Annotated in this window: 62 protein-coding genes and 4 tRNA genes (1 of these 66 running past the window's edge); 33 read left to right on the top strand and 33 right to left on the bottom strand. The window is 28.2% G+C overall.

The genetic code is table 11. The features are described 5' to 3' along the window. Positions 1-12 precede the first annotated feature (12 nt). The 10 genes from AVANS14531_RS00005 to nrfH form a co-directional block, all read right to left on the bottom strand. A complete protein-coding gene (locus AVANS14531_RS00005; RefSeq protein WP_336610850.1) occupies positions 13-792 on the bottom strand; it encodes an XdhC family protein in 780 nt (259 codons plus the stop codon). Beyond that, complete coding sequence (gene yqeB / locus AVANS14531_RS00010; protein ID WP_336610851.1) at positions 785-1,582, bottom strand: selenium-dependent molybdenum cofactor biosynthesis protein YqeB; 798 nt, start codon at positions 1,580-1,582, stop codon at positions 785-787. Before yqeB ends, AVANS14531_RS00005 begins: the two co-directional genes overlap by 8 nt. Beyond that, on the bottom strand, positions 1,575-2,138 hold the full coding sequence (locus AVANS14531_RS00015; RefSeq protein WP_336610852.1) for an NTP transferase domain-containing protein: 564 nt from the start codon (positions 2,136-2,138) through the stop codon (positions 1,575-1,577). Before AVANS14531_RS00015 ends, yqeB begins: the two co-directional genes overlap by 8 nt. Further along, positions 2,135-2,809, bottom strand: coding sequence for a selenium cofactor biosynthesis protein YqeC (yqeC, locus tag AVANS14531_RS00020; protein WP_336610853.1), 675 nt, complete (start codon positions 2,807-2,809; stop codon positions 2,135-2,137). The genes AVANS14531_RS00015 and yqeC overlap by 4 nt, the downstream gene beginning before the upstream one ends. Further along, on the bottom strand, positions 2,799-3,260 hold the full coding sequence (gene xdhC / locus AVANS14531_RS00025) for a xanthine dehydrogenase subunit XdhC (protein WP_336610854.1): 462 nt from the start codon (positions 3,258-3,260) through the stop codon (positions 2,799-2,801). The genes yqeC and xdhC overlap by 11 nt, the downstream gene beginning before the upstream one ends. After that, entirely contained in the window at positions 3,250-4,125 is an 876-nt protein-coding gene (gene xdhB, locus AVANS14531_RS00030) for a xanthine dehydrogenase subunit XdhB (protein WP_336610855.1), read from the bottom strand. Before xdhB ends, xdhC begins: the two co-directional genes overlap by 11 nt. Beyond that, positions 4,113-6,410 carry a xanthine dehydrogenase subunit XdhA gene (gene xdhA / locus AVANS14531_RS00035; RefSeq protein WP_336610856.1) on the bottom strand — a complete coding sequence of 766 codons (2,298 nt, stop codon included), beginning with the start codon at positions 6,408-6,410 and terminating at the stop codon, positions 4,113-4,115. The genes xdhB and xdhA overlap by 13 nt, the downstream gene beginning before the upstream one ends. A gap of 8 nt (positions 6,411-6,418) precedes the next feature. Further along, positions 6,419-7,753, bottom strand: a complete 1,335-nt coding sequence (locus AVANS14531_RS00040) for a uracil-xanthine permease family protein (protein ID WP_336610857.1) — start codon at positions 7,751-7,753, stop codon at positions 6,419-6,421. A gap of 458 nt (positions 7,754-8,211) precedes the next feature. After that, on the bottom strand, positions 8,212-9,885 hold the full coding sequence (locus AVANS14531_RS00045) for an ammonia-forming cytochrome c nitrite reductase subunit c552 (RefSeq protein ID WP_336610858.1): 1,674 nt from the start codon (positions 9,883-9,885) through the stop codon (positions 8,212-8,214). A gap of 12 nt (positions 9,886-9,897) precedes the next feature. Further along, positions 9,898-10,365, bottom strand: coding sequence for a cytochrome c nitrite reductase small subunit (nrfH, locus tag AVANS14531_RS00050; protein ID WP_336610859.1), 468 nt, complete (start codon positions 10,363-10,365; stop codon positions 9,898-9,900). Positions 10,366-10,642: 277 nt separating this feature from the next. On the opposite strand from nrfH, the gene napA reads away from it, so the two are divergent. The 7 genes from napA (at position 10,643) to AVANS14531_RS00085 (ending at position 17,130) form a co-directional block, all read left to right on the top strand. Continuing rightward, positions 10,643-13,411 carry a periplasmic nitrate reductase subunit alpha gene (gene napA / locus AVANS14531_RS00055; protein WP_336610860.1) on the top strand — a complete coding sequence of 923 codons (2,769 nt, stop codon included), beginning with the start codon at positions 10,643-10,645 and terminating at the stop codon, positions 13,409-13,411. A 5-nt stretch (positions 13,412-13,416) separates the two neighbouring features. Next, positions 13,417-14,169: a ferredoxin-type protein NapG gene (napG, locus tag AVANS14531_RS00060; protein WP_336610861.1), complete on the top strand. Its 753-nt coding sequence runs from the start codon at positions 13,417-13,419 to the stop codon at positions 14,167-14,169. Further along, positions 14,169-14,963 (top strand): quinol dehydrogenase ferredoxin subunit NapH, encoded by a 795-nt coding sequence (napH, locus tag AVANS14531_RS00065; RefSeq protein ID WP_336610862.1) that lies wholly within the window; start codon positions 14,169-14,171, stop codon positions 14,961-14,963. The genes napG and napH overlap by 1 nt, the downstream gene beginning before the upstream one ends. Further along, positions 14,960-15,481 carry a nitrate reductase cytochrome c-type subunit gene (locus AVANS14531_RS00070; RefSeq protein ID WP_336610863.1) on the top strand — a complete coding sequence of 174 codons (522 nt, stop codon included), beginning with the start codon at positions 14,960-14,962 and terminating at the stop codon, positions 15,479-15,481. Before napH ends, AVANS14531_RS00070 begins: the two co-directional genes overlap by 4 nt. Beyond that, on the top strand, positions 15,478-16,308 hold the full coding sequence (locus AVANS14531_RS00075) for a hypothetical protein (protein WP_336610864.1): 831 nt from the start codon (positions 15,478-15,480) through the stop codon (positions 16,306-16,308). Before AVANS14531_RS00070 ends, AVANS14531_RS00075 begins: the two co-directional genes overlap by 4 nt. Continuing rightward, positions 16,305-16,616: a chaperone NapD gene (locus AVANS14531_RS00080; protein ID WP_239817225.1), complete on the top strand. Its 312-nt coding sequence runs from the start codon at positions 16,305-16,307 to the stop codon at positions 16,614-16,616. The genes AVANS14531_RS00075 and AVANS14531_RS00080 overlap by 4 nt, the downstream gene beginning before the upstream one ends. 148 nt (positions 16,617-16,764) lie before the next feature. After that, complete coding sequence (locus tag AVANS14531_RS00085) at positions 16,765-17,130, top strand: TM2 domain-containing protein (protein WP_336610865.1); 366 nt, start codon at positions 16,765-16,767, stop codon at positions 17,128-17,130. Positions 17,131-17,141: 11 nt separating this feature from the next. Here AVANS14531_RS00085 and AVANS14531_RS00090 read toward each other — a convergent pair whose 3' ends face one another. From AVANS14531_RS00090 to AVANS14531_RS00105, 4 genes are all read right to left on the bottom strand, one after another. Then, the gene (locus AVANS14531_RS00090; RefSeq protein ID WP_336610866.1) at positions 17,142-17,831 is read right to left on the bottom strand and encodes a hypothetical protein; all 690 of its coding nucleotides are present in this window, start codon (positions 17,829-17,831) and stop codon (positions 17,142-17,144) included. Further along, on the bottom strand, positions 17,809-18,537 hold the full coding sequence (locus AVANS14531_RS00095; protein ID WP_336610867.1) for an alpha/beta fold hydrolase: 729 nt from the start codon (positions 18,535-18,537) through the stop codon (positions 17,809-17,811). Before AVANS14531_RS00095 ends, AVANS14531_RS00090 begins: the two co-directional genes overlap by 23 nt. Continuing rightward, entirely contained in the window at positions 18,524-18,742 is a 219-nt protein-coding gene (locus AVANS14531_RS00100) for a type II toxin-antitoxin system Phd/YefM family antitoxin (protein WP_239818543.1), read from the bottom strand. The genes AVANS14531_RS00095 and AVANS14531_RS00100 overlap by 14 nt, the downstream gene beginning before the upstream one ends. Positions 18,743-18,840: 98 nt before the next feature. Next, entirely contained in the window at positions 18,841-19,584 is a 744-nt protein-coding gene (locus AVANS14531_RS00105; protein ID WP_336610868.1) for a hypothetical protein, read from the bottom strand. A gap of 109 nt (positions 19,585-19,693) precedes the next feature. On the opposite strand from AVANS14531_RS00105, the gene AVANS14531_RS00110 reads away from it, so the two are divergent. Next, positions 19,694-19,861: a hypothetical protein gene (locus tag AVANS14531_RS00110; protein WP_239817220.1), complete on the top strand. Its 168-nt coding sequence runs from the start codon at positions 19,694-19,696 to the stop codon at positions 19,859-19,861. Here the strand turns inward: AVANS14531_RS00110 and AVANS14531_RS00115 are convergent. The 4 genes from AVANS14531_RS00115 to AVANS14531_RS00130 form a co-directional block, all read right to left on the bottom strand. Beyond that, complete coding sequence (locus tag AVANS14531_RS00115; protein WP_336610869.1) at positions 19,838-21,265, bottom strand: PepSY-associated TM helix domain-containing protein; 1,428 nt, start codon at positions 21,263-21,265, stop codon at positions 19,838-19,840. The two genes, AVANS14531_RS00110 and AVANS14531_RS00115, sit on opposite strands and share 24 nt — an antisense overlap. 50 nt (positions 21,266-21,315) lie before the next feature. Then, the gene (locus AVANS14531_RS00120; RefSeq protein ID WP_239817218.1) at positions 21,316-21,726 is read right to left on the bottom strand and encodes a PepSY-like domain-containing protein; all 411 of its coding nucleotides are present in this window, start codon (positions 21,724-21,726) and stop codon (positions 21,316-21,318) included. A gap of 87 nt (positions 21,727-21,813) precedes the next feature. Further along, positions 21,814-22,617, bottom strand: coding sequence for a prolipoprotein diacylglyceryl transferase (gene lgt, locus AVANS14531_RS00125; RefSeq protein WP_336610870.1), 804 nt, complete (start codon positions 22,615-22,617; stop codon positions 21,814-21,816). Between the two features lie 38 nt (positions 22,618-22,655). Continuing rightward, positions 22,656-23,372, bottom strand: a complete 717-nt coding sequence (locus AVANS14531_RS00130) for a hypothetical protein (protein ID WP_336610871.1) — start codon at positions 23,370-23,372, stop codon at positions 22,656-22,658. A 271-nt stretch (positions 23,373-23,643) separates the two neighbouring features. Between AVANS14531_RS00130 and AVANS14531_RS00135 the strand changes: the two genes are divergently transcribed. Then, the gene (locus AVANS14531_RS00135) at positions 23,644-24,981 is read left to right on the top strand and encodes a Na+/H+ antiporter NhaC family protein (RefSeq protein WP_336611026.1); all 1,338 of its coding nucleotides are present in this window, start codon (positions 23,644-23,646) and stop codon (positions 24,979-24,981) included. A gap of 34 nt (positions 24,982-25,015) precedes the next feature. Here the strand turns inward: AVANS14531_RS00135 and AVANS14531_RS00140 are convergent, their stop codons facing one another. Continuing rightward, positions 25,016-26,086 (bottom strand): choloylglycine hydrolase family protein, encoded by a 1,071-nt coding sequence (locus AVANS14531_RS00140; protein ID WP_336610872.1) that lies wholly within the window; start codon positions 26,084-26,086, stop codon positions 25,016-25,018. A gap of 55 nt (positions 26,087-26,141) precedes the next feature. Here AVANS14531_RS00140 and AVANS14531_RS00145 point away from each other — a divergent pair, with 55 nt between their 5' ends. From AVANS14531_RS00145 to AVANS14531_RS00175, 7 genes are read left to right on the top strand one after another with little or no spacing between them, the layout of a single operon-like run. Further along, positions 26,142-26,951 (top strand): flagellar hook-basal body protein, encoded by an 810-nt coding sequence (locus AVANS14531_RS00145; RefSeq protein ID WP_336610873.1) that lies wholly within the window; start codon positions 26,142-26,144, stop codon positions 26,949-26,951. An 8-nt stretch (positions 26,952-26,959) separates the two neighbouring features. Further along, a complete protein-coding gene (flgG, locus tag AVANS14531_RS00150; protein ID WP_239817213.1) occupies positions 26,960-27,748 on the top strand; it encodes a flagellar basal-body rod protein FlgG in 789 nt (262 codons plus the stop codon). A 56-nt stretch (positions 27,749-27,804) separates the two neighbouring features. Beyond that, positions 27,805-28,158: a diacylglycerol kinase gene (locus tag AVANS14531_RS00155; RefSeq protein WP_336610874.1), complete on the top strand. Its 354-nt coding sequence runs from the start codon at positions 27,805-27,807 to the stop codon at positions 28,156-28,158. Beyond that, positions 28,155-28,880, top strand: a complete 726-nt coding sequence (locus tag AVANS14531_RS00160; RefSeq protein ID WP_336610875.1) for a Nif3-like dinuclear metal center hexameric protein — start codon at positions 28,155-28,157, stop codon at positions 28,878-28,880. Before AVANS14531_RS00155 ends, AVANS14531_RS00160 begins: the two co-directional genes overlap by 4 nt. Positions 28,881-28,889: 9 nt before the next feature. Continuing rightward, positions 28,890-29,594, top strand: coding sequence for a zinc ribbon domain-containing protein (locus AVANS14531_RS00165; RefSeq protein ID WP_239817210.1), 705 nt, complete (start codon positions 28,890-28,892; stop codon positions 29,592-29,594). Between the two features lie 16 nt (positions 29,595-29,610). Further along, positions 29,611-30,741, top strand: a complete 1,131-nt coding sequence (locus AVANS14531_RS00170; RefSeq protein WP_336610876.1) for a glycosyltransferase N-terminal domain-containing protein — start codon at positions 29,611-29,613, stop codon at positions 30,739-30,741. Beyond that, on the top strand, positions 30,728-31,486 hold the full coding sequence (locus AVANS14531_RS00175) for a pseudouridine synthase family protein (protein WP_336610877.1): 759 nt from the start codon (positions 30,728-30,730) through the stop codon (positions 31,484-31,486). Before AVANS14531_RS00170 ends, AVANS14531_RS00175 begins: the two co-directional genes overlap by 14 nt. 320 nt (positions 31,487-31,806) lie before the next feature. Here the strand turns inward: AVANS14531_RS00175 and AVANS14531_RS00180 are convergent. The 3 genes from AVANS14531_RS00180 to AVANS14531_RS00190 all read right to left on the bottom strand — a co-directional run bounded on the left by AVANS14531_RS00180 (position 31,807) and on the right by AVANS14531_RS00190 (position 32,090). Next, a tRNA-Arg gene (locus AVANS14531_RS00180) sits at positions 31,807-31,882 on the bottom strand. Positions 31,883-31,914: 32 nt separating this feature from the next. Further along, positions 31,915-31,991, bottom strand: a tRNA-His gene (locus AVANS14531_RS00185). 21 nt (positions 31,992-32,012) lie between these two features. Then, positions 32,013-32,090, bottom strand: a tRNA-Pro gene (locus AVANS14531_RS00190). A 98-nt stretch (positions 32,091-32,188) separates the two neighbouring features. Between AVANS14531_RS00190 and AVANS14531_RS00195 the strand changes: the two genes are divergently transcribed. Beyond that, a tRNA-Val gene (locus tag AVANS14531_RS00195) sits at positions 32,189-32,263 on the top strand. 1 nt (position 32,264) lies between these two features. Here the strand turns inward: AVANS14531_RS00195 and rdgB are convergent. Further along, positions 32,265-32,864, bottom strand: coding sequence for an RdgB/HAM1 family non-canonical purine NTP pyrophosphatase (gene rdgB / locus AVANS14531_RS00200; RefSeq protein ID WP_336610878.1), 600 nt, complete (start codon positions 32,862-32,864; stop codon positions 32,265-32,267). 83 nt (positions 32,865-32,947) lie between these two features. Here rdgB and AVANS14531_RS00205 point away from each other — a divergent pair, with 83 nt between their 5' ends. Genes AVANS14531_RS00205 through AVANS14531_RS00235 form a run of 7 tightly spaced genes read left to right on the top strand, consistent with a single transcriptional unit; the run spans position 32,948 to position 37,590 of the window. Further along, positions 32,948-33,139, top strand: coding sequence for a hypothetical protein (locus AVANS14531_RS00205; RefSeq protein ID WP_239817206.1), 192 nt, complete (start codon positions 32,948-32,950; stop codon positions 33,137-33,139). Between the two features lie 11 nt (positions 33,140-33,150). Beyond that, positions 33,151-33,681 (top strand): hypothetical protein, encoded by a 531-nt coding sequence (locus AVANS14531_RS00210; RefSeq protein ID WP_239817205.1) that lies wholly within the window; start codon positions 33,151-33,153, stop codon positions 33,679-33,681. A gap of 29 nt (positions 33,682-33,710) precedes the next feature. Next, positions 33,711-34,808, top strand: a complete 1,098-nt coding sequence (locus AVANS14531_RS00215; RefSeq protein ID WP_336611027.1) for an aminoacetone oxidase family FAD-binding enzyme — start codon at positions 33,711-33,713, stop codon at positions 34,806-34,808. Then, positions 34,805-35,224 carry a hypothetical protein gene (locus AVANS14531_RS00220; RefSeq protein ID WP_336610879.1) on the top strand — a complete coding sequence of 140 codons (420 nt, stop codon included), beginning with the start codon at positions 34,805-34,807 and terminating at the stop codon, positions 35,222-35,224. Before AVANS14531_RS00215 ends, AVANS14531_RS00220 begins: the two co-directional genes overlap by 4 nt. Continuing rightward, positions 35,217-36,197: a pyridoxal phosphate-dependent aminotransferase gene (locus AVANS14531_RS00225; RefSeq protein WP_336610880.1), complete on the top strand. Its 981-nt coding sequence runs from the start codon at positions 35,217-35,219 to the stop codon at positions 36,195-36,197. The genes AVANS14531_RS00220 and AVANS14531_RS00225 overlap by 8 nt, the downstream gene beginning before the upstream one ends. Next, a complete protein-coding gene (locus AVANS14531_RS00230; RefSeq protein ID WP_336610881.1) occupies positions 36,194-37,081 on the top strand; it encodes a DMT family transporter in 888 nt (295 codons plus the stop codon). Before AVANS14531_RS00225 ends, AVANS14531_RS00230 begins: the two co-directional genes overlap by 4 nt. Beyond that, positions 37,078-37,590, top strand: a complete 513-nt coding sequence (locus AVANS14531_RS00235) for a MotE family protein (protein WP_336610882.1) — start codon at positions 37,078-37,080, stop codon at positions 37,588-37,590. The genes AVANS14531_RS00230 and AVANS14531_RS00235 overlap by 4 nt, the downstream gene beginning before the upstream one ends. 90 nt (positions 37,591-37,680) lie before the next feature. On the opposite strand, the gene AVANS14531_RS00240 is transcribed toward AVANS14531_RS00235, so the two are convergent. The 5 genes from AVANS14531_RS00240 to AVANS14531_RS00260 are packed head-to-tail and all read right to left on the bottom strand — an operon-like array spanning position 37,681 to position 41,778. Continuing rightward, complete coding sequence (locus AVANS14531_RS00240) at positions 37,681-38,460, bottom strand: prepilin-type N-terminal cleavage/methylation domain-containing protein (RefSeq protein WP_336610883.1); 780 nt, start codon at positions 38,458-38,460, stop codon at positions 37,681-37,683. Further along, positions 38,438-39,004 carry a pilus assembly FimT family protein gene (locus tag AVANS14531_RS00245; protein WP_239817188.1) on the bottom strand — a complete coding sequence of 189 codons (567 nt, stop codon included), beginning with the start codon at positions 39,002-39,004 and terminating at the stop codon, positions 38,438-38,440. The genes AVANS14531_RS00240 and AVANS14531_RS00245 overlap by 23 nt, the downstream gene beginning before the upstream one ends. 2 nt (positions 39,005-39,006) lie before the next feature. After that, complete coding sequence (radA, locus tag AVANS14531_RS00250) at positions 39,007-40,335, bottom strand: DNA repair protein RadA (protein WP_336610884.1); 1,329 nt, start codon at positions 40,333-40,335, stop codon at positions 39,007-39,009. Then, a complete protein-coding gene (gene ftsY, locus AVANS14531_RS00255) occupies positions 40,328-41,203 on the bottom strand; it encodes a signal recognition particle-docking protein FtsY (RefSeq protein WP_239817190.1) in 876 nt (291 codons plus the stop codon). Before ftsY ends, radA begins: the two co-directional genes overlap by 8 nt. Then, on the bottom strand, positions 41,203-41,778 hold the full coding sequence (locus AVANS14531_RS00260; RefSeq protein WP_239817191.1) for a TlpA family protein disulfide reductase: 576 nt from the start codon (positions 41,776-41,778) through the stop codon (positions 41,203-41,205). Before AVANS14531_RS00260 ends, ftsY begins: the two co-directional genes overlap by 1 nt. A 45-nt stretch (positions 41,779-41,823) precedes the next feature. Between AVANS14531_RS00260 and AVANS14531_RS00265 the strand changes: the two genes are divergently transcribed. The 9 genes from AVANS14531_RS00265 to AVANS14531_RS00305 all read left to right on the top strand — a co-directional run bounded on the left by AVANS14531_RS00265 (position 41,824) and on the right by AVANS14531_RS00305 (position 48,500). Continuing rightward, positions 41,824-42,369 (top strand): 5-formyltetrahydrofolate cyclo-ligase, encoded by a 546-nt coding sequence (locus AVANS14531_RS00265; RefSeq protein WP_336610885.1) that lies wholly within the window; start codon positions 41,824-41,826, stop codon positions 42,367-42,369. Then, entirely contained in the window at positions 42,366-43,946 is a 1,581-nt protein-coding gene (gene rny / locus AVANS14531_RS00270) for a ribonuclease Y (protein WP_239817193.1), read from the top strand. The genes AVANS14531_RS00265 and rny overlap by 4 nt, the downstream gene beginning before the upstream one ends. Then, positions 43,946-44,494, top strand: a complete 549-nt coding sequence (locus AVANS14531_RS00275; protein WP_336610886.1) for a DedA family protein — start codon at positions 43,946-43,948, stop codon at positions 44,492-44,494. Before rny ends, AVANS14531_RS00275 begins: the two co-directional genes overlap by 1 nt. Positions 44,495-44,633: 139 nt before the next feature. After that, on the top strand, positions 44,634-45,269 hold the full coding sequence (locus tag AVANS14531_RS00280) for a DUF535 family protein (protein WP_336610887.1): 636 nt from the start codon (positions 44,634-44,636) through the stop codon (positions 45,267-45,269). Between the two features lie 34 nt (positions 45,270-45,303). Next, positions 45,304-45,558, top strand: a complete 255-nt coding sequence (locus AVANS14531_RS00285) for an RNA-binding S4 domain-containing protein (protein ID WP_239817196.1) — start codon at positions 45,304-45,306, stop codon at positions 45,556-45,558. Then, positions 45,548-45,946 carry a tRNA (adenosine(37)-N6)-threonylcarbamoyltransferase complex ATPase subunit type 1 TsaE gene (tsaE, locus tag AVANS14531_RS00290; protein WP_336610888.1) on the top strand — a complete coding sequence of 133 codons (399 nt, stop codon included), beginning with the start codon at positions 45,548-45,550 and terminating at the stop codon, positions 45,944-45,946. Before AVANS14531_RS00285 ends, tsaE begins: the two co-directional genes overlap by 11 nt. Further along, positions 45,933-46,655 (top strand): LPS export ABC transporter ATP-binding protein, encoded by a 723-nt coding sequence (lptB, locus tag AVANS14531_RS00295; protein WP_336610889.1) that lies wholly within the window; start codon positions 45,933-45,935, stop codon positions 46,653-46,655. The genes tsaE and lptB overlap by 14 nt, the downstream gene beginning before the upstream one ends. Then, positions 46,655-47,881 (top strand): RNA polymerase factor sigma-54, encoded by a 1,227-nt coding sequence (locus AVANS14531_RS00300; RefSeq protein WP_336610890.1) that lies wholly within the window; start codon positions 46,655-46,657, stop codon positions 47,879-47,881. Before lptB ends, AVANS14531_RS00300 begins: the two co-directional genes overlap by 1 nt. Positions 47,882-47,885: 4 nt before the next feature. After that, positions 47,886-48,500, top strand: a complete 615-nt coding sequence (locus AVANS14531_RS00305) for a YggS family pyridoxal phosphate-dependent enzyme (RefSeq protein ID WP_336610891.1) — start codon at positions 47,886-47,888, stop codon at positions 48,498-48,500. Between the two features lie 118 nt (positions 48,501-48,618). On the opposite strand, the gene AVANS14531_RS00310 is transcribed toward AVANS14531_RS00305, so the two are convergent. The 5 genes from AVANS14531_RS00310 to ychF all read right to left on the bottom strand — a co-directional run. Beyond that, positions 48,619-50,565 carry a BCCT family transporter gene (locus AVANS14531_RS00310; protein ID WP_336610892.1) on the bottom strand — a complete coding sequence of 649 codons (1,947 nt, stop codon included), beginning with the start codon at positions 50,563-50,565 and terminating at the stop codon, positions 48,619-48,621. A 140-nt stretch (positions 50,566-50,705) separates the two neighbouring features. Then, the gene (locus tag AVANS14531_RS00315; protein WP_336610893.1) at positions 50,706-53,327 is read right to left on the bottom strand and encodes a hypothetical protein; all 2,622 of its coding nucleotides are present in this window, start codon (positions 53,325-53,327) and stop codon (positions 50,706-50,708) included. Positions 53,328-53,563: 236 nt separating this feature from the next. Beyond that, a complete protein-coding gene (locus AVANS14531_RS00320) occupies positions 53,564-54,619 on the bottom strand; it encodes a sensor histidine kinase (RefSeq protein ID WP_239817235.1) in 1,056 nt (351 codons plus the stop codon). Continuing rightward, positions 54,612-55,277, bottom strand: a complete 666-nt coding sequence (locus tag AVANS14531_RS00325; RefSeq protein ID WP_239817236.1) for a response regulator transcription factor — start codon at positions 55,275-55,277, stop codon at positions 54,612-54,614. The genes AVANS14531_RS00320 and AVANS14531_RS00325 overlap by 8 nt, the downstream gene beginning before the upstream one ends. Positions 55,278-55,378: 101 nt before the next feature. Next, positions 55,379-56,312 carry the 3' portion of a redox-regulated ATPase YchF gene (gene ychF, locus AVANS14531_RS00330; RefSeq protein ID WP_336610894.1) on the bottom strand. 170 nt of this gene lie beyond the right edge of the window, so the window shows 934 of its 1,104 coding nt (coding positions 171-1,104); the start codon falls outside the window, past its right edge; it ends in the stop codon at positions 55,379-55,381.

Here is a 56,312-nt window from a genome sequence, read left to right on the forward strand (position 1 = left end):
GGGGTTTATAAGTTAAAAACTCTTTTTATGTGCTAAATTGCCTTGATTTTTTATAAGTAAAATCTCGCTTAAAATACTAAATGCAATTTCTCTTGGTTCTTGATTGGCTATATCTAAGCCTATTGGCGCATAAATTTTATGAAATAATTCATTGCTAAAACTATCTTTAATAAGCTCATCTTTAATAAATTTATGTTTGGTTTTTGAGCCTATTACGCCTATATATTTTGCATTTTTTTCTATTACACTTTTTAAACATTTATAATCATCTAAATGAGATTTTGTAACGATGATAATATAAGTATTTTCATCAATTTCTAAAAAATCTAAATCTTCATAATTGCTTAAATGCTCTTCATCTGCATAATTCTTTAAATACTCTTTCCTATCATCAAGCAAGATAGAATAAAAACCTAAGTATTTTGCTAAAAATATTATTTCTTTTCCTATGTGTCCTGCTCCAAAAATTATTAGTTTCGGTTTTTGATTTATTATTTTTATATAGCCACTTGCAAGCCCACCGCATTGCATTTTTAAATCACCATTAGGGGTTAATTCGTGGTTAAAAATCTTGCTTTTGTTATTTTCTAAGCATTCTTTAGCTTCTTTTAAAACTTCATATTCTAATTTGCCACCACCTATACTCCCAACGCTTGTTCCATCGCTAAATAAAGCCATCATTGAACCAGCGTTTCTTGGAGTGCTACCACTTGATTTTGTAAGTGTAATTAAGGCAATTTTTTCATTTTTTTCACATCTTTTATAAACTTCTTTTAAAACAATATCATCCATTTTTATTCCTATTTTCTAAATACATTAAAGCTTCAAGCACCCCACCACCTATGCTTCTAGCCTTATCTGAAATACTAAAACAATTTTCATATTCACTAATTCTTGGGTCAATATCTGCAATCTTAAGGCCTTTTTTAACTTCAAAATTATCATTAATAATACCCCTTAAAAGCCCACTAATACTAGCTTTAACAGGCGTATTGTTAATATATGCGATGATTTCATCTTCTTTTACAATATCACCTATTTTAGCAATAGCTTTAAAATTTCCACTATCGTTTGCATAAATTACTCTTTTTGCTCCAATTCCTTTTACTTCAGCAGGAATTGCTGTATTTTCTTCAGCAAAACCACTTAAAATTACTTTGCCTAAATTATGACCACGATTACTCTCAATTACTGCATGAGCATCAATTCCTGCACAAAATCCAGGTCCAATAGCAATTACTACAGGAGCCATATTAATATTTGTTCCTAGATTTTTTTTAGCCAAAATCGCATCAATTAAAGCCCTTGGCTTTATATAATTTAAAATATCTAAACACTCATCAATTATTATAGGTATAAAGCCGACACTATCTAAAAGCTCGTCTTTATTAACTAATTTTGCTTTTATTCCTTCTATTTCGCAAGTTTTATCATAGACTGCTTGAGAAAAACAAACCTTAGTTCTAATTGAACTTGGCTTTAAACATTCTAATAATAGCACCTTAAAACCTGCTCTAAAAAGCCTTGCAGCAATCCCGCTAGCAATATCTCCAGCTCCCCTAATAACTACAAAATCATTCATTTATTAGCCTTAAATCTTCTTTAGTATCTATGTCTTTTCCTTCTAATTCATCATCTAAATCAACAAAAATTACTTTATCTTTATATTTTTGAATCAGCACTCTTCCACCACTATCATTATCTAATTCACACAATTCTTTAAAATAACTTTTATCAAAAATAGTAGGCAAGGAATTGATTTTATTAAATCTAGGAACAACAATATAATTTTCTTTATATTTTGAAATAATAGTTTTTATTGAATTACTTTTTAAAAATACTTGATCAATGGGTAAAAATAAAGCATAATCGTAATCTAAAGAATTATTTAAAGCGATTTTTATACTTGTATTTTGACCTTTATTAAAAGCATTTAAAATAATATTTAAATCTTTATAATTTGTCTTTAAATATTCGTAATTATTCTCATTAGCAACTATTTTAATATCCATATTAAGCTCTAAAGCTTTTTTAATAACAATATCAATAAAATAAGCATTTTTATACTTTAAAAATGATTTATTAGCTCCAAGTCTTTTAGAATAACCAGCTGCTAAAATGATGCAAACACCTTTCAAAAATTAAGCCTTATATATTTTTCTTCTTTTAAAAATCCAGCTAATAATTTAAAATTTTTTAATCTTTTAGCAAGTTCGTTTAATACTTTTAAATCATCACACCTATTAAAGAAAATAAAATTGCTAGAATTTGAAATAGGAATTTCAAACATTTTAAGGCATATCTTTTCTATTAAATCAATGCTAATTACATCATTTTCACTTACTTTAAACACTTTTAAAAACTCATCAAATCTATGAATAAAATCTTTATTTAATCTATGATTTAATAAATGAAGTGGAACAATTCCTACTATTTTATTTGTATCTTCTAAAATAACAGGCTCATTACTCTTCCAAGCTTTATAAGGCAGTTCCTTAGCCCCATCAGCTTCATAAATAAACAAATCACAATTTTTATAAAAATCACTAAAATCATCTAAAGCATTTACTTTATTATCAATAATTTTTCCACATAAATTAACGCCTTTTTTTAGTTTATTTGCGTTTGTTTCATTATATAAATTATTAAAGCTTTTATCCTTTATCTCATACATTTTAGTGCTTGTTGTAAGAATTGTGATTTTATCTTGATTTTTTCTAGCTAGATTATAAGCAAAGGTAGTTTTCCCACCTGAGCCTATAATCGCAATCTTATCTTTTTGCTTAATTTCTAAAGCTTCATTTAGCATAATTTGCAGTTTCTTCTATTGCTTGAAAGATTTTTTTATATCCTGTGCAACGGCATAAATTACCAGAAACTCCGCGCTTTATTTCAAACTTAGTAGGCATTTTATTTTTATTAAGCAAAGCAGTTGATGAGATAATAAATCCAGGAGTGCAAAAGCCACATTGAACAGCTCCATTTTTTATAAAACTCTCTTGTAAAGGACTTAAACCATCAATAGGAGTTAAGCCTTCTATTGTGGTGATTTTCTTGCCATCAGCCCAAGCTGCTAAATAAATACAACTATTTACATTCTTTCCATCAACCAAAACAGCACAAGCTCCGCATTCACCAACACTACAGCCTTCTTTTGTGCCACTTAATTGTAATTCATTTCTTAATAATTCAAGCAATGACATTCTAGGGTCAATGTGTAATTCATAAATTTTATCATTAATACAAGTTTTAATTTTCATAATCTCTTCCTGTTAATTCATAAATAGCTCTTTTTGTAAGCGTTGTTAGAAGATTGTTTCTAAAATCTTTAGAAGCTCTCCAAGAATCTCTTGCCTTAGTTTCGTTTAAAACATTATTAGCAATTTTTTCAATATTTTCCTTAGTTAATTCTAAGCCTTTTGCTAATTTTTCACTTTCTTTAGCTCTAATAGGAGTAGGTGCAGCAACCCCATAAGCTAGTTTTAAATCAATTATTTTTTCATCACTTGATTTTAACATAACACTAACTCCAATTGTAGCTATATCCATTGCATTTCTTTGAGCAAATTTTATGTATTTACTAGCATATCCTTCGTAAGATTTCTTAGGTATTTTAATGCTTGTTAAAATATCTCCTTTTTCTAATTTCACCACACCTGCACTAAGGTAAAAATCACTTATTGCTATTTCTTTTTGCTTATTTTCGTTAAAAATAACCAAAATAGCATCAAGCGCAAAAAGACTTGAAGCACTATCAGCCGAAGTTGCGCCATTGCAAATATTTCCACCTATTGTAGCCATATTTCTAATTTGTGGGCCACCTACTAAAGCAGCTGCCATTTTTAGATTTGTTAAATTATTTTTTATGATTTCATTATTTTCTATATCATCAAAAGTGCATAATGAACCTATATGAATGAACTCATCATCAATTGTTATATTTTTTAATTCATTTAAAGTGTTAATTCCTATTAGGTGTTTATTTGAATATTTTTTATCCAAATTTCTAAGTTTAATTAAAACATCAGTTCCACCTGCAATTAATACCGAATCATCAATAGTTTTTAATAATCTGCTAGCTTCACTAACGCTTTTTGCTTCCGTGTAATTACTTAAATAATACATTCTTTATCCTTAGCTTGAAAAAATCTTTCTGGTGTTATTGGTATTTGATTAAATTCTATATTTGTTGCATCAAGCACTGCATTTCTAATAGCAGGTGCAGGAGAACACATAGGAGGTTCTCCTAAAGATTTATTACCAAATGGACCATAAGGGTCGTAATTATCAACAAAACCAACATCTAAATCAGGAACATCAAGTGCTGTTGGAACTTTATAATCTAAAAGATTATTATTTAAAATTTTACCTGTTTTAGCGTCGTATTTTAATTCTTCTAATAAAGCATAAGGAATTGCCATTCCCATACCACCTTCTACTTGAGAACTTGCTAAAAGTGGATTTAATACCTTACCAGCATCATGAACATTTAAAATATCTAATATTTCTATTTTTCCTGTATTCATATCAACCTCAACCATAGCCATAGTTACACCATAACTATAAGAGTTTGTATGACAATTCACACTTGCAAATGCTGATAAACTTTTAGCCTTTTGCCAATCATAAGTAGTATGTAAAGCAAAATCAGCTAAGCTCATTAAAACTTCTTTGTTTTTAAAGATAATATTTGCATTTTCTAATTCAAGATTTGCAAAATCAACATCTTTTAATCTCGCTGCTGTTTTTAATATTTTTGTTTTTAATTTTAAAGCAGCCTCTTTTACTGCAAGTCCTGTTACATAGCTTTGTCTTGAAGCATAAGCTCCTGTATCAAATGGAGCTGTATCTGTATCAGTATTTGCATCAACTATAACCCACTCATAAGGAATGCTTAAAACTTCTGCTGCCATTTGAGCTAAAACCGTATCAGAGCCTTGACCAATTTCGGTTGAGCCTAACATTAGTTTAATATGTGCATCTTGATTTAGTATTACTCTTGCAGCTGCCGTTTCTAAGCCCTTTGGATAAACACCAGTTGTGTAAGTAAAGGTTGCAAGCCCTACTCCACGCTTTTTATAAGGGTGATTAAATTCTTTACAGGCTTTTTGTTTTTCATAATAATTAAATTTTTCTTTAGCAACTTCAATACATTCTTTTAATTTTGCTGATTTTTGAATAACTTGATTTAAAGGATTTAAAACATCATTTCCTACTATATTTTTTTCTCTAAAGCTAATAGAATCAAAACCCATTTTTCTAGCGACATTTTCCATAAAACTTTCTATAAAAAACATAACTTGTGGAACGCCATATCCTCTCATAGCACCTGCTGTTGCTATATTTGTATGAACGGTTTTAATGTCATATCTAAAATTAGGAATATTATATAAAGATAATAAAACTCCACCGCCTTTAATACCAACCGAATGAGTATGAGATGCATAAGCTCCTTTGTTTGATAATACTTCTATATCCAAAGCTTTTATGAAACCATCTTTGCTAATACCCATTTTTGCTTTATATTCCATTTCGTGTCTTGTTCTAGTATATGCAATACTTTCTTCTCTATCAAGCGAGATTTGAACAATTTCTCCACCCATAGCCATAGATAAAGCAACGCAAAGTGGCTCAATTGTTACTTCTTGTTTATTACCAAAGCCACCACCAACAAAAGGTTTTATTACTCTAAAATAACTCCAGTGTTTTTCAAACACTTCTCCTAAAACTCTTCTTAAAATATGTGGAATTTGAGTTGAGCTTACTACTACATAGCGATTATCTTGGTCTTTATAAGCATAAGCTACTTGATTTTCCATATGGCAATGTTGTTGTAAAGGAACTTTAAATGTATCGCTAAAAACATAATCACTATTAGCTAAAGCTGTTTCAACATCTCCAACTTTACTGATAGTATGAGCCATTACATTGCTATCTAAATCCTCATGAATTTTAACAGCACCTTCTTGCATTGCTTCTTTTGGTGTTAGATAAAAAGGAAGTTCTTCATATTCAACTTTTACTTTACTTACTGCAATTTTTGCAGCTAAATCACTTGTAGCAATAACGGCTGCTATTTCATCTCCGAATAATCTTACATGCTCTGTTAAAATAGTTCTATCATATCTATCTCTTGTCTTTGGGTCTAGTCCAAATGGATGACCTGCGGTTGCAAATTTTGTTTTTGGCATATCTTTATAAGTTAAGATTTTAACAACTCCATCAACTTTTAAAGCTTCACTAAAATCAAAGCTCTTAACATATCCATGTGCTATACTAGCTCTTACAATTCTAGCAAAAAGCTTCTTTTTTGTAGGAATATCAGCAGTATAAATTGCTTTTCCTGTAACTTTAGCATAAGCATCCCATCTTGTTTCACTTTTACCTATTGTCTTAAAATCGTCTTTCATACTCACCCTTATTTATCTTTTGCAAAAATTAAAGAAGCTATCATAGAAGTAACACAAACTCCTACTACACTATCTTTAAAAACCCAACTAATATAACTAGGCAAATTACTAGTAATTTCAGGATGAACTCCAAATCCATACCCAAGACCAAAAGTAACACCTAATATCATCACATTTTTATTGCTAAATCCTGCATGTGCTACAATCTTAATTCCATTAATTAAAATCATAGCAAAAATCATAATAACAGCACCCCCTAAAACACTATCTGGAATAGTTCTAAATATTGCACCTAATTTAGGAATAAATGCTGAAATTATCACTACAATTGCTCCTAGTGCAATGCAATATTTATTAATAATTTTTGTCATCGCAATTATTCCTGCATTTTGCCCAAAAGCAGTATTTGGTAAAGCATTTAGCAAGCTTGCTACCATACAACCTACTCCATCAGCTAAAATTGCTCCACTTACTTCCTTTTCTTTTGCACTTCTATTAAATGCTGCAACAGTTATGCCATTTACATTACCTATTGTTTCAAGACTAATTATTATATAAACAATAGCAGCACTCACAATAGGAGCTAATTCAAAATGAAAATCATTTATTAAAATAATAGGCACAGGCAAACTAAACCAACTAGCATCACTAATAATGCTAGTATCAACCCTACCTACCATATAAGCTAAAGCATAGCCTATTACAAGACCTATTAAAATCGCTGAAACTTTGAAAATACCTTTTGTAAAACGCTGAATTGTAATAATAATTGCAAAAGTGCTAAAAGATAAACCTAAATTAATTAAATCCCCATAAGTTCCTAATTTTTTAGCAGCCAAGCCGCCCGCACAATAATTAACCCCTACATCTAATAAATTAATACCGATTGCAATTAAAACAACACCTATTACTAATTCTGATAAGATTTTTTTAATATATTTATAAGTAAAGCCTATAAAAATAGTAATTATGCTACCCATTAGAGATGATGCTAAAATAGCACTAAAACCATAAGTATTTGCTACATTTATTGCAGTTGGAACAAAGGCAAAAGTTGTTCCCATAACGATTGGAAGATTTGCACCTATTTGGATATTTTTGTATTTGATTGGATAAAGTTGTAATAAAGTTACAATTCCTGAAGCAAGCATTGCTGATTGAATTAAGCTTATACTATCTTGCGTGGATATTACTAAGCTTGTGCTATTTATTACACCTATGATTATCAAAATGGGGGCTAAATTTCCTGCAAACATAGCAAGAACATGTTGCATTCCTAAAGGAAGTGCCACTAAAAATGGAGGTTTTCCTTCTAAATTGTAAATTAAGTTTTTATCTCTCATCACACGCTTTCATTTTATAAAAGTCCGATTATACAAAAGCTTACTTAAAAGCGCCTTGATGATTATTAATAATATTAAAAGATAAGTAAAGTTAAATTCCTATTTCAAATTCTTTGAAAAATTGAAAGAATTTGAAATAGGAATTTGATTTTAATAAAATAGATTTTAAAGAACAATCAAAAAACTTTTCGCAAGCAAAGAAGTTTAGCTTATAGTAAAATAAAAAATATACAAAAGCAATTTTAGATTTTTTAAAGTTATTTGCTAAATAAATAAAAGCTAATTCAATTTTTTTGATAAGCAATAAATGGAAGCTATGAAACTAAAGCTATTATTGTTTTAATAATTTAATGAAATTCCTAATTCAAATTCTTGTATTTTAAAATAAGTTTTTGGAATTTGAAATAGGAATTAAAAAGATTTAATCATTTAAATTGCGAGAAAAATCTCGCAATTTATTATTTAAAGTTTAGATTTTTTATATCTTCATCAACTTTTTTCATAGCTTCTGTTGGAAGGCTTGCTGTTGGTGGTTTGTGGTCTAGCTTTTCAGGAGCTGCTGGAATTGTCGCCTCTTTAGTTAGCTCAATTTTTACTCCGTATTTGCTTAGCTCATTAGCTAAAGTCATTTGACCTTCACGAGCTAATTCTTTACATTGACCTATAATTCTCATAGCTTCTTGTGGTGAGTGGAAACCATAGCTGTTTTCACTAAATGCAAAGTCCCATCTAATATGAGTTTTTCTATGAGCATAAAGTGATTTTTCAAGTGCTTTTGAAATCGCATCTTCTTGTGCTTTACCTTCTAAACTAGCAAACTCAGGATGCTTAGCTAATTCACTTCTTGCTGTTTTAATATCTTGAATTAATGCCATTAAGTTATTTTCACATTGTCTTAACTCATAAGCATGGCGATTTTGAATACTTGCAATTCTGTCTTTTAATTGTTGCTCGCTTTGTGGGTGGCAAGTTTTGCAAGCTGCATTTATATCAGCATAAGGAGTTTGGATAGTGTGATTTGTAACCTTATTTGCTCCATCTCTTTTATATGGCATATGACAATCTGCACAAGTTACACCGCTTTTTGCATGAACGCTACTTGAATAAAGCTCTGCTTCTGGGTGTTGCATTTTAATAATTTTTGCTTTTGTATCTTTTTGAATGTAATCTTGTGGATACTCACCATTAGCAAATTTCTCATCATAGTATTCATCAAAGTTTTCTATTTTGAATGCTTCGTCTTTTTTCCATTTTGTCCATGGGAATACTAATGTAGAATCTTTTCCTTCAAAATAATACTCAACGTGGCATTGCTCGCAAACATAGTTTCTCATTGCTTTTCTATTTGCTTTAATACCGCTCTTAGCATCAGCTTCATATCCTCTTAAAACCATTGCGTTAATGAATGCTGGGCGAGTTACACGAAGGCTCATATCTTCAGGGCTATGACAATCCGCACAAGTTGAACCCATGTGAGAACCATGAATTCCATCTCCATATTTTTCTTCAACTTTTTTCATAACATCAAAATAAGGAGTTGAGTTCATTTTTGTCCAAGCATTTTTCATAAGCTGACCTTCAGCTCCCATTGCATCAAAAAATCCCATAGGTAATTTAGAAGCTTCTACTGGATCATTTCTAAATTCACTTAATTTATCACTTCTATAAATAGCAGTTACAAAGCCTGAGTGGCAGTTAATACATGCGCCTGGTTGGCCTTTGAATGCTGGTAAGCCGTGTGAGTTTAGATATTCTTTATTATTTCTTTTTGTTTCCATTTGATCAATTTGTGAATAATAATGAAGTCTTGGTTTAGAATAATCTACTGCAAACGCATAACCATTCCAAAATGTTGTTGTAACAGGCCAGCGAATAATTTTACTATATGGTAAGCTTCCACCGAATGGAGTTTCGAAATTGATATCTTTCATAGCTAAAAAGCCATCAAGTTGAGCTGGGAAGTTTCTACCCCATTTAGCAAAATCTGGTTCTTCATCGCTAATTTCAAAAGTTTTTAAAGGTTGAGTTTTGCTCTCGCCTTTATGTTCTGCAATATTTGTATTTAGTGCAAATAAACCTGCACCACCTAAAGCAGCAATCACAATAGCTGCAACATAAGTTGTTTTTGACATATTTTCTCCTTATTAATTATGTAAATGACCTATTGTTCTATGACAACTAAGACAATCAAGCGGCTCACTACTAATGTTAGTAGTCGCATTAATTGCGTTATGTGCGTAATCTTTGTGGCAAGTTGCACAATTACGATTAACATCTTCATGTGTCATCTCTGTAGGTTCTAAATTAGGTGGATTTCCTCCTACTGTAAAATAATAGCCGTGTTTTAAACCATGATAAGCTTTTTTAGTCCAGTAAGCCATAAAATCGCCTTGTGGTAAGTGACAATCAACGCAACCTGCATTGCTTGAATGCTCTCCTTTAGCCCAACTATCATATACATCTGTCATGATATGGCATTTGCTACAGGCTTCTGGCTTGCTAGTCATCATTAAAAAGCCATCTGCTATTATAAAAGTATAAATTCCACCACCAATAAAAATCCCTATGAAAATACAAAGGGCTAATAAAAGTTTGTTTGTTGGTTTTTTCATTTATACACCTTGTAAAGATTTGTAACATTAATTTAACATATAGTTTCTTAAAAATAATTGATAGAAATTAATAATATTTTTTAATTTTAAATTAATAATAAGTAGTAAATATCGTTAATATAGTGTTTTTAATCTATAAAATTGTTTATGAATTTTAAAGTTAATATAAAGTTGATAATATTACTTGATTTGTTTTAAAAAAATAAATTAATCTTAATCAATAAGTTTTTAAGGCAAATGAATTAACCTATTGACACAATATTTTTAAGGAGAAATTATGCAAAGAAGAGAGTTTTTAAAAAGCACAGCAATCGCAAGTGCTGCAGCTTGTGTAACTCCTAGTATGGCTTTAGCTAATAATGAAGCTAATGGTTGGACTTGGGATAAATCTGTTTGTAGATTTTGTGGAACAGGCTGTGGTATTATGGTAGCTACTAAGAATGGCAAAATCGTAGCTACAAAAGGCGATCCAGAAGCACCTGTAAATCGTGGTCTAAACTGCATTAAAGGATATTTTAATGCTAAGATTATGTATGGAGAAGATAGATTAGTAACTCCACTTTTAAGAGTAAATGCTAAGGGCGAATTTGATAAAAAAGGAAAATTTGCACCAATTTCATGGCAAAGAGCATTTGATGAAATGGAAAAGCACATGAAAAAAGCTCTAAAAGAGCAAGGTGTAAATGGTATAGGAATGTTTGCAAGTGGTCAGCATACTATTCAAGAAGGTTATGCTGCTGCAAAACTATTTAAAGCAGGATTTAGAAGTAATAATATTGACCCAAATGCAAGACATTGTATGGCAAGTGCTGTTATTGGATTTATGCAAACATTTGGAATTGATGAGCCTGCAGGCTGTTATGATGATATTGAGCTTACAGATACTGTTGTTTGCTGGGGTTCAAATATGGCTGAAATGCACCCAATTTTATGGAGCCGTGTAAGTGATAGAAAATTAAGAGATCCTGAGCGTGTTAAAATCGTAAATCTATCTACTTATACAACAAGAACAAGTGATATTGCAGATATTGAAATTATCTTTACTCCAAGCTCTGATATTGCGATTTTAAACTACATTGCAAGAGAAATTGTTTATAACAATCCAAAAGCAATTGATTGGGATTTTGTAAAAAATCATTGTGTATTTACAACAGGATTTGCTGATATTGGCTATGGAATGAGAAATAATCCAAATCACCCAAGCTTTAGTGAAGCAGAAAAAGACACCGTTGCTAAAGAAAACTCAATCATTTTAGATAGCGAAGAAGCAACTGCATTAAGTCACTTGGGTGTAAAAGCTGGTGATAAATTTGAAATGAAACACGCAGCACAAGCAGCACTTAACTGGCAAATTCAATTTGAAGATTTCAAAAAAGCTCTTGAGCCTTACACATTAGATTATGTTGCAAGCGTAGCTAAGGGAAATCCTGATGAAGATATAGAAGAATTTAAGAAAAAACTAAAAGCTTTAGCTGATTTATATATTGAAAAAAGCAGAAAAGTAGTAAGCTTTTGGACAATGGGCTTTAACCAACACACTCGTGGTAGCTGGGTAAATGAACTTGCTTATATGGTGCATTTTTTACTTGGCAAACAAGCAAAACCAGGTGATGGAGCATTCTCTTTAACAGGTCAGCCAAGTGCTTGTGGAACAGCTAGAGAAGTTGGAACATTCGCACACAGACTTCCTGCTGATATGGTTGTAGCAAATCCAAAACATAGAGCAAAAAGTGAGCAAATATGGAAAGTTCCAGAAGGAACAATCAATGGCGTAATGGGTAATCACTTTATGCAAATGATGAGAAACCTAGAAGATGGTAAGCAAAAATTCGCATGGGTAATGGTAAATAATCCATGGCAAAATACAGCAAACGCAAATCACTGGATAAAAGCAGCTAGAGAAAAAGATAATTTCATAGTAGTAAGTGATTGTTATCCTGGAATTAGTGCAAAAGTTGCTGATTTAATTTTACCAAGTGCTATGATTTATGAAAAATGGGGAGCTTATGGAAACGCTGAGCGTAGAACTCAACACTGGAGACAACAAGTTCTTCCAATAGGCGAAGCTATGAGTGATACATGGCAATTATTAGAGCTTAGCAAACGCTTTAAATTAAGCGAAGTTTGGGGAGAAGTAAAAGTTGATGAAAAGACTACTTTACCAAGCGTTTTAGAAAAAGCAAAAGCAATGGGTTATAAAGAAGATGATACTTTATATGATGTATTATTTGCTAATGCTGATTGCAAAGCGATTTCACTAGAAAGCGATAGTATGAAAGACTGGATGAATAGTGAAGTTAAGGGCGATAATAGAAATGTAAAAGGAAGTGATGGTAAGGTATTTAAAGGTTATGGCTTCTTTATTCAAAAATATTTATGGGAAGAATATAGAAAATTCGGAGCTGGTCACGGACACGATTTAGCTGGATTTGAAACTTATCATAAGGTAAGAGGCTTAAGATGGCCAGTAGTTGATGGTAAAGAAACTCAATGGAGATTTAATACCAAATATGACTTCTACGCTAAAAAAGCTAATCCAAATAGCGATTTTGCATTCTATGGAGATTTTGATAAATCAATTAAAAGTGGCGATTTAAAAAACCCAACTAGTGAAGAAGCAACTGCAATTACTAATAAAGCAAAAATCTTCTTTAGACCATTTATGAAAGCGCCTGAGCGTCCATCTAAAGAATATCCGTTCTGGTTATGCACAGGTAGGGTTTTAGAGCACTGGCATAGTGGAACAATGACTATGAGAGTTCCAGAGCTTTTCCGTGCAGTGCCTGAGGCAATGTGCTATATGCATCCAGAAGATGCTAAGGCTTTAGGAGTTGAGCAAAGAGAATTAGTATGGGTTGAATCTCGCCGTGGCAAAGTAAAAGCTCGTGTAGATTTAAGAGGTAGAAATAAACCACCTAGAGGACTTGTTTATGTGCCTTGGTTTGATGAGAATGTTTATATCAATAAAGTTACTCTTGATGCAACATGCCCTTTATCAAAACAAACTGACTTTAAAAAGTGTGCAGTAAAAATCACTAAGGCTTAAGAGTTATGAGAAGGCAGTTTTTTACAAATACAATTAAAATTGTAGCAGTTGGTGTTGGAGCTTTTAGTATTTTTAAATTAAACGACACGCCAAAAAGCGAAAGTAAAATAGAGCTTAAAAAAGGCTTTTTCTTACGCCCACCAGGAGTAAAGAATGAAAAGCATTTTTTAGCTAATTGCATTCGCTGTGCTAAATGCGTAAAAGCCTGTCCTTACCATACTTTAAGTTTAGCTAGTGCTAACGATGTTGCAAGTAATGGAACGCCAAAATTTGTTGCAAAAGAAATTCCTTGTTATTTATGCGATGGCTTGCCTTGTATAAAGGCATGTCCAACTGATGCACTTGATAAAAGTATTAATAAAATATCTTTAGTTAATATCGGTCGTGCAATAGTAGATGAGAGTTCTTGTGTGGCACATTTTGGAATACAATGCGATGCTTGTTATAGAGCATGTCCTTTTATAGATAAGGCTTTAAGGCTTGAATATAAAAGAAATGAAAGAACACAAAAACACGCAATGTTAGTTCCTAAAGTAGATTATGATTATTGTGTTGGCTGTGGATTGTGTGAAAAAGTTTGCATTACCAAAAAACCTGCTATTGTAATTTTACCTACTAGTTTTATTTTAGGTGAGAGAAATGATAATTATGTTAAAGGTTGGGTTAGTGGTGATGATGAGAGATTAAAAAATATTGATACAAGCAAAAAACACGATGATAAAAAAGCTATAAATTACCTAAATGATGGAGATTTTTAATGAAAAATAAGTATTTATTATTAAGAAGAATTACTCAAATTGGTATTTTAGCTTTATTTATGTTGTCAAGCTGCGATTTTATTTTAAAAGGAAATTTAAGCTCATCAATTTTATTTAATAGCATAAGTTTAAGCGATCCTTTTGCTTACTTGCAAATATTTTTAGCTAGTTTTAGTCTTAATTTTGGGCTTTTTATCTCGGCATTTTTGGTTTTTATAATTTATGCCTTGTTTTTAGGTCGTGCATTTTGTGCGTGGGTTTGTCCTATTAATTTGATTACAAATCTAGCTGGTGTAATTAGGCAAAACTCTAACCTTAAAAGCTCAAAAATAACTAATTTTAAACAAAATACTAGATATTTTATTTTGTTTAGTATTTTGCTTTTATCTTTTATAGCACAAGAGCCTGTGTTTGAAAAATACTCTCATATAGGAATAGTTACTAGAGGGATTATTTTTATGCAAAGTTCAGCGATTTTTGTAGCTATTATTATATTTTTACTTGATTTATTTGTGCAGAAAAACTTAGTATGTTCTCATCTTTGCCCTTTAGGTGCGTTTTATAGTTTGATTTCAAAATTTAGTTTTTTAAAAATAAATTATGATTTAAACAAATGCACAAAATGTATGAAATGCAAAACAATTTGCCCTGAAAATCAAGTCCTAGCAATAATTACTAAAAATAGTGGAGATATTAGTAATTCTGAGTGCATTAAATGCGGTAGATGTATTGAAGTATGCGATGATGATGCACTTAACTTTAATTTAATTAACTTTATGAAAGGAAAAAAATGAAAAAAATATTTTTAAGCCTTGCAGCGTGTGGTATGATGTTTGCAGCAAGTGTAAGTGATAGCGAAATTGGTTTAAGAAAACATTCTTTAGAAGATGAAAAAAGCCTTGAAATTAAAAATTTCACATATTCAGAAAAGGAAGCTGGAGAAGCTCAAAGATTTGAAAGAGCATTCCTTAATGCTCCACCACAAATCCCACACAATGTAGAAGACTTTTTGCCTATTACACAAGATAATAATATGTGCCTTAGTTGTCATGATTTAGGTGCTGATAATGAGCGTGTAAAATTAAGCATTGAAGAAGCAACACCTATGCCAGCAAGCCATTATTATGATTTAAGAAATGAAAAAAAGCTTGATGCAATATCACAAGCAAGATATAACTGCGTTCAATGTCACGCACCACAAGCAAATATTGATAGTGGTATTAAAAACACATTTAAACCTGATTTTGGTAAAGATGAATTAGGCAAACATCGCTCAAATTTATTAGATGTAATCAACGAAGGTTTGAAATGAAAAAATTGCTATTATTAATAGCAAGTCTAAGCTTAGCAAATGAGCTAAGCTTAGATAAACTTAGTGCTAAAAATTATGATTGTTATATAAATTATATTAATAATGATTATATTGCTTGTGATAATAGTGTTTTTAAAAATGATAGCAAAGAATTTGAATTAGGAAGTAATGTTATTTTTATTGATGATTATAAGGGTTTGGTTTTAGCGATTAGCTCAGAATTTGGGGAAAAAACATTAAACATTTATAAAGATAACCAAATAAAAAGCAAAAAGATTTCAAGCGATATTAATAAGGCGTTTTTATATAAAGATATGATTATTTTAACTTCACTTGCAAGTGAGATAATATTTCTTGATTTAGATTTTAAAGAAATAAAAAGAGTTCATTTTTCAAATGCAAGCATAAATACAGCAAGTATTAATAAAGATAAAGCAAAAATAGCATTAGGATTTGAAAGTGGCAAGATTGTTGTATATGATTTAAATAATCATACTTATATTACAAAAGAAGTGCATAAGGATAATATTTATAATGTAGATTTTAAGGCAGATAAAATAATCTCTTGTGCAACCGATAGAAAAGCTATTATAAGTGATGATGAGCTAAATCTAATTGATACAATAGAAAGTAATAATTTAATTTATAATTGTGCTATTAGTTCAAATGGCTTAGTGGCATATTCTTGCGATGTGGATAATAATATTTGCGCAGGTGATGAAAAGATTATTATAGGTAATTTATATCTTAATTCAATTTTGTTTAAAGAAGATACTTTAAGATTAAATGCTTATTCAAAAACTTTATATGAAAAGGATTTTAAATGATTTCTTCTCTTGTAGTTGTTGCTAAAGATGAGTTTGTTGATGAAATAAAAAATGTTGCTAATGCTAGTTTAGAGCAAGTTATTGAAGATAAGTTTATTGTATTAATTGAAGCTAGTGATTTTAATGAAACTTTAGCAACCTTTAATAATGTTAAAAAACTTAGAAGTGTTATTGATGTTAATATGGCTTTTAGTGAAGTTGAAGAATTTAATTTAGAAATAAACGCACAAAGAATGGCTGATAAAGTAAATGCTTTAAGCGAAGCAAAAGAGATTGAATACTACGGAAACATATATAAAAATTATTAAAAATCACAAGAATTTGAAATAGGAATTTGATTTTAAATTCTTGTTTTTAATTTAATAAATATTTGTTTTATTTATTAAATTAATATTAGTTTTTATTAAGAGTTTGATTGTTATAATCCGTCTTTAAAATTTTTCTTAAGGATACTTCATGGATGCAAGTTCAATAATGCTACTAATAGGAAATAAAATCTCAAGCACTCACAAGCTAATGCTAATTGAAAAATTAAAAAATACAGATGAAAATAAGCTTAGTAATATTTCTTATTTATCTTTTAAAAGTCCTATTTTAGCTCTTGTTTTAGGTTTGTTTTTTGGTGGTTTAGGAGTTGATAGATTTTATCAAGGAAACTATATTTTAGGTGCTATAAAATTAATTATTTTTATATTATGTATTTTTGGTCTTGGTATATTTATTGGGCCTTTCTTTTTCTTGTATATTTTAATTGATTTATTTTTTGTATATAAAGCAGTTCAAAAAGATAATTTTAATAAAATCTTAAAAGCTGTTGAATAATTAGGAAAATCCTAATTATTCACTAAATATTCATCTAAGCTTTTTTTAAATTTTTTGCTTAGTTTTTCATATAGCTCGTTAAATTCTTTTTTAAAATCATCATTTTGCCAAGCTTTTAAAAAATTATTTTTATGTAAAATTTCTTTTTTATTTTGGATATTATCAAGGTAAAACTCATCATATAAAGAATTAAAATATATTTTTAAATATTTTCTTAAAAGCTCTAAAGCCATAAAATTAAAAATCAATATAGGCTCGTTTATTATTTCTTTTATGTTTTGTATGAATTGCTCTTTTGTTTTTTCATAATGATTTGATACTAAATAACAAGGATGAGATTTAAGATTTTTATAAAACATATCATAAAGACTAATTTCTCTTAAATTTATGATATTTTGCTCATCATCAATATTTGCAAAAAATGGATAAAGCTTACAAGCAAGTGGGCGAAAATCGCAAAGCCCTTTTAAATCACATTCTAAAAAGCATAAAGTTATTGTTTTACCACAAATTAATTTATAATCTATTGATGCAATTAATTTCAGTTTGACTTTATTTTTTATATATTCGTATTCGCTTTTTAACATAGGAATTACTACATTATAATCCTTATTAGCATTGCAACAATGTCCGTTGCAATGTCTAAAGCAATCTTTAAAATATATGATTTCTAAGTTTTCAAGCTTTTGATAAAAATTCATTTATAGCTGGTTTTATATTATTTTGCATGAAGAAAAAGTGATTTCCATTAAATGTTATTAGCTTTGAATTTTTGATTAAGCTATTCATTTTTTGACCTATTTTTAGGGTAGTTGCGGTGTCTTTATCTCCCCATAATAATAAAGTATTTGTATTTATTTTACTAATTTCATCGCTAAAATCTTCATCAACTACATTTTTAAAAGTTTGATACATTGTATCGCTTAGATTTGCACCATCTTTACTAGCTAATAATTTTCTAATATTTTTAAAGCCTATTTTATTTAGTGTTTTTGCTAGAATTATTTTGCATTTTGTCTTAAAGCTTTTAGGTAGTTTTAGTCCTGCACTTGCACATAAAATCAAAGCTTCATAATCTTTTTTGCTAGCCATTAGACAAGCGATTTTACCCCCAAATGAATGCCCTAATAAAATATCTACATTAATTCCTAATTCATTTAAAAAATCTTCGCTAAGCTTTAAATAATCTTGTGAATTAAAAGCTCTTTTTGGTTCATCACTTCCACCAAAACCTGCAAAATCTAAAAATATCATTTGCTTACAATGTGGAGTTAATGCCTGAGTGAAAAACTGCTCCATTAATTCTTTATTAGCCCCCCAGCCGTGCATTATTAAAGCGTTTTTTTCTCCTTCACCTTTTTTTACTAAATAGCTTAAAGATATGTTATTTACATTAATTTTTGCCATTTTTTTTGTCCTTATAAATCGCTTCTAAAATTACAAGAGCATTTTGTAATTTTTCATATTCATTTAGATTTAGCATAACGCATTGAAATTTATTATTTTTTACTACGAAAACCTTTTTATTTCCTTCAATTTTTTTCAAAATTGCTGAAAAATTACGCACCACTTCAGTAGCTGAAAAAATTTCATCTTGACTAAATTTCATAATAATCCTTTTTGCTTTTTATTCTAAAAGCAAAAACTAATCCAAAGGAATTTAAATTAGGAATTTCAACTACGAAATTCTTATTTTTAAATATTTAGCATTTAAAATCTAACAACTATAATTTCAATTACTTCATCATCTTTTAGCTCAAGCCTAATATTAACGCTTTTACCTAAAAGTATTTTATTAAAATAAAAATATTCGTTTTTTGCTTTAAAATCAAATTGACTTAAAATCTTTTTTATCTCATTATCGTTTTTGCCTTTTAACTTGAGATTTATATCATTTAATATGCTTTTATCAAGCACAATGCAAACTCTTTCAAGGTTGCTACACTTTAGCTCTGATTTTAAAATCCTTGTTATAAGCTCATTTGCTTGTTTTAAAAAATCATCATAATACCACCAAGCACAAAGTATAGCCATAATTAAAGCTAAGTATTTTTTAAAATAAATTTTATAGTTTTTATACACTCTAGCTAGGTATAAATACACAAAACCAAATATAACAAATGGCACAATATTTTGAAGAGTATCAATACTTTTATGAACGCTTTTATCATAAAGACAAAAATTATAAATAATTTTAATTAGGCAAATAAAAGATATAAAAAATGCAATATGTTTTAATAATAAGTAAAACCTATCTTGCATAAATACATCGCTATCTAAATCGCCTTTAGCTATTAAAAGATAAATCTTAAAAAATACAAAAGCAAATATAAAGCAAGGAATATAGTTTATACCTCCTAAATAAAAAGCTATTAAGAATAAAAACCAAGCTAGATAAAAAAATATATTTTTTAAAATCACATTAGTTTTTATTAAAAGACTTTTTAAAGTCATTTTATTATCCTTATAGCTTCTGATTAAATTCCATTTAAATTAGTGTTAAAAATAATGGAATTTGAAATAGGAATTACGAAATTCCTATTTTCTAAAAAAGCTTTGCAATATGCAAAAGCTAAAAAGTGAGCTAAAAAATAGCATAAAATTAAGCAAAAAAGAAGCTGTAAAAAATACGCTAACAAAAGCTAAAGCAAAGAAAATTAAAGCTATTTTAGCAAGTGATTTACTAAGGCAAATCGCACCTATTAGATTAAGAATTAGCACTAGCATTTAATCTCCTTAAAAGTAAAAAAATCGCAATTAAATAAATAATATTAAAGCAAATCGTTACATTTGTATAATTGCTAAAAACTGCATCACAAAGCAATAAAACTGCAAACAAAATTACTGAAATTAGTTTTAAAATCTTTGTTTTATTTGCATATACAAAAGCTAATATAAAGCTAATAAAAAATGCTACATAAAAGCTATTTTGCTCTATCATTTGTCTATTTATCTCTGCATTATCTAATACTTTATTTACTATAAAATAAACTAAAGTAGCATTAACACAAGAGCTTAAAACGCTGTAAGCTAGAGCTTTTAGCTTGATATTTTCTTTTCTTTTTGCAGCACTCATTAGCATTGATTTGTATATAAAAGCACAAGCTAAAACGCCACAAATGCTAAGCATAAGATTTAGTATAAAAGGAGCAAAATGCACCCTATGGGTATTAAAGAATAATTCGTTTAAAAATCCAAAGAAGTTCATGCTCTTAAGGCTTGATTTCTCGCTTAGTTTTTCGTTGATTTCGCCTGTTGCTGAGTAGACTAAAATATTGCTATTTTTTGTGTTTAAATCATAAAATGGAGTATCGTTTTTGTGTTTTGTGATTAAGATACTTTTGTTTGGTTTTGATAAAACAATGCTTAAATCATTTGTATTTAGTCTTGTTTTAGCATCTTCACTAGCTTTTAAAATCGCTTTTATATCAAAATCATATTGAGCTAATTCGCTAGATTTTGGTGTATTTTTAACCTTTACTTCTTTGCTTGAACTAAATAATTTTTCTATATCTTTTAAGTAATTAAGTCCTATACCACTAATGCTAAGCCAAGCTAAAAATATTCCTATAAATACACCGCTTACAATGTGAAAATTGTATAAATTAGCGAAATTATTTTTACTATTAAACTTATAATTAAACTTCTTATTCCAAATAAAATAACCACTAACAACTAAAACAAACATTCCTAATGCAAGTATAGAAATAAAGGCTTCAAAAATACTTTTTAAAACGCCTTGAGATGGAAATAATTTATAATGCATTCCGACTAAAAATTTACTACCTAAGGTCTTGTTTTTAGCGAAATTTTCTTCATCAAAATAAGCGATATTTGTTTTTCTTTCGCCCTTGCTTGAGCTAGAATTATAATAGCTTATCTCATAAAGATTTGAATAATAAGGCGGTGTTTTAATCCCTATAAACTCGTAATTATCATAAGTTTTTAAAGCGTAATCAAGTGTTTTTTCTAAATTACTATGGCTTTCATTTTTTATTGATTTTGATAAATTAGCTTGCATATAATAATTAATCTCATCTTTAAAATATGCACTTGTCCCAAAAAAACAAATAAAAAATAAAAACCAACAAGTAGCTAAACCAATATAAATGTGTAGATTTCTTAAAGTTTTCATAATTCTCCTAAAATGAAAGGAATTTCAAGCGAAATTCCTATTTTAAATTCTTAGTCGTCTAAGATAGTTTTTGTAACAACGCCTTTGCTGTCAATATAAACTTTATAGTTGTTACTAAATTTTAATTTGTAGCCATTCCATTCTTTTTCTATTTCCATAAGATTTGCACCTTTTTGGCTTTCTTTTGCAGCTTTTGTAAGTTCTGGTAAGATTGTGTCTGGAATAGGGCTGTATTTTGCATCAATTTCTTTTAACTCGCCTGATTTAGTAAAATCAAGTTCTGTTCCATTGTTTAGCTTGATTTCATAAGAATCCCAGTCTTTTTCAGCTTTTGCAATATTTTCATTTGCATAATGAGTTTTAATAAAATCTTTTATATTTTGCGGTAACTCGCTTGGATTTATTAAAGAATCAGCAAATAAACTAGCAGTAATTGCACCTAAAAATAATAATTTTTTCATACTAAACTCCTTAAAAAAATTAAACTACAATATTAACAAAATAAAGTAATTTTGATTACTATACCCCCCCCCATACTTAAATTATGCTTAATTTTTCTTCTTTAAATAAAAATATAGAGCTATTGATATTAAAAACATTATAAAGCTTAGTATTTGTCCCATAGATAAGTTTAAAGCAATAAAGCCTAAATTAAAATCAGGCTCTCTAAAAAACTCACAAACAAATCTAGCAATGCTATAAGTTATCCCATAAATACAAATTAATTGCCCATTAAACTTAATATTTTTAGAAAAATACCAAATCACTAAAAATGTTAAAATTCCTTCTGTAAATGCTTCATAAAGTTGGCTTGGATGTCTTAATTCATTTCCAACATAAACACCCCAAGAAACATCAGTAATTCTGCCAAATAGCTCATGGTTTAAAAAATTTCCTATTCTTCCAAAAACATAGCCTAAAGGAACTGATAAAGCTACTAAATCTAGTATTTTAAACATATTTTTTTTATATTTTTTAGCATACAAATATGTAGCAATCAAAGCACCAAATAATGCTCCATGATAGCTCATTCCTGCAATTCCTATGAATTCTCCGTTGCTAAATGGATTAAACATTTGCCAAGGATTTAGCAAATAATACGCTCTATCATCGCTATAAACTAAAATATAACCTATCCTTGCTCCTAAAATAATGCCTATTTCAATCCATATAAAATAATTTTCTATTTCTTTTTTACTAAAGCCAAATTTATGAGCATTTTTTTGCCCTATATATAAAGCTATTAAAAGTGCTGCAATATAACAAAGCGCATAATAATGTATTTTAAACATTCCTATGCTAAAAGCAACTCTATTTGTGTTTTCGTAAAAATGTTGCCAAAATTCAAGCATTTATCTTATCCTTTTTTGTAGAATTTGAATTAGGAATTTTAAAATCCATTTAGTTTTTGACAAGCGATTTTATTGCCTAATTTACAAGATTTTTCTAAGAATTTTTTACTTAATTTAAATTTTGATAATTTTAAATATGAATTAGCAGCTACAAAACAAGCTTCTTCATAACCTTTATCGCAAGTTTTTTCTAAGATATTAAATGCTGTTTTTATATTGTTGTTTTCGTAATGAATACTAGCTTCAAATATACAAGCATTATAAAAGCCTTTATCACAAGCTGTTTTAGAGTATTTTATAGCATTTTCTTTATCTAAAAAACCTTTATAATATCTAGCTGTTGCATAGCATGAGTTTTGGTTATTTTCGTTATCGCATTGATTTTTTAAGATTTTTAGAGCTTTTGTTGAGTTTGTTTCATAATCAATCACTAATTTAGTGCATGCTAAATCAAAATGATTTTGACAAGCAAGTCTTAAAGCATTATATTTGGTATATTCATCATCGCTAAAAGTTGAGATTATATAACATGCTGCCATATTTTTTGCTTTGCATTCTTCGTTTATATATTCTTTTGCTTCTTTTATATATTTAATCTTGCCAATATCTTCTAAATTATCACAACCATTAAAATCATTCTCGCTACATGATTTTATGTTTTTAAAATACCCATTTACTTTTGCTAAATCAAGTGCTATTTCAGCCTCATTTGCAAATAAAAATATAGAAAATATTAAAAAAATTATCTTTTTCATATACGCTCCTTTGTGATGAAGTTTAATAAATTTTGGATAATTTTAATTAATTTCAAAAAAAATTAAATTTTTAAGGAAGATTTTAGAAAATTTTAGATTGAATAACGAAAATTATTTTTAAAAGGAGTTTTTAAATGAGTGTTTTACCATTTTTTCTAACGAACAATTTATTTACAAGCTTCTTCTTCCATCATGCCTTAGGGCATTAATACTTCATATTTTTTTTAATCATTTTTAATTTTTTATATTTTTTTATTTTTAATTTAAAGGAATTTTTATGTTAACAAACCCAGTTTTTATAAGCATTTTAATAATGCTTGGACTTTGTATTTTAAGATTTAATGTATTTTTAGCCGTTTTGGTGTCTAGCCTTATTGCTGGACTTATGAGCTATAATTTTGATAGCAATTTTTTAGTAGCAATTTCAAGCTCAATGACAGCCCTAAAAGATATTATGAATACTTTTATAAAAGGTATGAGTGGTAACTTGCAAACTTCTCTTAGTTATGTTTTAGTGGGTGCTTTAGCTGTCGCAGTATCTAGGACAAATCTAACTGCTTTTTTAGTTAATTTTATTAGCAAAAAAATGTCTGATAAAAAGGTTTTATTGCTTTTTTCACTTGCGATAATCTCAAGCTTTTCACAAAACTTAATTCCTATTCACGTAGCATTTATTCCGATTTTAATCCCACCAATGCTAAGTCTATTTAATAAACTTAAAATTGATAGACGTGCAATTGCATGTGCTGTTACATTTGGACTTACAACTCCGTATATGACTTTGCCTGTTGGATTTGGTCTAATATTTCAAGACATTATCACTCAATCTTTAAACGCTAATGGTGTAAATATAACTCAAAGCGATGTTGCTGGTGTTGTTTGGCTTATGTTTTTTATAATGTTTTTTGGGCTTTTAGCTTCTTTTATTTATTATAGAAAACCAAGAGCTTATAAAGAGCTTGAAACAAAATACGAAAACTTAGATGAAGTAAAGTTTGGCAAAAAAGAAGCAATGGTAATGATAGGTTTATTAATCACTCTTACAACTCAAATATTTGTAGGTTCTTTACCGCTTTCTGCTTTGCTTGGATTTTTGTTTATTTGTGTTAGTGGTGGGATTGAATATAAAAAGATTGATGAAGTATTTTTAGGTGGTTTTTCTTTAATGGGTTATGTAGCATTTATTATGCTAATTGCTTGTGGTTTTGGAGCTGTTTTACAAGGCACAGGAGCTATTAAAGAAATAGTTGATTTTACTTTAAGCATTACTACAAACAAACTTGCAATTACATTTGGAATGATGTGTATAGGATTATTAATTACTCTTGGAATTGGTAGCTCATTTGGAACGGTTCCTATCATTGCTACTTTATTTGTGCCAATTTGCACTGAACTTGGTTTTAGCCCTGAAAGCATTATTTTTATCATTGCTTGTGCTGGTGCTGTTGGAGATACAGGCTCACCTGCAAGTGAAGCTACACTTGGAATTACCGTTGGACTTAATGCTGATAAACAAAGCGATCACATAAAAGATGTATGTATCCCTACATTTATATTCTATAACATTCCTTTAGTTGTAGGTGGTGCTTTAATAGCTTATTATTTATAAGAATTTGAATTCGGAAATTCCGAATTCAAATTCCTTAGATTTTTATATCATTTATTTGTTTTTCTTCATTTAAGTTTATTATTTTGTATTCTTTAAAATTGATGTTTTTTAAATCAACTCTTTTAATACTAAAATCATTCATAGTTTTATAATAAAACTCTAAATTAGATAAATCACTAAGGCTGCTCCATTGTGTAGCGCTTAAAATATCTTTTGGAATATATTCTTTATGCTCGTTTGAAAACTCAACGCCTATTGGAATATCAAAATTATTTAATATATGAAAAGCTGTAAAAATACTATCTTTTGTATTTAATTTAGGCATAGTTTTAAGATAAAAGAATGCTCTTACAAATCTTGATGGCGGTGTAATATCTCCAGGCAAACCAAGAGCTGCAGTTCCTGCACCAAATGAAGAAATTTCTTGATTATTTACATTAAAATTATTTGCATTTCCTGCTCTTAAATTTACATAATTATTTAGGTTTTTGATATGCCAAGGATAATCAGGAGAATTAGTAATAACTCCTACTTTATTCTCATAAATCATAATTTTGCCATTTTCAATGATTTCAATAACAATATTAGCTCCAGTGCTATCAGCTACTCTAAAATGTGCTGTCGGTAAAGCGTTATTATTTTTATCGTAAGCAATATTTACTATTTTTAGGTTTTTAATGTTTTGCTTTACTTCTTCTACGCTTTTAAAATTACTTAAAATATAGCTTACAAGTTGCAAATCCACTAAGCTTTTTGATTTATATTTTTTATTATATTTTTCTAAGCTTCCATAATTTGGAAAATAAAAAAATCCCGCATTAAGCCCAGCTTCATTTAAACCTTCTGCAATAAATCTTTCATTAATAACGCTAATTCCTACGAAATTATATTTACTTTTCCAACTAATCCCTGTTTCTTTTGTATTTGGTAAAAGCGAATTAAAAGAATGGTTTTTAGGAACTATTATTAATTTTGAGTTTAGATTGCTTTCTCCATATTCTATTGTTCTTGCTTGTAAATAAGCATTTTCATTGCTCTTAATACTAATGCCTGTGCAAGGATATAAATTACTTGCGATTAAAATTGATAAAAATATTTTTTTCATAACTCTCCTTTGGAACGATTTTTGCTATTTTATTGAAAATTACTTAAGGATTAGAATGCAAAACGGATTTTATCAAGCAACAGGAGCAATGGTAACTCAGCTAAATCGCTTAAATGTGATATCAAATAATTTAGCGAATGTTAATACTGCAGGATTTAAAAAAGATAATGTAGTAATAGCTGATTTTAAAAGACTTTATGATGAAGAAATGCAAAATATGCCAATAGATGATAATACAAGGCAAGCTGCAAAATACATAAATCAAACAATAAACAGAGTTCCTAATATTGATATTGAATATACTGATTTCAGTGTAGGAGCAATTCGTCCTACTAATAATCCTTTAGATATAGCGATTAAAAGAAGCGATTGTTTTTTTATGGTTCGCTCAGCAGATGGACAAGTAAAATTTACAAAAAATGGAGCTTTTAGCCTAGATGAAGAAGGCTTTATCGTTACAAAAGATGGAGAAAGATTACTTAGTTCAAATTATTTTGAAGACCCTGTAAATGATGGCATTCAAGTAGGAGATGGACAAAGACTTACTATTGATAGAGATGGAAATATCTATTTAGATGGCGAAGTAGCAAATAGAATTTTTGTAGCTAGAATGGATGATACAAGAGATTTAGAAAAAATCGGAGATAATCTTTATAGGCTTGATGATTTAACTAAAATGCAAGATTTTGAGGGTTCAAATGCACTTGCGAGTGGATTTTTAGAAATGAGCAATGTAAATGCAGTAAATGAAATGGTAGGACTTATTGAAACTCATCGCTTAGTTGAAATGTATCAAAAAGTAATGACAAGCCACATGGATGAGCTAAATAACGACGCAATAAATAAATTAGCAAATGTTAAATAGGAGTAAAAATGCTTAGATCTTTATATACAGCAGCAACAGGAATGATAGCACAGCAAACGCAAATTGATACAACATCTCACAATATTGCAAACGTAAATACAATGGGATATAAGAAAAATAGGGCAGAATTTGCTGATTTAATGTATCAAGTAATGGAATACGCAGGCACAAGCACAAGCACAACAACACAAAGTCCAACAGGTATTGAAGTAGGTCTTGGAGTTCGCCCAACAGCAATTACTAAGCAATTTACGCAAGGATATTTTAAAGAAACGGGTAATCAATTAGATGTTGTAATTGCAGGAAATGGCTTTTTTCAAGTGCAACTTCCTGATGGCACTACCGCATATACAAGAAACGGAGCGTTTAAATTAGATAGTGAAGGAACTATTGTAAATAGTGATGGATATAGATTAATTCCTGAAATTACCGTTCCTGAAGATGCTATTTCTATTGGTATTGGAACTGATGGTGTTGTAAGTGTTATTCAAGCAGGAAATCCTGAAGCTGTGCAATTAGGTCAAATTGAGCTTGCAAACTTTATAAATCCAAGTGGCTTACATGCTTTAGGAGATAATAACTTTTTAGAAACAAGTGCGAGTGGTGGTGTGGTTGTTGGAATTGGTGGAACAAATGGTTTTGGTCAAATTAAGCAAAACTTTGTTGAGATGAGTAACGTTCAATTGGTTGAAGAAATGACAGATCTAATCACAGGTCAAAGAGCTTATGAAGCAAACTCAAAAGCAATCACAACAAGTGATGAAATGCTTTCAATTGTAAATGGCTTGAAGAGATAATTTATAAAAACTTTTTTATTAATAATTTTTCTTATAATCAATTTTTAGGAGTTGTTATGAAGAAAAATTATTCTTTTTTTAAAAATGCAAGTTACGCTCTAGCAGGTATTAAAAGAGCCTTAAGTGAGAGTGCATTTATTATAGAATTTGTAATAGGAATTTGCTTTATTTTATTTGCTTTGATTTATCCTTTTTCTCTTTATGAAAAAGCTTTTTTAATAGCTGTAATTTTGTTTGTATTTGCGGCTGAGTGCTTTAATACAGCGATTGAAAGCGTTGTTGATTTGGCTACAAATAAATATCACAAACTTGCAAAAGATGCTAAAGATTTAGGCTCTGCTGGTGTGTTTTTTACCATTTTAATTGCCATTTTTTGCTGGGGAGTGGTTTTATATAAGGAGTTTTTATGAGAGTTAGTGAAATTTATAATTTTTTAAATGAGATTAGTCCTTTTGAAATTCAAGAGAGTTGGGATAATAGCGGTTTATTGCTTAGTAATGATGATTTATGCGAAAGGATATATTTAAGCCTTGATTTAGATTTAAATCAAGTAAAATCATTTTTGCCAAATTCTTTAATAATCACTCATCATCCATTAATTTTTAAAGGTTTAAAAAGTATTAAAAATGATTATGCAGGAAGTATTTTAAAAGAATTAATAAAGAAAAATTGTGCTTTAATTTCTATGCATACGAACTATGATTTATCGCATTTAAATGCTTATTTTTGTGAAAATATTTTAGGACAAGTTATAATAGAAAAAAATGGATTTATTGCCTATATAGAAAATAATTTTAAGGATATTTTCGCTCTTGCTGATTTTTTAAAAGAAAGATTAAATCTTAAAAAAATATCAATTTCACTAGCAAAAGATTTAAAAGAAAGCAAACTAATAGGAGTATGCACAGGTTCAGGAATTTCTTTAGCAAGTGAGTTAAAAAGTAGTATTTTTTTAACAGGAGATATTAAGTATCACGATGCTTTAGCACTTAGTGAAAATGGTGTGAGTTTAATTGATATTAAGCATTATGAAAGCGAAGTTTGTTTTGCTAATTCTTTAGCATCTTGTTTGCAAAAATTACCGATAGAGATTATAATCAGCTCTTCAAAAAATCCATTTTTAGAGTATTAAGGACATACTATGAATAAACACTTATCACAATTAGTAGAGCTTTCTAAATTAGACAAAGAAATTGATAGTTTTTTACCACAAATTGAAAGTGCTAAAAAAGAAGCAAATCATTTAGAAGACAAAATTAAAAGCTTAGAGAATAAAAACATAAAATTAGAAGAAAGTATAAAAGAATTAAACGAAGATAAAATAAAAGTAGATAATCACATAGCTCAATTTACTACAAAAATAAACGATACAGCTAAAAAAATTGCTTTAGTAAAAACAGAAAAAGAAGCAAATGCTTTAAAATTAGAAGAAGAAATCGCAAGAGAGCAATTAGAAGCTGCAAATGATGAAATAACTAAAATAGAAAAAAATATTGAAGTTAAAAAAGATGAAATCAAAGAAAATCAAAAAGAAATAACTAAACTAAATGATGATTTAACTTTAGCAATTGCTAGTCAAAAATCAGCACTTGACGCAATTGAAGAAAAAAGAAAAGAAATTTATGTAAGAAAAGATAAATTAGCTAACGAAATTGATAATAAAGTTTTCGGATTTTATGAAAAAATTAGAAAATGGGCTAAAAATACAGCAGTAGTGCCTGTTAAAAAACAAGCTTGTTATGGTTGCTTTATGCAATTAAATAGCAAAACTTATAGTGCAGTATTAAAAGGAGATGAGATTAATAACTGCCCACATTGTGGAAGAATTCTTTATATAGAAGAGTAATGATTAAAATTAAAAAATGTATTTTTTATATATATTAATTTTAATTTTACTTTATCCATTTTTTTTATTAGCCTTAATTCCTCTTAGTTTTAAGGCTAAATACTCTAAACTTTATCAAAAATTTTTACCATTTAAACAGCATAAAAGAGCAGATATTCATTTTCACTTTGCAAGTTACGGAGAAGCTGTTGCACTTAGTGATTTGATTAGATATTATAAAAATAAAGGCTTTAGTGTTTTGCTAACTTGCTCAAGCAAGACAGGCTTATTAAAAGCTAAAGAATTAGATGATAATGCTTTTTTATTACCTTATGAATTGTTTTTATTTTTTTGGTTAAAACCGGCTAAAAGTTTGGTTGTATTTGAAGCAGAACTATGGCTTAATTTATTAAAAATATACAAAAATCACAATGCTAAAACAATCTTGCTTAATGCTAGAATGAAGGAAAAAAGTTTTAAAAATTATTATAAATTTAAAAAATACTATGAAAATATTTTTAGTAATTTTGATTTTATTTTAGCTCAAAGCATTGAAGATAAAGAGCGTTTAGAGCAATTTAGTGCAAAAAATATAGAAGTTTTTACAAATATTAAAATAACAAATAAGCCTAATATTACAAAAGTGCTAAATAAAAATAAAGAGATTGTATTAATCGCAAGCACACATGAAAAAGAAGAAGAACTTATTTTAAATAAATTAGATTTTAATTTTTTAAAAGATAAATGCTTAATAATAGCCCCAAGACATCCTGAAAGATTTGGCGAAGTTGCTAGTTTATTAAAGAATTTAAATATGGATTTTAATAAATACAGCGATGATGTTAATGGATATTTATATAAAAATGTATTTTTGCTTGATACTTTAGGAGAACTTATTAATTTTTATGCTATTAGTGATTATGTAATTTTAGGCGGCTCTTATGTAGATGTGGGTGGGCATAATTTTGCTGAGCCGGCACATTTTTTTTGCAAGATTACGGCAGGAAAATTTATATATTCTCAAATAGCTATGTTAAAATGTATTGATAATGTAGTAATTAGTGATGAAATAGATTTTAGTAATATAAAAAATGCTAAAATCAAAGAAGCTTACACATTTGATAATTTATGTGAAATTTTAGATAGGACAATGAATGAAACAAGATAAAGCTTATAAATTATTAGCAATTCAAGAAGGTATTTCAAATTCTGCTGCTAAGGAATTAATAGATTTAGGTTTAGTTATGCATGGTGGAAAAAGATTAGAAATCGCAAGGGGGCTTATGCCTGTTAATACGATTTTTAAACTTGCAAAGCCAGAGCTTAGTGTATTGTTTGAAGATGAAAATCTATTAGCAATAAATAAGCCAATAGGAATTGCAAGCGAACATATTAAGAATAATTACACGCTTTTAAATAGACTTGATAAAGATACAAGTGGAATTGTGCTTTTTGCAAAAAATGAAGAGTTTTTAAAAGCTGCTAAAAACGAGTATAAAAAAGAAAGAGTTCAAAAACTCTACCTTGCAATTACGAATAAAATCGTAAGCGAAGGAATGGAAATTGATGAGCCAATACTTACAATAAAAGGCAAAAGTGCTTTTAGTAAAATAAGTAATAGCGAAAATGCAAAATACGCTTATACTAGATTAGAGCCACTAATAATTGAAGGTAAAAAAACTTTATTAAAAGTTCAAATCGCAACAGGAAGAACCCATCAAATAAGAGTGCATTTAAATAGCGTTGGTTTAGGCATTTTAGGTGATGTTAAATATAGTAAAATAATTAGCTCAAGACTTATGCTTCATTGTGCTAGAACTAAAATATTTGATTACGATATTAAAACTCCTATGCCAAATGATTTTCATAAGGACTTTGATTTAAAAGGAATTAATTTAGATTTTCTATTCTAATTCCTATTTCAAATTCTTTAATACCTTTTGTTATTTTTAATAAAAGGTATTATGCTATTTAGTTTTATAAGAATATTTATAATATATTCACTAGATGAATTAACAAAACAAATAACAATATAAAAAACTCAATCAAACAAAAGTATTTTAAAAATGATTGTATGAAAGAAAGAGCTTGTTATGATACAAGTAGGCAAAGTTTTTAAAGCTTAATTTTAGTAAATAATATCAACTTGTAAAGTGAAAAATAATATGACAAAATAAAATGAAATAAAGCTTAATAAAACCATAAATGAGTTAATAATTTTTATATTTTTAGGTGGTACGCTAGGTAGGAGTCGAACCCACAACCTACAGATCCGAAGTCTGTTGCTCTATCCATTGAGCTACTAACGCAAAATAATAATTATAATTTGATTTTATAAAAGTGGGGTGAGTGATGGGAATCGAACCCACGACCCTCAGGACCACAATCTGATGCTCTAACCGACTGAGCTACACTCACCATTGAAATAAAAAAAAGAAGTGGTCGGGGCGAAAGGATTCGAACCTTCGGCCCCTTGGTCCCAAACCAAGTGCGCTAACCAGACTGCGCTACGCCCCGAACCGTTAAATAAGAAAGACCGCATTATATATTATTTTTTTAAAAATGTCAAGAAAAAATAATATATTTATAAAGATTTGTTAAAATCCTAATAATTTGACCCCGTAACTCAGTGGTAGAGTGTTACCTTGACATGGTAAAAGTCGTTGGTTCAAGTCCAATCGGGGTCACCATTTAATCAAAAATCTTTTTTAATTCTTCTAAAGCTTTAAATCTATGGCTTATTTTATTTTTTTCATCTTGATTTAGCTCAGCAAAACTTTTATCAAGCCCAAAAGGTATAAACATACTATCATAGCCAAATCCATTTTCGCCAACTTCATTTAAAATAATAGTGCCATCGCAAATTCCTTTTGCAAATTCCATTTTGTCTTTAGATATAAAACAAAGCACACAAACAAAACTTGCCTTACTAAAATCTATCCCTAATTTTATAAGTTCGTTTTTTAATTTCGCTCTATTTCTAGCATCTTTATTTGCAAATTCACCTTTAAAATCATCACCAAACCTAGCAGAATAAATGCCTGGAAGATTATCTAGAGCTTCAACACAAAGCCCACTATCATCAGCAATTACACAATAATCTTCTTTATTTTCTAAAGCTTGCCATAAAGCTTTTGCTTTTATTTTTGCATTTTGCTTAAAACTATTTCCGTTTTCAATAGGATCAAATTCTTTTACAAAATCACTTGCTAAATATATTTCATGACCTTTTAATAAATCTTGAAATTCCTTTAATTTTCCTTTGTTTGAACTAGCAATTATAATCTTCAACTTTTCTCCTTTTTTGTAAATTTTATAAAAAACATAAATTAATAATTTCAAGTATAATGTAATTTTTTATGAATGGAGTAATAATGAAATACGAAACTTTAGAAGAAATCTTAAACGGAGATTTAAACGAAGAAGAAGAGAAAAAAGAAAGCAAAAGCGCTTTATTTGTTAAAAGCTTAGAAGATAAAGAAGTTATGAAAAAAGAAGCTAAAAAAGCTAGTAAATTAGCTTTAGAGTTATCAAACGGATTTTCAAACGAACCTGCTAATATATAAAAAGGATAGATATGGCTATTGATAATTTTCAAAATATAAAAAATTTTGATATTAAAAAGATTTATTCTTTAATGGAATTTTTTAAAACTACATTTTATGAAAGTTATGTTCAAAACAACGATAAACATTATACCGATATTATTTTTGCAAGTGAGCTTTCAAAGAATTTAGCTGATAAAGTTATAGAACATTACATAAATTATGCTAAAAAGCACAATATCGCCATTGAAGATACTTGCCCTTATAAAGTTCTTTCTTGGTATGGTTATTTACTTACTGAACATACTTATTTTGTAAATAGAACACTAGCTGTAAAGGTTATTTCAACTGCGATAGCTTGTATGCAAATAATATTAGAAAAAGAAGAAATAGTATTAGATAAAAACTTCATAAAAGGTGTTTTAAGAATGACTTTATTAGAGATTTCAGCTACTAAAAGAAATTCTTATACTTATACAAACGATAACGCTAAATTAGGTATAGGTATGAATGGTTTTTATATGGTTTTTAAGACAGCTTCAATTTGTAAGAAAACTAATTAAAAGGAAATGCTATAAAACACGAAATAATTATTTTAGGAGCTGGTGCAGCCGGATTATTTTTAGCTGCTAATTTAAAGCAAAATGCGCTTATTATTGAACAAAATGAAAAAGTTGCTAAAAAGCTTTTAATTAGCGGTGGTGGTAAGTGTAATGTAACTAATGAAAATATTAACAAAAACTCTTATTTGTGTGATGATTATGAGAAATTAGAAAATACTTTAAATGAGTTTAGTTATAAAGATAATTTAACTTTTTTTCAAGAAATTAAATTCGTAAAAATAAGAAATAAACAATTTTTCGCACCAAATTCAAAAATGATTTTAGATAAATTATTAAGAGAAAATAAATCTAAAATCATTCTAAATACAAAAGTCTTAAAAGTTGAAAAATCACAAGAATACTTTAAATTACAAACAAATAAAGGTGAGTTTTTAGCAAAAAAATTAATTATTGCAACCGGAGCAATTTCTTATGCAGAATTAGGAGTAAGCGATATAGCTTTGCAAATTGCTAAAGAATTTGAAATAGGATTTTGCGATTTTGCTCCTGCTTTAGTTCCTTTTACCTTACAAAAAGATGAGTTTTTTATGAAAAATCTTAGTGGAATTAGTACCGATGTTGTGATTAATGATAGATTTAAAGGCTCATTATTATTTACTCATAAAGGTATTAGCGGCCCTGTTGTATTATCTGCTTCGTTGTTTTGGAATAAAGGCAAGATTAAAATTAATTTTTTGAATGATTTTAAGATAAATTATAAGGAAAACAAACAAGCAAGCACACATTTACCACTGCCAAAGGCTTTTATAAAAGAATATTTAAAAGCAAATAATTTAGAAGATTTAGCGATGAATAAATATAAAGATGATGCAAAAAATATAATAAATAGATTATATTCATACGAGTTTGCACCTGCTGGAAATCTAGGTTTTAATAAAGCAGAAGTTTGCAAAGGTGGAATTAATTTACAAGCTTTAAGCGAAAATTATGAAAGCAAAAAGCATAAAAATTTATTCTTCATAGGAGAATGCCTTAATGTAGCAGGGATTTTGGGTGGATTTAATATACATTTTGCTTTTGCAAGTGCAATGAAACTTGCAAGATATTTAAATAAGGAAAATATATGAGATTTATTTTATTTATAGCTTTAATTTTTAGTGCGTGTAGTAATGAAATAATAGTTGCAAATGTAAATGATAAAGCAAAGCTTCATAGTGATAAGTTATTAAGTGAAGAAGATGCTAAAAAAATGCAAAACTTGATTTTTAATAATGCAAAAACATTAAAAAATAATTGCCTTAAAAAAGACGCTAATTCTTGTGAGCTTTTAGCTTCTATGTTTTTTGAAGGTTTTGAACTAAAAAAAGATGTTAAAAAAGCTCTTAAATATTATGATTTAGCTTGTGAATATAAAAGCGTTAATGCTTGTAATAATTTGATTAATTTTTATAAAAATGGTTATAAGTTTAAAGATAATATAATAGAAAAATCACCAGAAAAAGTGCTATATTATGAAAATAAACTAAAGGAATATTATGATTGATTTATCAAATAACGAAAATACTTTATTAAGTCATAAATTTAATACACTAAATCATAATTTAATTTGTAAATATCCTTGCGATAATGAATATTTATTAAAAAACGAATTAGCAAAAATACATAATGTATCATCAAATAACATAACTTTAGGCTGTGGCTCTAGTGATGTTATTTATAGAACTTTTATAGCGCTTAATTTTTTAGCTAAAGAGCAGAAAAAAGAACTTAATTTAATAGTTCCTATACCTACTTTTGATTTAATTTTAAGCATTGCAAAGGCTTTAAAAATCAAAATTACTTATATTAACGAGCTTGTTTTAGATGTTAAAAAAATCATTCCTAATGAAGGTTTTATAAACCTAATTTATATTACAAATCCAAACAATCCAAGTGCTAATGAACTAAGTCAAGATGATTTAGATTATTTAACTAAATTATGCGTGGGTAATACTTATATGATTTTAGATGAAGCCTATGCAGAATATAACGAGAATTTTAAAAGTATTAAAAAAGCATATTTTAAAAATATAATTATTACAAGAACATTTTCAAAAATCTATGCTCTAGCAGGTCTTAGGATAGGTTATGGTATTGCTTGTGAAGAACTACTTCAATATATTGATAAATTTATTTTGATTGATAATATCAATTATTATGCTTTATATTGTGCTTTAGAAGTTTTAAAAAACGATGATTTTATAAACACTTCAAGAAAATTAACATTACAAAATAAAGCTATTTTAGAAAATGCTTTTAATGAATTAGATATTAAATATTTTAAATCTAATGTTAATTTTATTTTGCATGAGATAAAAGATGAAAAATATTCAGATTTTATGCTTGAGCTTGGGATTAAAGTAGGAAGAAAAATTGCAAACTATCCATTGCTAAATAGAATTAGCGTTGGCAATATTAATGAGATAGAGCAGTTTTTAAAAGCTTTAAAATTAGCTAAAGATAAAGCCTTGGTATGAACGAGCAAAAATACGGAACCTTATTAGTATTTTTAGGCGGCATTTGCTGGGGTTTTAGTGGTGTTTGCGGTGAATTTATATTTTTAAAAAAAGGCTTAAATGCTGATATTTTAGTATCTTTAAGGCTGTTTTTTGCAGGTATTATAATGCTTTTATTTTGTAAAGTAAGAGCAATAGAAATAAATCTAAATATATTCAAGCATCATTTGTTAAAGCTTTTAGTTTTTTCATTTTTTGGGATTTTGATGTGTCAATATACTTATTTTTATGGTATAGAATTAAGCAATGCTGCAATTGCAACCGTTATTCAATACACAGCTCCTATTTTTATCATTTTAATTGTTTGCATAGAGCAAAAAAGATTTCCTGATATTTTTGAAATAATTGCTTTAATTTACGTTTTTTTAGGAGCAATTTTATTATCAACTAACGGAGATTTTACGAAATTAGTAATTTCAACCAAGGCTTTAATTGTTTGCTTTTTATCATCAATCGGTGCTGTTTGTTATGCGCTTTTACCAAGAAAATTAAATGATATTTATAATCCTTTACCTGTCTTAGGGTTTGCTATGTTAATTGCTGGAATTTGTTTTTGTATTTATAATAAGATTTGGCAATTTAGTTTTCATTTTGATTTAGAATTATTTTTAGCTTTAGCAGGTGTGATAGTGGTTGGAACTGCTATGGCTTTTGGATTTTTTATGATAGGTCTTCAAAAAATCGGAGCAGCAAAAGCTAGTATAATCTCATCAAACGAGCCACTAGCTGCTGCAATTATTGGCTATTTATGGCTTAAAACTAGCTTATTAACTCTTCAAATAATAGGATTTGCTTTAATAATGTTAGGTATTTTATTAACTATGTTAAAAAAGGAAAAAAATTGAAAAAACTCTTACTTCTTTTAGGATTTACTTGTATTACTTTTGCGCAAGATTGCAGTGCTTATTTTGCTAGCAAACAAACTCAAATAGATAGAAAAATAGAAGAATTAGACGAAGCAAAACAAGCGTTAGAAAGCTATAAAGCTGCATTTTTAGCAGTGCAAAAAGAAAAAGAAGAAAAAAACAAAGCCATCTTAGAAGAAATGAAAGCAGAAGAAGCAAAAATTGATGAAATAAGAAACAATAATGCAAAAATTCTAGCTGAAATTAGAAAGCTAAGAGCTGAAATATTTGAAAACAAATCAAGTAAAGTTGCAAACGCTTATTCAAAGATGAAAGATGCTGCAGCTGCTGCGATATTTGAAACAATGGAAGAAGATGAGATTATAAAGATTTTTTTAAATCTAGAAGCGAAAAAAATCTCATCAATACTAGCCAAAATGAACCCTACAAAAGCAGGGGAATTAACAAAATTATTGAACGAAACTAAGCTAAATCAAGGTAAAAATTAATGATTTTTCAAAGGAATTTGAAATAGGAATTTGATTTTTGATAATTCAAAATCCGAATTCAAATTCTTAGCTATTTCAAACTTAAAACATTTATTTATTGTTTAATTCGTGGCAATATTTTGGAGTTTTTTTAATACCGCTATACCAAACTATTTGACCTTTTTCACTCATTTTTGGAATATTTATAAAACCTACATTATTTAAACTTATACATATACTTGTATCTTTTGAAATTATATTTGAATTAGAAAGTCTTACTACATAATCTGAACTTTTTATTAAATTATATTTATTTAATTTACTTACATAAGAGCTAACGTAAAACTCGCCTAATTCATTTACCATCAGACGATTTGCTTTTCTTGTTTTGTTATTTACTTTATAAAAAATCTCGGCATTTTCTATATTAAAAGCTCTTGTAAGATTAGCTTTATTGCTTAAAATTTTATCATCAACACTAATTCCTGCAAATCTAGCTCCTATTAATTTAGAGTTATCAAATAAATCTTGCACTAATTCATCAGCATCAGGATTTGAAGTATTTGTGCCAATTTTATCGCTAAAAATACTATAACCTATTTCTTTATGATCGCATTTGTATTTATTATAAGATGTTTTTATATTTGCTACGCAATGAAAATAAATCTGAAAATATGAATTATCATAATTACTAAATCCATTATAAACATCATAATTTATCGCTAAATATTGCAAATAATATAAATCATTTAAAACACTTCTTGCTGCAAGCATTAGTGAGTTTGAATTAATTTTTGAGATTGCTATGCTAGAAAGTATCATTGATACAACTAGCACTAAAATAAGTTCAATTAAAGTAAAGCCACGCTTATTTGCACGCAGCTTTTTCAATCTCTATAAACCCTGTAAATTCTGCTACACTAATACAAACTTTTTCACTATTTTTTTTAAGTTCAATTTGAAAACCACTAGAAGCAGGATCATAGTTTAAAGGCTCTCCTAGTTCATTAAAAATAATATCGTTTTCAGGGTTTGCATAAATACTAGCCTTACTAGGAACAAATTTAGAAATTTCAACACCAAAGTTATTTAATAAATTTGCTCTTTTAACGCATTCTGGCTTACTATCATCACATATTAGTTTGCTTGAATCAATATAATCATTAACAATAATGTTTTTATGTGGTGTATTGATTATTTTATAAGACTTTAAATTTTTATTAAATCTTATTCTATAATACTCACCATGATAATTAGGCACACCATATAAATCATCTCCAAGAGCTAAAATCCTAACATATCTAATATCATTTGCTACACTTCTAGCAGCGTCAATTAATTCACCTGTATGAATTTTAGAAATAGCAACAGCACTAAGTATCGCACCAACAACCATAACAACTAATAATTCAATCATAGTAAAAGCTTTTTTCATACCTACATCCATTCTAAAACTTGAGCTAACTCATTAGCTACAAAGCATTTAATTCCTTTAAAGTTACTTTTGTTTGGAATTATAGCATTTTTAAAACCTTGATTTTTTGCCTCATTAAGTCTAATATCTAGGCTAAAAACTTCGCAAATCCCACCATTTAAGCTAAGTTCTCCGATAAATACACTCTCATTGCTTAAAACTCTATTTTTAAAGCTTGATATTATAGCAGCTGCAACTGCTAAATCAGCAGCCGTTTCGCTAACCTTTATTCCGCCACTAATATTTATAAATACATCATATCTTGCAAGTGGGATTTCAAGCTTTCGCTCAAGTAGTGCGAGTATCATATCAAGGCGATTTTTATCAAATCCTGTTGCACTTCTTTTAGCATATGTGCTCTCACATACAAGAGCTTGAACTTCAAGTGTGATTGCACGGCTACCTTCTAAGATTATTGTTAATGCACTTCCTGCGTGATTTTTGCCTAAAAATCTAGTTTTAAGATTATTTGCACTTATAAGTCCGCTTTCGCTCATTTGCCAAATACCTATTTCGCTAGTGCTTCCGAAACGATTTTTAAAGCCTCTTAATATTCTTAGCTCTTTACTCGCATCTCCTTCAAAATAAAGCACCACATCAACCATATGCTCAAGTACTCTAGGCCCTGCGATTGAGCCTTCTTTTGTGATATGACCTATTATAAATGTGCTTATATTATTACTTTTGCTAAGTTTCATTAATTCAAATGTTAGTTCTCTTACTTGCGTGATTGAGCCTGCACACGAGCTTATATTTTCTGAATAAATCGTTTGAATACTATCAATAATTAAAACATCATAATTATTATTTAATAGTTCGTTTTTTATATTTTCAAAACAAAGTTCTGTGAGTAAAAATAAATCATCTTCATTAGCATTTAATCTATTTGCACGAAGTTTTATTTGGCTTTTGCTCTCTTCTGCACTTACATAAAGAACCTTTTTGCCATTTTTAGCAAGATTTGCAGCAGTTTTTAAAAGCAAGGTTGATTTTCCAACTCCAGGAGAACCACCTAATAAAACTAATGAGCCTACAACAAGTCCACCGCCCAAAACCAAATCAAGCTCTTTATCAAAGGTTGAAAATCTATCAATTTGCTCAACCAAAACTTCTTTTATACTAATAGCTTTATTTGTATTTGTTTTGCTAGTTTGTTTTAATACTTCTATTTGAGTTTCATTTAATTCTAAATATGAATTAAATGCCCCGCATTCAGGGCATTTTCCTAAATATCTAATTTGCTGATTGCCACAAGCTTGGCATTCATATAGGCTTGATTTTTTCTTAGCCATTTTTAAAAATTCCGTCTAAAAGAACCTTTAAATATTCATCTGCTTTAAAAGGAGCAATATCAGCTGCACCTTCTCCGTATCCAAAATATAAAATCGGAAGCTCTAATTCTCTTGCAATTGCAAACAATGAACCACCTTTGCTTGTGCCATCAAGCTTTGTAATGATTACTCCATCAAGTTTTACTAAATCATTAAAAACTTTTGCTTGATTTATCCCGCTATTTCCTTGGGTTGCGTCAAGGACTAAAATTTTTCTATGAGGAGCATTTTCATAAGCACGAGATGAAATTCTTATGATTTTTTCTAATTCATTTGCAAGGTTTTTTTTGTTTTCTAATCTTCCTGCAGTATCTAAAATAACATTATCATAAGCTTTTGCAACACCTTTGCTAATGGTATCAAATGCAACTGCACTTGGGTCATGCCCTTGCTTTGTGCTTACTATATCGCAATTATTTTTGCTAGCCCAAAGTTCAAGCTGCATAATAGCACCTGCTCTAAAAGTATCGCAAGCTCCTAATAAAACTTTTTTGCCTTGATTCTTATAAAAATTACTTAATTTTCCTATGGTTGTAGTCTTTCCTACTCCATTTACTCCTAAGATTAATTCTACAAATGGTTTGTCGCTAGAATTTGAATTCGGAATTTCATACATAAAATACGAGCTCATAACTCTATGTAAATCTTCTCTTTGCACTATCTCACTAGGCGGTAAATAATATAAAATCTCTTCAACAATTTCATAAGTAATATCAGCATTTACAAGCATTTCTTCTAATAAATCTTTGCTTATTTTTTCGTTTTTTGGTTTTACTTGATTTATTGCTTCAATTGTTTTTGCTAAGCCTTTTTTAAAAAAATCTAACATTATTTCAACACCTTTTGAATATCAATATCTAGCATTTCTTCATAAAATGCGCCTAAATAATTATTTATATTTTTTCCATTTTGATCAAACAAAGCAGTATATGGAATGCCGTTAATTTCACCTAAAACCTTTAATAAAGTAAAATTATTATCACCTACTGCTATATCATAATTTATTTCATTATCTTTAATAAATTTAGCTATTTCTTCATCACTTTTTTCTTCTAATAAAATACCTATAATTCTTACTCTATCTTTGTATTTTAAAGCTAGATTATTTAAATGTGGGATTTCAGCTTTACAAGGCGGACACCAAGTAGTGAAAAAATTAAATATTATAATTTTATCATTTGATGAAATTTCTATATCTTTATTATCTAAACTAATTCTTTTTATATCAAATAATTCATCACTATTATAGATTTTTAAAGGGAATTTAATTAGTTTATTAAACTCTGTTTTAGTAGTTTTAATTTCTTGGATTTCACTTTGTTCGCTTTCTACTTTTTTTTCTTCTTTTTTATCAAAACAAGCAGTAAAAAACAATAAAGCAACACCTAATAAGATAGCTTTCATTTTTGTTCCTTATGTAATATATTTAGAAATTTTTTAGGTTAGATTATGGATAAAAAGTTAATAAGAGAAAAATTTCATAAAGAAAATTACAAATTTTGCAAAAATTACGATAGTTTCAAAGCTATTTTAAAAATATTATCTAGCTATAAAACTAATAAGAAATTAAATATCTTACTTTATATCTCAAAAGAAAAAGAAATAAACCTATATCAATATAAAAGATTTTTAGCAAAAAAATATAATTTATATATTCCAAAAATGCTAGAAAACAATACCCTAGCCTTTACTAAACTAAGATTTCCTTTAGTTTATAAAAAATTTAAAATCAAGGAGAGTTTAAGCAAAATAGAAAATATTAAAATAGATATTGCAATAATTCCTGTTTTAGGCATTGATAAAGATTTTAGAAGAATAGGTTTTGGCAAAGGATTTTATGACAAGACATTTTCTTTAATTTATTATGATTTATTAATTATTTTTATTCAAAATATAAAGTCCGTTACTAAAAACAAAATTTGTTTAAAGTCGGATATTCAAGGTGATTTTTATATCGCTAACGGAAAAATTATGAAAAGAAAAGAGAAATTATGACATTAGTTGAAATTATATCGTTATTAGCGGTATTTATTTTAGGCGGAGCATTAGGGGTATTCATTGCAAAAAGAATAAATGAAGCTCATTTTAAAATTCACGAAGAACAAGCAAAAGCTAAAGCAAAAGTGATTGAATATGAAGCTGAAAAAATACTTCGCAATGCTGATAAAGTCCTAGAAAATGCCAAAGCAAGTGAAGGAAAAATTGAGTTAAGTTATAAAAAATCTTATGATGAAAAGGTTTTAGAACTTCAAAAAGAGCATGATAAAAAAATTTTAGAAGTAGAAAAAAAAGAGCAAATTTTAGCTATAAATGAGCAAAAATTAGAAGAATTTAAAGCAAATATCGTAAAAAGCGAACAAGCAGCAAACGAACTTATGGAAGAAGCAAATCTTCTTAAAAAATCATGCGAAGCAAAAATGCAAGAGCTATTAAGTAGCATTGAAAATATTAGTGGTTTAACTCAAATTGAAGCAAGAGAATTAGTAATAAATCAAGCTAAAGAAGATGCAAGAGATGAAATAGCTCATATAGTAAGAAAATGCGAAGAAGAAGCAAAAGCTCAAGCAAAAGCAAAAGCTGGATATATCTTAGCACAAGCTACTACAAGATTTGCAGGAGAATACGCAAGCGAAAGATTAATAAGCGTAATAAATCTTAAAAGCGATGATTTAAAAGGAAGAATTATCGGTAAAGAAGGAAGAAACATAAAAACTCTTGAAATGGTTTTAGGAGTTGATGTAATTATTGATGATACTCCAAATGCCATAATCATTAGCTCATTTAATGTTTTACGCCGTGCAATAGCTAAAAAGGTGATTGATTTACTTATTGAAGATGGCAGAATTCAGCCTGCTAGAATTGAAGAACTTCATGAAAGAGTTTCAAAAGAATTTGAAGAAGAAATGTTTAATGAAGGTCAAAACATCATAATGGATTTAGGGCTTACAAAAATGGCTCCTGAATTAGTAAAATTAATTGGTCGTTTAAAATATCGTGCAAGTTATGGACAAAATGCCTTAGCACATAGCTTAGAAGTTGCTCACCTTGCAGGAATTATCGCAGCTGAGTGCGGTGGAAATACAAGACTTGCAAGAAGGGCTGGAATTTTACATGATATTGGCAAGGCTTTAACTCATGAATATGAAGGAAGCCATGTTGATTTAGGTGCTATGGTTTGCGAAAGACACAAAGAACACCCTGTCGTTTTAAATGCTATTTTTGCTCATCATGGGCATGAAGATGCTTTAAGCATTGAGGCTGCTGCAGTTTGCACCGCTGATGTTTTAAGTGCAGCAAGACCTGGAGCTAGAAGAGAAGTTTTAGAAGCATTTTTAAAGCGTGTTAGTGAGCTTGAAGCAATTGCTAAACAGCATTCACAAGTTAAAAAAGCTTATGCTATAAATGCAGGTCGTGAAATTAGAGTTATAGTAAATGCTAAGCTTATTAATGATGATGAAAGCGTTCTATTAGCAAAAGAAATAGCTAGTGAAATTACTAATAGTATGCAATTTCCTGGCGAAATTAAAGTAAATGTTATCCGTGAAACTAGAGCTGTGGAGCTAGCTAAGTAATGCAAGAATTTATAGATAAATTTGTTCAATACGGATATATTTTAGTTTTTTTATACTCTTTAGGCGGCGGTATGTTAGCACTGCTTGCCTTAGGAGTTTTTGCAAGTGCTTATAATGTAAATCCTTATATTAGTATTTTAGTAGCTTTTTTAGGGAATTTCTTAGGTTCAAGTGCTTTGTTTTATTTTACAAGAACAAGTAAAAAAGACTTTCAAAAACATCTTGTTAAACATAGGCGAAAATTAGCTCTTTTGGTAGTTTTGTTTAGAAAAAACGGCTTTATTTTCACCTTTGTTTGCAAGTTTATTTATGGGCTTAAAACTTTAGGGCCAATTGCTGCTGAGATTTCAAAACTAAGCTTTGTAAAGTTTAGTGTTTATAATCTAATTTCGTGCATAATATGGGCTATTGCTGTGTTTTATGTAGCTTATTTTTTAGGAGAGAGTTTAGGACAATTTTTTGATGAATATTCTTCTTATATGCCTATTGTTTTACTAATTTTATTAGTAATAATTTTTATATATTTTAAGATAAAAGCTAAGAAATGAAAACTAAGAAATTATTTAAAATTAGGTTTTTTCTAAGAAAAATTATTCATTTTAAAAATCACAAATTCCTAAATCAAATTCTAGCAGACAACGAAGCTTTAAAAAATAAATTTAATATATACCAAAATATTATAACGATATGCTTTGTAAAAAATATGGTTCTACAAGTTTTTCTTTTGCTTATTCAAATGCTTGTTTTAAAAGAGATTTAGATATAATTACTAATAAATATAAAAATATTCTTGTTAATGATGAGATTTTATTTAATCAAGATGATTTAAAAATAACACTTAGCTCAAGTCCAAAAGTAATTAGTGAGGGTATTTTTACATTGCATTTATTTTATAAAAATGCTTTGCTTTATTCTTTAAGCTTTGTTTTATTAGAAGACGCTTTGCTTATTAGCGCAATGCAAGGAGCATTTAGTGCAAAAGATGAGATAAAGGATTTTACAAAAGCATTTTTTGGCTTAAGACCGATTAATTTTATTATATATTGCGCTTTTATCTTTGCTAATTCAATAGGTTTTAATAAAGTTTGTGGCATTAAAGATAAATATTTGGTCTCAAGATTTAAAAGAAACAGAAAAAGAGATGGAAGAGTTTTTGTAATTCCAAATTACGATGAGATTTGGCAAGAAAATACAAATATTATTAATGCTCATCATTCATTTTATGAGCTTAGTTATATTCAAAAAGACTTAGAAGAAATTCCGTCAAAAAAACGCTCAATGTATAAAAAACGCTATGAATTTTTAAAATCAGTAGTTTTGTAAGCAATAATTATTCCTATATTGTTAAAATACAAATATGAGAGTAGATAAATTTTTAAACGCAGTAAATATTACAAAACGCCGTTCAATTTCACTTGATATGTGTAAAAACGGCGTTATTTATATAAATGGCAATGTTTCTAAGCCTAGTAAAGAAGTAAAAGTTGGCGATATTATAAGTCTTAATTTATTAAACGAACAAATAAAATATAAAGTTCTAGCCTTGCCAACAACTAAAAACGTAGCTAAGGCAAAATCGCATGAATATGTGGAAAAAATAGATGAAAATTGATGCAAGTTTAAATGAATTAGATTTCGTTGTAAATGAATTTAATAAAAGCGGTATTTATTTATTACAAGGCAATTTAGCTAGTGGAAAAACAACCTTAGTAAATGCAATTGCAAAGAAATTCCTAAATAAATTCGCATCATCTCCAACATTTAGCGTAATGAATACATATACTGATAACTCAAATTACATATATCATTATGATATTTATCAAAAAGGAACAAAGGCTTTTATTGAAAATGGACTTTATGAAAACCTTTTTAATGATGGGCTGCATTTGATTGAATGGGCTGATGATGATTTTATAAAGATTTTAGAGCAATTTAGCCTAGCTTATAAGATTGTTAAAATTACTCCTAGCGATAAAGGAAGACTTTATGAGTTTAGTTGAATTAAAAGCACTTGGTTTAAAAAAGAGTATTAAAAACACAGAAATTATCAAAAATGTAGATATGAGTATGAATAATTCTCAAATCGTTGGTCTTTTTGGCTCAAATGGTGCAGGAAAAACAACTACATTTTATATGATTTGTGGGCTTATAAGTCCTAGTGCTGGAAATATTTTTTTAAATGATTTAGATATTACAAACGAGCCGCTTCATAAACGCGCAATGCTAGGCATTGGGTATTTACCACAAGATTCTAGCGTTTTAAAGGATTTAAGCGTTTGGGATAATATGCAAATTGCAGCAGAACTTAAAGGGCTTAAAGATATAAATGAATTAATAGAAGAAAAATTAAATCTTTTAAAGATTTATGATAGAAAAGACCGCCTTGCAAAAAGTCTTAGTGGTGGAGAGCGTCGTCGCCTTGAGATTGCTAGAGCTTTAGTCTTAGAGCCTAAGTTTTTATTACTTGATGAGCCATTTGCAGGGGTTGATCCAAAGAGCATAAATGATGTTCAAGGCATTATAAAAGACTTAAAAGAGTTAAATATCGGAGTCTTAATAACAGATCATAATGTTCGAGAAACTCTTAAAATATGCGATAAAGCTTATGTGCTAGATAGCGGAAGCATACTTGCAAGTGGTAGTGCTAAAGAAATAGCAAATAACGAAATAGTTCAAAACAAATACCTAGGTAAAAACTTTTCTTTATAATGTTAAAAGTTCGCCAACAAACTAGCATAAAGCCTAAATTATCACAAACTCTAAGAAGTTGGCTACCATTACTTCAAGCTAGTAGCGAAGACTTAGAAGAAGAAATAAATAATTTAGTCAAAGATAATCCTTGTGTAAAATTAAGCTCACCAAAAGAAAGCAAAAGCACAAAAACTACAAAACAAGTAAAACAGCTTTATTCTAAAGGCGGTGGCTTAATAGAAGAATTAAATATCGCTAAAAAAAGCCTTTATGATGATTTAGAACTTCAAATAAACAAAACGCTATTTCCAACTCTAAAATCACAAAATATAGCAAAAATTATAATATCTTGTTTAGATGAGTTTGGTTATTTTGTCTATGATGAAGAATTATGTAAAAACTATTCTAAAGAAGATATAGAAAAGGTTAGAAAAAGGTTTTGCTATCTTGAGCCTTTAGGTGTAGGGGCTATTAATTATCAAGAAGCTTTGGAGTTTTGTTTGCTTAATACAAATATAGAAAATGAGCTGTTTTCTTTATGTATAAAACTCATAAATAATTTAGATAATTTAAATAAATTTACAAAAAACCCACTTTATAAAGACGCTATAAAAATCATAAAAAGCTTTAATTTACCGCCTTTTGTTGATGATTTTGAAGATAGTTTAGAAATCATTCCTGATATTTATATTCTTACAAATAACAATGAATTAGAAATAATAATAAATGATGAGTATTATCCAAAAATTGAAATTAGCGAAGATAGTGAGCTAAAAGAACAGATGAAAAATGCAAGAAATCTAGTAGATGCACTAGAAATGAGAAAGGCTACTCTTAAAAAACTTGCACTCATGATAGTAGAATATCAATACGATTATTTTTTTGGCGGAGCTATAAAGCCACTTAAAATGCAAGATATTGCAAGTGAGCTTGATAGAAATACAAGCACAATTAGCCGTGCAATAGCTAATAAATATATAAGCTCAAATCGTGGAACAATAGCTATAAAAGAGTTTTTTACAACTGATTTAAATGATGGCACAAGTAATAAAACTATAAAGGACTTTGTAAGTGAGCTAATAAAAAACGAAAATCATGAAAAACCTTTAAGCGATCAAATTATTTTAGAAAAAATTGAAAAAGAATTTAATGTAAAAATCGTAAGAAGAACAATTACAAAATATAGAAAATTATTAAATATTCCAAGCTCAAGTGAGAGAAAAAAATTATATTCATTAAGGTAAAAAAATGACTTATTTAGATATTAAAGAAAAATATAAAGATGTAAGAATAATAGCAGTTAGCAAATACACAACAGATGAAAAAATCATAGCTTTGCATAAATTAGGGCAAATTGAATTTGGCGAAAATAAAGTACAGGATTTAGTTAGAAAAAAAGCTGAACTAAGTGAAACGATAAAGTGGCATTTCATAGGAAATTTACAAAAAAACAAAGTAAATCATCTAATTAAAGCTAAGCCTGTTATGTGGCAAAGTTGTGTAAGTTTTGAAATGGCAAAATATGTTGATACTAGGCTTGATTATGAACTTCCTACCTTGCTTGAAATAAATGTAGCTAATGAAGATAGCAAAGCTGGAATTAATCCATCAAAAGCTATTGAAGAATATTTAGCAATTAAGCAAAATTGTAAATTTATTAAACCAGTAGGCGTTATGTGCATAGGTGCAATGGGTGATGAATTAAGTGAAATTATCAAGAGTTTTGAGTTATGTTATAAGATTTTTGATGAGCTTAAAAAAGATGGGGCTAATATTTGTTCTATGGGAATGAGTAGCGATTATGAAATAGCTATTAAAAGTGGGGCAAATATGATAAGACTTGGAAGTATATTATTTAATTAAAATCTTAGGAATTTAAAATATAAATCATAAAGCAAATTCCTATTTCAAATTCTTTAATTTTTTTTGGAATTTGAAATAGGAATTAGGATTTAAATTAAATAAATCCTAATTAATTTTATTATTTAGAATCAATTGTAAAAATCTCATTATCACTATCATCTAAAAGGTTTAAATATCTTTCATAATGCTTTAAAATATCTACTATTATTTCTTTTTCATTAAGATATTTTATATCATAACCTAATCTATCATCTCCAAAAAATGTCATAGGTCTATATTCAAATTCTTTTGAGACATTCGGTAAATTTTCATCATCTAATAAAGTCTTATTTACTTCATGCTTTATTATTTTTACTCCATAAATAAAGTCTTTTGATAATTCTTTTTTGATTATTAATTGTATGCTGCCTTTATTTTCTTCTATGAAAGAGCTTAAGCCTTGCTCGTCTAATTTTGCCTTTATTTTAGCCATTGCAGGTCTTACAAAATCTTGTAAAAATATTTTCATATCTTTAATTTGGGTTTGTTTTAAAATAAGCTCAAGCCTTTGCTCCCAAAAATCACCATTCCAATACACACTTGCTTTGCTTACTTTTGCTCCAAAATATCTACTATCTACAATAAGTCCTTTTAATAAAGAAGCACACATTAAAACAAGCATTAAAGCAAAAGGCAAAGCAACAATCATCGTAACACTTAAAATACTATCAAGACCACCAGAATAAGAAAGCGAAACAGCAATAGCAATTAAACTAATTCCCCATAAAACGCTTTGCCATTTATAAGGCTTTTCCTTACCTGCACTAGCTAATGAATTAAGCACGAAAATTCCACTATCAGCAGAAGTTATGAAAAATAACAAAAGCACAATTAAAGCTAAAATCGCACTAATATTTGATAAAGGTAAAAGCTCTAAAAACTCAAACAATAATCTTTCAGTACTATTAGTAAATGCTCCTAATTTATCGCTAAATTCTAAAGCAAAATTACCAAATACGCTAAACCATAAGATATTAAAAGTAGTTGGGACAATTAATACTCCGAAAATAAATTCTCTAATAGTTCTACCACGAGAAATCTTGGCGATAAAAAAGCCAACAAAAGGAGCCCAACTAAGCCACCAAGCCCAATAAAATATAGTCCAAGAATTAAACCAAGGAATATAAGATTTATCATATACATAGGTTTTAAAACTAAGCTCTACAAGATTTGAAAAATATATACCTAGATTTGAGCTAAAGTTTGAAAGCAGATTTACCAAATCACCACAAAATAAAACAAAAAGCATTAATAAAAAAGCTAAAACTAAATTAAGTTCGCTTAATACTTTAAGCCCTTTTTTCACTCCTGTAATTGCAGAAATTGTAGATAAAGAAACTACGATTAATATAATTAAAACTTGTTCGTTAAAAGAAATATCATTTAAAAAGCCTAATTTAAATAAACCTGCATTAAGAGAGCTTGCAGAATATCCTAAGGTAGTGCTAATCCCAAAAACGGTTACAATAAGGGCTAATATATCAATAACATTTCCCCAAAAGCCATAGATTTTGTTTTTTAAAAATGGATAAAAAGCACTTCTTAAAGTTAAAGGCATTTTATAGCGAAAGCCAAAATAAGCCATAGCCAAAGCACAAACACCATAAATAGCCCAAGGATGAATACCCCAGTGAAACAAAGTATGAACTAAGGCTTCTTTATCGCTTGAATTAAGAGCTTGCTTGTGAATTAATGGCTCGGCTACTCCAAAATACATAAGCCCTACTCCCATTCCAGTAGCAAACAACATAGAAAGCCAAGAAAAAAAGCTAAAACTAGGTTCATCATCATCTTTTCCAAGCTTTATATCTCCGAATTTAGACAAAGCAAGCATTAGCATAAAAGCTACAAAAAAACTAACACTTAATATAAAAAACCAAGAAAAATTAGCAAAAATTAATCCTTTTAAATATGTTAAATACTCACTTGTTTGTGTAGGCAAAAACACACTTAATGAAACTAAAATTACAATAAAAATAATACTTGGAATAAATACAGCGGGTAAAAAACTTGTTTTAATTTTCATATTATCTCCTTGTTTTTTCAGTCTAACAAGGCAGGGTTAATGAGATTTGTGAAATTAAAAGTGCAATTAATACGATATATTTAAATAGTAGGCAAATTAGCCATTAACCAAAAAAGCTCTAAATCCTAAGGATTTAAAGCTTAAAATGTATATCTAAAAGATGAATTAATATTGTGAGAAGTATTATAAATTCCGCTAAAGCTTTGCTCGTAATCTACAATAATCATTAAATTATTAGTTATATTAAAGCTTGTTCCAAAATTAACTAAGAATTTTTTATCTTTTTTATTGTTCTTAGCAAATTTTAAACCATAAATATCAATATCTAAATCGCTTAATTTTGTTAAATCATAAGAATAACCTAAGGCCAAATTAGTATTTATGTATTCATTTAAACTTGCTCCAAAATTCATTCTTGCTTCAATATTTGCAAATAATTTTGAATCTTTATTAAGGCTTAATTTGCTATTCTTAAAGTTTAATTTATCGCTATATGCAAGGTTTAATTTTAAACTTGGTTCATAATAATATTTATCTCCAAACTTATATCCACTCTCAAAACTAAGCTTGTATAAATTATTCTTAGCTTTTAAATCGCCTAATACATCATCATTTAATTGATTTTTAACATTTGTGTAGCTAAAAATCGCATCTAAATAAAAACTATCGCTTAATAAAGTAGCATAAAGACCACCACCAAAGCCATTTTGCTTAATAAAGCCTTTTGTGCTTGAGTATTTATAAGATGCACTTAAAAATGCTCCTAAATATAAATCATAATTATTCAAATTATTTAATCTATCAGCACCTAAGTAAAAATCATTACTTTTGAATGCAAATTGTTTATTATAATTAGTTCTTGCTCCACTGCCCCTAGTCCAAACGCCATTTAAAACTTTTGCATTTCTTAGATTAATTGCTCTTTTATTTAATGTACTAATATCATAAAAATTAAGATTTAAAAACGCATTTAATTCATCAAGCTTTAAGCTAGTTTTATCATTTAGTGTAGGTTTTATAATATCATTAAATGCTATTGTTTTATTATCAATTTCTTTTAATTTCTCATCAATCTCACTTCTTGTAAAACCAAAAGCTTTTAATTCTTCATCACTTAATTTACTAAGCTCTCTTATTTCTTCATCGCTTAAAGTAATAGTAAAACTATTATCTGTATTATAATCAATTACATCAGTATCTAAATCATCATAAACAATATCATCTTTTAGATTATCATTTGGAATACTTTCTTCATTTTTATTAGAAGGCACTAAAACTTCATCTATGCTAGGGCTATCAACTTTTACTTCTTCACTTGGGAGTGTAATAGGAGTTTTAATAGCTATATCTTCAATTTTAGTTGCAGGAATACTTTCTTGATTAGAAGTATTAGACTCATCTATGCTAGGATTAGCATTAGTTTCTTCACTTGGAAGTGTGTTATCAATCGGAGTTTTAATAGCTGTGTCTTCAATTTTAGTTGCAGGAATACTAATTGGACTTTTTGTAGCTGTATCTTCAATCTTAATAGCAGGAACGCTAATTTTTACAGGGTTATTAATATAATATATTAATTCACTAGCAGTATTGCTTGTCGCAATATATTTTTTATCTACATTTAAAGTAATTAAATCATCTTGATAAGCTATAAAATTATTAAAAAATGTTTCGCTAATATTATTCATACCTTTTGCAAGAATAGCAAGCTGCATTTGGTCTTTAAAATAATCGTAATTAATAACATTATTTGATACAACATTTAAAAATTCTAAAGTATTGTTATCTCCACTTGTATTTTCACTCACAAACAATGGTTGAAAAGTATTTTTAGTAATATCTATTTGATAAATACTATTGCTTAGATTTAGACTTTTTACTTCTTCTATGTTTGATAGCTTTGAATTAGTTGCAATTAATTCATCAAATCCAAATATCAAACCACTACTTATAACATTATTAAAATTAGCTTTAGAATAGCCTTTAAGCTCTCCGGTAAAAACCGAATTTGTTGCGTTAATTTCTCCATAACCCGAATAATTACCATCAACATAACTATTATCAACGCTTAAATTCTCAATTTCTGCTCCGTTAGCTATATTAGAATTCATATAAGAATTATTTAGTTTCATACTGCTTAAACTAGCTAAATCATTACTAAAATCAACTATTGAATTATTTACTTCATAAGAAGTCATTGCTTCATTAACTAAAACTACTGAATTACTAACGCTTACCAAATCAGAAGCTGACATTCCAACAGTATCATAATGTAATACACCATTATATGCACCATCAAAACCATAAAATATATCATAATTAATAGCTGTATCAAAATCCCATAAAGGAGTTGTATTAACATCTACTTCACCAATTTCTAAATTAGCAAAAATAGTATTTGTTCCATCTTTTTTATCAATAAAATAAACATATTTTTTTGTTTCATCAAGATTTGAAAATATAGGCATATTTGCTTTTATATCTTGATATACATAGCTTTCGTATTGACCACCTATAAAAGGAACATATTTAGCACCCCAAAAGTATTTTGTTAAATCTTGATTAAGTTGTGCATTAAAGCCTGTCAAATCATTAGTAATTTTGATAAAATTATCACTTGTTCTACTATAAAATTTCGTTAATTCTTCCTCAGATGAAAAATCTAGCCAGTTTTCAAAAAATGGCATACCAGCAACTGCAAAAGATTTTACAGAAAATAAACATAATAAAGAACTATTAAATAAAAATTTCTTAGTTAAAAACATTTTTATAACCTTTGTGAAAAATTATTTCTTATATATCGGCAATTATTAAAAATAATTTATATATAAAATAAAAATAAAAAAGATATTTATTATAATGTAAATAAAATTAAAATATTTTTAATCAATATAATTTAAAAATAAATAATTATTAATTTTGGAATTTGAAATAGGAATTTGGTTTAAGAATTTTAATAAAAACTCCTTAAACCACTTTATATTTAATGTTAAAATACTAATTAAGCTTTAAAAGTATATTTAAAAATAGCACCTTTTTCATAATTATAAGCTTCATATAAAATATCGTATTTTTTGCAAATATTTCTTACAATATTTAGCCCTAACCCAAAGCCACCTTGAGCTAAATCTTCTCTTGCATATCTTTGCCAAATTCTCTTAGTATCTTTAATGCCGATTCCTTCATCTTGAATGATAAAATACATTTTATTATCTTGTTTTTCTAAAATTACTTTTACTTTTGAATTAACTTTAGTGTATTTTAAAGCGTTTGAGAGATTATTATCTACTAATCTTAGCAATTCTACTTCGCTAATTAATACAAATAAATCATCACTAATTCCTAATTCAAATTCCACGCTTTTTAAACTAGCAATTGTCATAAAAAAGTTTATTCTATTTTTCAAAAATATTGAAAAATTAATGTTCTTTAAAGGGTATTTAGCATTTGGATTTTCTATATAAAATCCTACATCATCATAAGTAGTTTTCATTTGATTTAAGGCTGCTTTTATTCGTTTTTGATATTTACTCTCTTCTAACATATCAGTATTTAAAAGTGCAACTCCAAGCGGTGTTTTTAGCTCATGCATTGCATCATAAAAAAATGTATTTATAGTATTCTTGTACCAAATTAGGCTCTTAATATTATCTTTATAAACAAGATAAATTAAGATAAATAATATAAAAGCTCCACCACCAAAAACAATAATAGTATTAACCAAGCTCTTATTATAAACACAAGGCTTTCCTAAAACAACATCATAAATTTTGCCATTGATTTTCTTTTGATACTTGTAATAAAGATAAGAATTATGGCATTTGTATATGAAATCTTCTCTTATTTCATTGATATTTAACTCACAACTTAAAACTTCTTCATCATTAAAAATACAAACTTTAGCATCTTTTAAATCGCCGAATTCTTTATTAGAAAACGCAACTAATTCTAATAAAGTCGTATTTTTATCATTTGCTACGCTTAATTTTAAAATCCCAACAGAAAGTAAAGAAAAAATTATAATGATTAAGGTAATAAGTAATGCTTGTCTAGACATTAATTTTATATCCTAAACCTCTTTGTGAGATTATAAAATCATCGCTTGTTTTTGCTCTAATTCTTTTTACATAAACTCTTACATCGCTTACATCGGATTGCTCTAAAACTTCATTATTCCAAACATATTCATATATGTTATTAACACTTACAAAGCTTGATTTATTGCCTAATAAATACTCAACTAAATTAATTTCTTTATTTGTAAGTTCTACTATTTTGTTATTTTTGCTAAGAGTTTTATTTAAGTAATCATAAGTAAAATCATTTGCTATTTTTATTATTTGATTATTAGTGTGAAAAAATTGTTTTAATAATTCTTTTACACGATATTTTAATTCATCTAATTCAAAAGGCTTTTTAAGATACTCATTACACCCTAATTCATAACCTTTTTTAATACTTGCAATATCCGTTCTTGAAGTCATCATCATAACAGGACTTGCGATATTTAAACTCTTAATATAAGCTAAAACTTCAAATCCACTTGTATTAATCACTTTAACATCTAAAATGTATAAATGATAGAATTTATTAGCTATTGTTTTACAGGCTAAATCGCCATCGCTAAAAACATCTACACTAAAGCCTAAATCTTGCAAATACTCACAAATGCTTGTTGCATAAATATAATCATCTTCTAATAATAATATTTCCATCTTCCACCCTTTAAAGGCTCATTTTAATACCTTAAAATTATTTTAATTTTAAATATGGAATTTGAATTAGGAATTTAAAAAATGTTTAAAGCAAAATTGCCTTAAACATTAAATCTAAAATGCATAATATCACCATCAATTACTTCGTAATCTTTGCCTTCTAAGCGTAATTTTCCTGCTTCTTTAGCCTTAGCTTCTCCACCACAAGCTATAAAATCATCATAGCTAATTACTTCAGCTTTGATAAAGCCTTTTTCAAAATCATTATGAATTACACTTGCAGCTTTTGGAGCTTTATAGCCTTTATGAATCGTCCAAGAGCGAACTTCTTGCACACCGCAAGTAAAATAAGATATTAAATTAAGCTTAGCAAAAGAAGTTCTAATAATAGCAGCTAGACCACTCTCGCTAACGCCTAATTCATTAAGAAATTCATTAGCTTCATTATCATCCATTCCAACTAAATCTTCTTCAAGCTTAGCACATAATTTCATAACGCTATGATTTGATTTTGCTGCGTATTCACGCACTTTTTTAACATAGTCATTATCGTCTAATAATTCATCTTCGCTTACATTAACACCATAAATTACTTCTTTTGCACTAAGTAATCTTAATTCTTTATTTAAGGTTAAAAACGCTTCGCTATCACGATTAGCATATTCACTAGCCATTTTTCCATCTTCAAGGTGCTTTAATAAATCTTGTGCTAATTCAAGGCATTCTTTAGCACCTTTAAGATTTGCTTTTGCTTCTTTTGCAAGTCTATCAAGCTTTTTATTAAGCTGTTCAATATCAGCTAAGATTAATTCAAGATTTATAATTTCAATATCTCTAATAGGATCAACCCCACCTTCAACATGAGTAATATTCTCATCATCAAAACATCTTACTATATGTAAAATCAAATCAGTTTCACGAATATTTGCCAAGAATTTATTCCCTAGACCTTCGCCCTTACTAGCACCTTTTACAAGTCCTGCAATATCAACAAATTCTATCATTGAGTGCATTATTCTTTGTGGATTTACTATT

Source organism: Campylobacter sp. Cr9 (assembly GCF_020138295.1).
Classification (GTDB): domain Bacteria; phylum Campylobacterota; class Campylobacteria; order Campylobacterales; family Campylobacteraceae; genus Campylobacter_E.

Excerpts from the sequence above, each read along its gene's own strand:
- AVANS14531_RS00005 (WP_336610850.1), bottom strand. The coding sequence starts at position 792 with ATGGATGATATTGTTTTAAAAGAAGTTTATAAAAGATGTGAAAAAAAT.
- yqeB (WP_336610851.1), bottom strand. The coding sequence starts at position 1,582 with ATGAATGATTTTGTAGTTATTAGGGGAGCTGGAGATATTGCTAGCGGG.
- yqeC (WP_336610853.1), bottom strand. The coding sequence starts at position 2,809 with ATGCTAAATGAAGCTTTAGAAATTAAGCAAAAAGATAAGATTGCGATT.
- xdhC (WP_336610854.1), bottom strand. The coding sequence starts at position 3,260 with ATGAAAATTAAAACTTGTATTAATGATAAAATTTATGAATTACACATT.
- xdhB (WP_336610855.1), bottom strand. The coding sequence starts at position 4,125 with ATGTATTATTTAAGTAATTACACGGAAGCAAAAAGCGTTAGTGAAGCT.
- xdhA (WP_336610856.1), bottom strand. The coding sequence starts at position 6,410 with ATGAAAGACGATTTTAAGACAATAGGTAAAAGTGAAACAAGATGGGAT.
- AVANS14531_RS00040 (WP_336610857.1), bottom strand. The coding sequence starts at position 7,753 with ATGAGAGATAAAAACTTAATTTACAATTTAGAAGGAAAACCTCCATTT.
- AVANS14531_RS00045 (WP_336610858.1), bottom strand. The coding sequence starts at position 9,885 with ATGTCAAAAACAACTTATGTTGCAGCTATTGTGATTGCTGCTTTAGGT.
- nrfH (WP_336610859.1), bottom strand. The coding sequence starts at position 10,365 with ATGAAAAAACCAACAAACAAACTTTTATTAGCCCTTTGTATTTTCATA.
- napA (WP_336610860.1), top strand. The coding sequence starts at position 10,643 with ATGCAAAGAAGAGAGTTTTTAAAAAGCACAGCAATCGCAAGTGCTGCA.
- napG (WP_336610861.1), top strand. The coding sequence starts at position 13,417 with ATGAGAAGGCAGTTTTTTACAAATACAATTAAAATTGTAGCAGTTGGT.
- napH (WP_336610862.1), top strand. The coding sequence starts at position 14,169 with ATGAAAAATAAGTATTTATTATTAAGAAGAATTACTCAAATTGGTATT.
- AVANS14531_RS00070 (WP_336610863.1), top strand. The coding sequence starts at position 14,960 with ATGAAAAAAATATTTTTAAGCCTTGCAGCGTGTGGTATGATGTTTGCA.
- AVANS14531_RS00075 (WP_336610864.1), top strand. The coding sequence starts at position 15,478 with ATGAAAAAATTGCTATTATTAATAGCAAGTCTAAGCTTAGCAAATGAG.
- AVANS14531_RS00080 (WP_239817225.1), top strand. The coding sequence starts at position 16,305 with ATGATTTCTTCTCTTGTAGTTGTTGCTAAAGATGAGTTTGTTGATGAA.
- AVANS14531_RS00085 (WP_336610865.1), top strand. The coding sequence starts at position 16,765 with ATGGATGCAAGTTCAATAATGCTACTAATAGGAAATAAAATCTCAAGC.
- AVANS14531_RS00090 (WP_336610866.1), bottom strand. The coding sequence starts at position 17,831 with ATGAATTTTTATCAAAAGCTTGAAAACTTAGAAATCATATATTTTAAA.
- AVANS14531_RS00095 (WP_336610867.1), bottom strand. The coding sequence starts at position 18,537 with ATGGCAAAAATTAATGTAAATAACATATCTTTAAGCTATTTAGTAAAA.
- AVANS14531_RS00105 (WP_336610868.1), bottom strand. The coding sequence starts at position 19,584 with ATGACTTTAAAAAGTCTTTTAATAAAAACTAATGTGATTTTAAAAAAT.
- AVANS14531_RS00110 (WP_239817220.1), top strand. The coding sequence starts at position 19,694 with ATGCAAAAGCTAAAAAGTGAGCTAAAAAATAGCATAAAATTAAGCAAA.
- AVANS14531_RS00115 (WP_336610869.1), bottom strand. The coding sequence starts at position 21,265 with ATGAAAACTTTAAGAAATCTACACATTTATATTGGTTTAGCTACTTGT.
- AVANS14531_RS00120 (WP_239817218.1), bottom strand. The coding sequence starts at position 21,726 with ATGAAAAAATTATTATTTTTAGGTGCAATTACTGCTAGTTTATTTGCT.
- lgt (WP_336610870.1), bottom strand. The coding sequence starts at position 22,617 with ATGCTTGAATTTTGGCAACATTTTTACGAAAACACAAATAGAGTTGCT.
- AVANS14531_RS00130 (WP_336610871.1), bottom strand. The coding sequence starts at position 23,372 with ATGAAAAAGATAATTTTTTTAATATTTTCTATATTTTTATTTGCAAAT.
- AVANS14531_RS00140 (WP_336610872.1), bottom strand. The coding sequence starts at position 26,086 with ATGAAAAAAATATTTTTATCAATTTTAATCGCAAGTAATTTATATCCT.
- AVANS14531_RS00145 (WP_336610873.1), top strand. The coding sequence starts at position 26,142 with ATGCAAAACGGATTTTATCAAGCAACAGGAGCAATGGTAACTCAGCTA.
- flgG (WP_239817213.1), top strand. The coding sequence starts at position 26,960 with ATGCTTAGATCTTTATATACAGCAGCAACAGGAATGATAGCACAGCAA.
- AVANS14531_RS00155 (WP_336610874.1), top strand. The coding sequence starts at position 27,805 with ATGAAGAAAAATTATTCTTTTTTTAAAAATGCAAGTTACGCTCTAGCA.
- AVANS14531_RS00160 (WP_336610875.1), top strand. The coding sequence starts at position 28,155 with ATGAGAGTTAGTGAAATTTATAATTTTTTAAATGAGATTAGTCCTTTT.
- AVANS14531_RS00165 (WP_239817210.1), top strand. The coding sequence starts at position 28,890 with ATGAATAAACACTTATCACAATTAGTAGAGCTTTCTAAATTAGACAAA.
- AVANS14531_RS00170 (WP_336610876.1), top strand. The coding sequence starts at position 29,611 with ATGTATTTTTTATATATATTAATTTTAATTTTACTTTATCCATTTTTT.
- AVANS14531_RS00175 (WP_336610877.1), top strand. The coding sequence starts at position 30,728 with ATGAAACAAGATAAAGCTTATAAATTATTAGCAATTCAAGAAGGTATT.
- AVANS14531_RS00205 (WP_239817206.1), top strand. The coding sequence starts at position 32,948 with ATGAAATACGAAACTTTAGAAGAAATCTTAAACGGAGATTTAAACGAA.
- AVANS14531_RS00210 (WP_239817205.1), top strand. The coding sequence starts at position 33,151 with ATGGCTATTGATAATTTTCAAAATATAAAAAATTTTGATATTAAAAAG.
- AVANS14531_RS00220 (WP_336610879.1), top strand. The coding sequence starts at position 34,805 with ATGAGATTTATTTTATTTATAGCTTTAATTTTTAGTGCGTGTAGTAAT.
- AVANS14531_RS00225 (WP_336610880.1), top strand. The coding sequence starts at position 35,217 with ATGATTGATTTATCAAATAACGAAAATACTTTATTAAGTCATAAATTT.
- AVANS14531_RS00230 (WP_336610881.1), top strand. The coding sequence starts at position 36,194 with ATGAACGAGCAAAAATACGGAACCTTATTAGTATTTTTAGGCGGCATT.
- AVANS14531_RS00245 (WP_239817188.1), bottom strand. The coding sequence starts at position 39,004 with ATGAAAAAAGCTTTTACTATGATTGAATTATTAGTTGTTATGGTTGTT.
- radA (WP_336610884.1), bottom strand. The coding sequence starts at position 40,335 with ATGGCTAAGAAAAAATCAAGCCTATATGAATGCCAAGCTTGTGGCAAT.
- ftsY (WP_239817190.1), bottom strand. The coding sequence starts at position 41,203 with ATGTTAGATTTTTTTAAAAAAGGCTTAGCAAAAACAATTGAAGCAATA.
- AVANS14531_RS00260 (WP_239817191.1), bottom strand. The coding sequence starts at position 41,778 with ATGAAAGCTATCTTATTAGGTGTTGCTTTATTGTTTTTTACTGCTTGT.
- AVANS14531_RS00265 (WP_336610885.1), top strand. The coding sequence starts at position 41,824 with ATGGATAAAAAGTTAATAAGAGAAAAATTTCATAAAGAAAATTACAAA.
- rny (WP_239817193.1), top strand. The coding sequence starts at position 42,366 with ATGACATTAGTTGAAATTATATCGTTATTAGCGGTATTTATTTTAGGC.
- AVANS14531_RS00275 (WP_336610886.1), top strand. The coding sequence starts at position 43,946 with ATGCAAGAATTTATAGATAAATTTGTTCAATACGGATATATTTTAGTT.
- AVANS14531_RS00280 (WP_336610887.1), top strand. The coding sequence starts at position 44,634 with ATGCTTTGTAAAAAATATGGTTCTACAAGTTTTTCTTTTGCTTATTCA.
- AVANS14531_RS00285 (WP_239817196.1), top strand. The coding sequence starts at position 45,304 with ATGAGAGTAGATAAATTTTTAAACGCAGTAAATATTACAAAACGCCGT.
- tsaE (WP_336610888.1), top strand. The coding sequence starts at position 45,548 with ATGAAAATTGATGCAAGTTTAAATGAATTAGATTTCGTTGTAAATGAA.
- lptB (WP_336610889.1), top strand. The coding sequence starts at position 45,933 with ATGAGTTTAGTTGAATTAAAAGCACTTGGTTTAAAAAAGAGTATTAAA.
- AVANS14531_RS00300 (WP_336610890.1), top strand. The coding sequence starts at position 46,655 with ATGTTAAAAGTTCGCCAACAAACTAGCATAAAGCCTAAATTATCACAA.
- AVANS14531_RS00305 (WP_336610891.1), top strand. The coding sequence starts at position 47,886 with ATGACTTATTTAGATATTAAAGAAAAATATAAAGATGTAAGAATAATA.
- AVANS14531_RS00310 (WP_336610892.1), bottom strand. The coding sequence starts at position 50,565 with ATGAAAATTAAAACAAGTTTTTTACCCGCTGTATTTATTCCAAGTATT.
- AVANS14531_RS00315 (WP_336610893.1), bottom strand. The coding sequence starts at position 53,327 with ATGTTTTTAACTAAGAAATTTTTATTTAATAGTTCTTTATTATGTTTA.
- AVANS14531_RS00320 (WP_239817235.1), bottom strand. The coding sequence starts at position 54,619 with ATGTCTAGACAAGCATTACTTATTACCTTAATCATTATAATTTTTTCT.
- AVANS14531_RS00325 (WP_239817236.1), bottom strand. The coding sequence starts at position 55,277 with ATGGAAATATTATTATTAGAAGATGATTATATTTATGCAACAAGCATT.